Below are 57,671 nucleotides of genomic sequence, written 5' to 3'. Positions count from 1 at the left end.
TGGGCGACTTCATCGCCTTGTCGGCTTCGGCCTGCGAGATGGTCTTGACCGCGGCCATCCGTGCCAGCACGATGTTGCGGCGCTTGGTCGCTTCCTCCGAGTCGTTGACCGGGTCGTAGCGGCTCGGCGACTGCACGAGTCCGGCGAGCAGCGCGGCCTCCTCCAGCTTGAGGTCCTTGGCGCGCTTGGAGAAGTAACGCTGGGAGGCGGCCTCGACGCCGTACGCCTGCTGGCCGAAGAACGTGATGTTGAGGTAGTTCTCCAGGATCTTCTTCTTGCCGAGCTCCTCCTCGACCTGGATCGCGTACTTCAGCTCGCGGACCTTGCGGCCGAGCGTCTGCTGCGTGGCCTCGGCGACCTTCTCCGGGTCGTCGCCCGCCTCCTCGACGAAGACGTTCTTCACGTACTGCTGGGTGAGGGTCGACGCGCCCTGCGCCGCCCCGCCCGCCTGCACGTTGCGGTTCATCGCGCGGAGGATGCCCTTGAGGTCGACCGCGCCGTGCTCGTAGAAGCGGGAGTCCTCGATCGCGATGATCGCGTCCTGCATGTACGGCGAGATGTCCTTGAGCGGGACGACCGTGCGGTCGCGGGAGTAGACCGTGGCGATGGTGCCGCCGTCGCGGTCCTGGATCGTGGTCCGCTGACTGAGCGGTGGAGTTTTGAGGTTGGAGGGGATCTCGTCGAATCCTTCGACCGTCCCCTTGGCGGCGAGCCCCAGCGCTCCGGCTGCGGGCAGCGCGATGCCTGCCAGGACAGCTCCGGAGAGCGCGGCGACACCGAGGAACTTGGCGGCCTGCTGGGTCGTGGTGAGACCCCCGCCCGAGCGCTTCTTTGGCATAGGGGGCAGCCTAATCCGTAGTGATGAACGTGTCGCAGGAGCAGGGGCCTATCGGAGCGTTCGGGTACCGGACCGTGACATCCGGACGGGTGCGCCGTGGCGTCCGGACGGGCCCGCCGTGACGTCCGAACGGGTCGGGCCCCTGCCTCACGGGTGAGAGCGTGTCGGGCTTCGCGGCGCGGGCGCGCGGGCGCGGACCGCCTACGTTCTCATTCGCCGGACAGACGGAGAGGCCTTGGCCTAAGCTGCTCCCAACTGTCACAGCAGACCGGTTCCGTATCAAGCCCCCTGCAACCCCATGCGCATCTTCTGGTCATTCTTCACCCGGCGGATGAGCAACCGCATCGCTCTTCACGTGACCATCGAGGTGCACCCGAATTCGCCCCGTATGTCGCGAGAAGTCCCTTGCGATTTGAATGCACTGTCCCCTTTTCGCGGAGATAGTCGCGCATGTCCTCGGGTCACTCCCCTGGGTGATCTGCCGCATACGCATAGTCCGTTCGGACCATTCAAGATTGGGCCCGAAGGGGGTGTTGTGCTGTCCCCACCTTCCGTAACGTCCTCAACTGGCAGCGGTGAATATGCCGTTACCGCCGTGGGGGAGCCTCGATTCGGGAGAGGACGGCGCCGGGATGGGCTGGGTAACCGACTGGAGTGCGCAGGCAGCCTGCCGCACTACCGATCCGGATGAACTATTCGTACAAGGGGCAGCGCAGAACAGGGCCAAGGCGGTGTGCACCGGATGTCCGGTGCGGACCGAGTGCCTGGCCGATGCGCTCGACCATCGCGTCGAATTCGGCGTGTGGGGTGGAATGACGGAGAGGGAGCGCCGCGCACTGCTGCGGCGCCGGCCCACCGTCACGTCCTGGCGCCGACTGCTGGAGACCGCGCGCAGCGAGTACGAGCGGTCCACCGGTGTTCTGCCGGGGGTCATGGGGCTGGAGGACGAGGAGCAGCTGCACGAGACGTACGCGGCCGTCGGGTAGGCGTCGGCACGGCTCAGTCGGCCTGTGTATGCCATCAGGCCCGGTGGGTGGTGTGTAGCGCCGCTCCGGCAGAGGTCGGTCGGGGTGTCTACGGCGCTCCGGCAGGGGTCAGGGGGTCTACGCCGCTCCGGCAGGGGTCGGGGTGGAACCGTCCGCCAGGCGGTCGCCGATGGCCCGGAGGCCGTTCAGGTCGTGTACGTCGCCGGGCAGCGCTGCCACGGCCGTCACCGGCACCTCGGGGTGCAGCGCGGTGAAGCGGTCGCGGGTGCGGTGCTCGCGGGCGACGACCTGCATGCGCTCGGCGTGCAGACGCAGCAGACCCGCCGTCAGTTCCTCGACGCCCACGGCCTCGTCGGCGGTCGCGTCAGCGTCGGCGGTCGCGTCAGCAGAGCCGGGCGCGTCCGCGGGGCTCGTCGCGTCGTCAGGGGTGTTCGCGGATGTCGCGATGTTCTCTTGGGGCGGCTCGTTCTCCGTCGTGTCCTGGTGCTCGGCTGCGGGCTCGGGGCCGGACGCCTGCCCGGCCTCGGGGGAGAGGGGCGGCTCGGTCGGTCCGGAAGCGATGACCGCCGGGTCGGGGGCTTCCTGGTCACCAAGGCCAGCTTTCCCGGCCCGCTGATCCACAATGCGGGTGTCGTCAAGATTTTCCGCGGCGGCCAGTGCCTGCTCGGCGGAGAGCCGCCAAGCCTCGCTGCCGTGCACGCGGTTGAGGACCAGACCGGCCAGCGGCATCTTCTCGGCGGCCAGCCGCTCCACGAAATAGGCCGCCTCGCGCAGCGCGTCCTGCTCCGGCGTCGCCACCACGAGAAAGGCCGTGCCGGGCGCCTGGAGCAGCTTGTACGTGGCGTCCGCGCGGCTGCGGAAGCCGCCGAACATGGTGTCCATCGCGGCGACGAACGTCTGGACGTCCCGCAGGAACTGACCCCCGAGCAGCTTGCCCAGCGTTCCGCTCATCATCGACATGCCGACATTGAGGAACTTCATCCCGGCCCGGCCGCCCACCTTCGCGGGCGCCATCAGCAGCCGGATGAACTTCCCGTCGAGGAACGATCCGAGCCGCTTCGGCGCGTCCAGGAAGTCCAGCGCGGAGCGCGAGGGAGGGGTGTCGACGATGATCAGGTCCCACTCGTCGCGCGCCCGCAACTGCCCGAGCTTCTCCATCGCCATGTACTCCTGCGTACCGGCGAACCCGGCCGACAGGGACTGGTAGAAGGGATTCTCCAGGATCGCCCTGGCCCGTTCGGGGTCCGCGTGGGCCTCGACGGTCTCGTCGAAGGTCCGCTTCATGTCCAGCATCATGGCGTGCAGTTCGCCCTGGCCGTCGATGCCGTCGACCCGCCTCGGCACGTTGTCCAGCCGGTCGATGCCCATGGACTGGGCGAGCCGGCGGGCCGGGTCGATGGTGAGGACGACGGCCTTCCGGCCGCGCTCGGCGGCCCGTACGCCCAGGGCGGCGGCGGTCGTGGTCTTGCCGACCCCGCCGGAGCCGCAGCACACGACGATCCGGATGCCCGGGTCGTCCAGCAGCGCGTCCGTGTCCAGCCCCGCCACGGGCCGGCCCCCACCGGCTGTGTTCGCCGTCATGCCTCTCCCTCTTCCCCCGCGCCCTGCTTACGGAGCTCCGTGGCCAGGTCGTGCAGCGCGGCGAGGTCCACCCCGTCGCCGATCAGCGGGAGCTCCGCCGTCGGCAGGCCGAGGCCGGCCAGCACCGCGCGCTGCTCCCGCTCCAGGCCGACCCGCTCGGCGTGCTCGGCCGCCTGCTCGACCAGGGGCCGTACGAGCGCCGCGGAACCGGTCACTCCGGCCCGGGTCAGCGCCTTGGCGATCTCCTTGCGGCGGCCGCCCGCGGCGGTGCGCAGGGCGTCCTCGTCGAGCAGATGCGGGCGGACCATGTTCACGTAGACGCTGCCCACGGGCAGTTCGGCGGCGCGCAGCTCGGCGATGCCGTCCGCGGTCTCCTGGACCGGCATCTCCTCCAGGAGGGTCACCAGGTGGACCGCGGTCTGCGGGGACTTCAGGACCCGCATCACGGCCTGGGCCTGGTTGTGTATGGGGCCGATCCGGGCCAGCCCGGCGACCTCGTCGTTGACGTTCAGGAAGCGGGTGATCCGGCCGGTCGGCGGGGCGTCCATGATCACGTGGTCGTAGACGAACCGGCCCTGCTTGTCCTTGCGGCGTACGGCTTCGCACGCCTTGCCGGTCAGCAGGACGTCCCGGACGCCGGGCGCGATGGTGGTGGCGAAGTCGATCGCGCCGAGCTTCTTCAGCGCCCGGCCGGCGCTGCCGAGCTTGTAGAACATCTGGAGGTAGTCGAGGAGCGCGCGTTCGGCGTCGATCGCCAGCGCGTACACCTCGCCGCCGCCCGGCGCGACGGCGATCTTGCGCTCCTCGTAGGGGAGCGCCTCGGAACCGAAGAGCTGGGCGATGCCCTGTCTGCCCTCGACCTCGACGAGGAGGGTGCGCCTGCCCTCGGTCGCGAGGGCGAGCGCGAGGGCGGCGGCGACCGTGGTCTTACCGGTGCCGCCCTTGCCGCTGACGACCTGGAACCTGCTCACGTATTCGAGCCTAACCAGTCCGGCCCCGGGCTACGCACGGGACCGTACATGCCAGGCGTTACAGTCGGGCCCATGACCAAGTGGGAATACGCGACCGTGCCGCTTCTCGTGCACGCGACCAAGCAGATTCTGGACACCTGGGGCGAGGACGGCTGGGAGCTGGTCCAGGTCGTTCCCGGCCCGAACAACCCCGAGCAGCTCGTGGCCTACCTGAAGCGGGAGAAGGCGTAGTGGCGGGCGCCGTCGAGGCGCGGCTCGCCGAGCTCGGCCTGACCCTGCCCGCCGTCGTGCCGCCGCTGGCCTCGTACCAGCCGGCCGTGCGGTCCGGGGCGTACGTGTACACCTCGGGCCAGCTGCCGATGGTGGACGGCAAGCTCGCCGTCACCGGCAAGGTCGGCGCCGAGGTCACGCCGGACGAGGCGAAGGAGCTCGCGAAGACCTGCGCGCTCAACGCCCTGGCCGCCGTGAAGTCGGTCGCCGGCGATCTGGACCGGATCAAGCGCGTCGTGAAGGTCGTGGGCTTCGTCGCCTCGGCCTCCGACTTCACCGGCCAGCCCGCCGTGATCAACGGCGCCAGCGAACTGCTGGGCGCGGTCCTCGGCGACAAGGGCGTGCACGCCCGCAGCGCCGTGGGCGTCGCCGTGCTGCCGCTGGACGCACCGGTCGAGGTCGAGGTCCAGGTGGAGCTCGACGACGCCTGAGAATCCCTTCTCGCCCTGCCCTTCGATCCCGTCCGGTCCTCGCGACCGGGCGGGATCGTCCGCGTACGGGGCGGATCGTCCGCGTACGGGGCGTGTCGCGCGTGTACGGGGCATGTCGGGCGGGGACGGGGCACGTCAAGCGGGGGGCGGGGCGTGCCTGGTCACCGCGACGATCACGGAACCCTCGAACATCGGCGCGGTTCCGGATAGCCTCCGGCCATGTCCCAAGGTCAGTGGTACCCCCCGGAATGGCCCGACCGGATCCGGGCCCTCGCCGCCGGTGAGCTGATGGCCGTGACTCCCCGGCGGGCCGCCACCGTGATGCTGCTCCGCGATCCGGGCGGGCCCGAGACGGGCGGGACGGGCGGCACGGGCGGCGCTCCGGGCGGGACGGGCGGCGCGCCCGGTGGCCCTGTCGTGCACATGCTTCGCCGCCGGACCTCCATGGCCTTCGCCGGGGGCGCGTACGCCTATCCGGGTGGCGGGGTCGATCCGCGCGACGACGACCGGCTGATCGGGTGGGCCGGGCCCCCGCTGGAGCAGTGGGCCGCCCGGCTCGGCGTGGCGACGGTCGCCGAGGCGCAGGCCGTCGTCTGCGCGGCGGTGCGCGAGACGTTCGAGGAGGCGGGCGTCCTCCTCGCCGGGCCGACCGCGGGCACCGTGGTCGGCGACACGACCGGGGACGACTGGGAGGCCGACCGGGAGGCGCTGGTCGCCAGGGAGCTGTCCTTCGCGGAGTTCCTGGACCGGCGGGGCCTGGTGCTGCGCTCGGACCTGCTGGGCGCCTGGGCGCGCTGGATCACGCCGGAATTCGAACCGCGCCGGTACGACACCTGGTTCTTCGTCGCCGCGCTCCCCGAGGGGCAGCGCACCCGGGACGTCTCCACCGAGGCCGACCGCACGGTGTGGATCGCCCCCGCCGACGCGGCCCGCCGCTACGACCGCGGCGAGCTGCTGATGATGCCGCCCACCGTGACCACGCTGCGGGCCCTCGCGCCGTACAGGACGGCCGCGGAGGCCCTCGGGGCTGCCGACGGACAGGACATGGCCCCGGTCCTCGCGCAGGCCCGTCTGGAGGGCGGCGAACTGGTGCTGAGCTGGCCGGGGCACGACGAGTTCACCAAACACGTACCCACGGCCGGCCCGGCGGGCGGTGGAGCGTGAGCGACGCGGCAGCACTGCCCGGACAGCCGCGCGGAACCGTGGCCTCCGGCCCCGCGACCACCCGCACGGTCAACATCCTCGCGCCCAACCCGTCCGCGATGACGCTCGACGGGACGAACACCTGGATCGTGGCCGAGCCCGACTCCGACCTCGCGGTCGTCATCGATCCCGGGCCGCTCGACGACGTACACCTGCGGGCCGTGATCGGGGCGGTGGAGCGGTCCGGGCGGCGCGTGGGCCTCACGCTGCTCACCCATGGCCACCCCGACCACGCGGAGGGCGCGGGCCGGTTCGCGGAGCTGACGGGGACGAAGGTGCGAGCCCTGGACGCCGCGCTGCGGCTGGGCGACGAGGGCCTCGCGGCGGGCGACGTGATCACCACCGGCGGCCTGGAGCTGCGGGTCGTCCCGACGCCCGGGCACACGGCGGACTCGCTCTCCTTCCATCTGCCCGCCGACCGGGCGGTGCTGACGGGCGACACGATCCTCGGCCGCGGCACGACGGTGGTCGCGCACCCGGACGGGCGGCTCGGCGACTACCTGGACTCGCTCAGGCGGCTGCGGTCGCTGACGGTCGACGACGGCGTCCACACGGTGCTGCCGGGCCACGGCCCGGTGCTGGAGGACGCGCAGGGGGCGGTGGAGTTCTACCTGGCCCACCGCGCGCACCGGCTCGCCCAGGTGGAGACGGCGGTGGAGGCCGGGCACCGTACGCCGTCGGAGGTGGTGGCGACGGTGTACGCCGACGTGGACCGCTCCCTGTGGCCGGCCGCCGAGCTGTCGGTGCGGGCGCAGCTGGAGTATCTGACCGAGCACGGGCTGATCCAGAGCTGACCGGGCCCCCGCGCGGGGAAGGGTCCGCGCGGCGAAGGGCCCGCGCGGCGAAGGGCCCCGCCGACGGACGTACCGGAGTGCGTACTCCGGTACGTGTCGCCCCGGTCGGTGCGTACTCCGACACCTGCCCGGTCGGTGGGGCCCTTCGCGTACGGAAACGGGGTCAGCGCGAACGCTTCGCCAGCCGTTCCACGTCCAGCAGGATGACCGCACGGGCCTCCAGGCGCAGCCAGCCGCGGCCGGCGAAGTCCGCGAGCGCCTTGTTGACCGTCTCGCGGGAGGCGCCGACCAGCTGGGCCAGCTCCTCCTGGGTGAGGTCGTGCACGACGTGGATGCCTTCCTCGGACTGGACGCCGAAGCGGCGCGACAGGTCCAGGAGGGCGCGGGCGACACGGCCCGGCACATCGGAGAAGACCAGGTCGGACATCTGATCGTTGGTCTTGCGCAGCCGACGGGCGACCGCGCGCAGCAGCGCGGTGGCCACCTCGGGCCGGACGTTCAGCCAGGGCTGCAGGTCGCCGTGGCCGAGGCCCAGGAGCTTGACCTCGGTCAGCGCGGAGGCGGTCGCCGTACGGGGGCCCGGGTCGAAGAGCGACAGCTCCCCGATCAGCTCGCCGGGGCCGAGCACGGCCAGCATGTTCTCGCGCCCGTCGGGCGAGGTGCGGTGGAGCTTCACCTTGCCCTCGGTGACCACGTACAGGCGGTCTCCCTGGTCGCCCTCGTGGAACAGCGCGTCTCCGCGCGCGAGGGTCACCTCACTCATCGAGGCGCGGAGCTCCGCGGCCTGCTCATCATCGAGCGCCGCGAAAAGCGGGGCGCGCCGCAGAACGTCGTCCACGAGTTCTCTCCTTGTCGGCCTGTTCAGGGAACCGTGGTCCCCATCATGCCGGACGGTAAAACAGTGCGATCAATCACAAACCAGTTTGACGCACGGGCGTGCCGGACCCTACGGCAGGGGGCCGATCGGGGGTGGATATGCCGTGACGGCGGTGGTTGTCGGTGCCTGGCTCTAGGCTGGCCGGGTGTCCAGAACGCCGGGGAGAGCGCAGGCCGAGGGGGCCGGCGCGGCCTTGAAGGGCGGCGATTCCGCTGTGGGCGAACAGTCCTGGCCGTCCCCGAAGAATGCCGCGAATGGCTCCCTCGGAGGGGTGCACGGCTCCCCCGGAGAGCCGGGGGAGCCGCTCCGGAAGTCGGCCAGGAGGTCCGCAGTGTCATCGTCGTCATCGTCAACGCCTGCCCAACCCACCCAACCCGGCAAATCTGTCAGATCTGGCGAATCCGACCAAAAGGCCAAGCCTGCCACGGTGCGCGAGGCTGCCACGACCACAGCTGCCACGGCGCGGACGGCTGCCACGGCTAAGCCAGCCACGGCGCGCAAGGCGCCGAAGGCGGAGTCGCACCTCGCGATGGTCCGCCGGGCCCGCCGGATCAACCGCGAGCTGGCCGAGGTCTATCCGTACGCCCATCCCGAGCTGGACTTCCGTAACCCGTTCGAGCTTCTCGTCGCCACGGTCCTCTCCGCCCAGACCACGGATCTGAGGGTCAACCAGACCACCCCGGCGCTCTTCGCCGCCTACCCCACCCCCGAGGACATGGCGGCGGCCGTGCCGGAGGAGATGGAGGAGATCATCCGGCCGACCGGGTTCTTCCGGGCGAAGACCAAGTCGCTGCTCGGCCTCTCGGCCGCCCTCCGGGACGAGTTCGGCGGCGAGGTCCCGGGGCGCCTGGAGGACCTGGTGAAGCTGCCCGGCGTCGGCCGCAAGACCGCCAACGTGGTCCTGGGCAACGCCTTCGGCGTCCCCGGCATCACCGTCGACACGCACTTCGGGCGTCTGGTGCGGCGCTGGAAGTGGACCGACGAGGAGGACCCGGTGAAGGTCGAGGCGGTCGTCGCCGGGATCTTCCCCAAGAGCGAGTGGACGATGCTCTCGCACCGGGTGGTGTTCCACGGCCGCCGGATCTGCCACGCCCGCAGGCCAGCCTGCGGCGCCTGCCCCATCGCCCCGCTCTGTCCTTCGTACGGAGAGGGCGAGACCGATCCGGAGAAGGCCGGGAAGCTCCTCAAGTACGAGATGGGCGGCTATCCGGGCCAGCGGCTCAGCCCGCCCGCCGACTACCCGGGAAAGCCCGCGCCCGCGCTCGGGGCGGGGTGAGGGCGACGCCCCGCGCACGGCCCCCCGCACCTTCACCCCTCAGGACGGAACGGCTCGGAACGAAATGGCCGATGACAGGCGTTGTGAATCGACGGGGGTGCCTATGACGCACACGCACATGACGCACACGCACGTGACGCACACGCACACACACGGCACGACGCACGCCGGGAACGACCTCGCCGAGGGGCCGGGTCACAGCGGTGGCGGCCGTGTTCCCGACCCGGCCGTCGCCGTCACCACGGACGGCCTGCCCGCCTGGCTCGACCCCGTCGCGGCGGCCGCGCGCAGCGTCCAGCCGCAGCAGCTCAGCCGCTTCCTGCCGCCCGAGAGCGGGGCGGGCCGGCAGTCCGCCGTCCTGGTCCTGTTCGGCGAGGGGAAGCGCGGGCCCGAGCTGCTGCTGATGGAGCGTGCCGGGACCCTGCGCTCCCACGCCGGGCAGCCGTCCTTCCCCGGCGGCGCGCTGGATCCCGAGGACGGTGACCAGGCCACCACCGGGCCCCTGCGGGCGGCGCTGCGCGAGGCCGAGGAGGAGACCGGGCTCGACCCCCGGGGCGTACAGCTCTTCGGTGTGCTGCCCCGTCTCTACATCCCGGTCAGCGGTTTCGTCGTGACGCCCGTGCTCGGCTGGTGGCGCGCGCCCAGCCCGGTCGGGGTGGTCGATCCGGCCGAGACGGCCCGGGTCTTCACGGTCCCCGTGGCGGATCTCACGGACCCCGCGAACCGGGCCACGGCCATCCACCCGAGCGGGCACAGCGGCCCGGCGTTCCTGGTCGAATCGGCCCTGGTCTGGGGTTTCACCGCCGGAGTGATCGACCGGATTGTGCATTACGCGGGATGGGAACGCCCCTGGGACAGGGCCAGACAGGTGCCGCTCGACTGGCGCGCATGACACGCTGGCTGTCCTGCTGCGCTGTTCCGGGCCCGGCCCGGACCCCGTCACCACCGACGGGCCAGGTGACGAATCTGCGAGGCTACAGACGGTGAACGTGCTGGACATCCTGCTGCTGCTGGCTGCCGTGTGGTTCGCGGTCATCGGCTATCGCCAGGGTTTCGTCGTCGGCGTCCTGTCGGTGATCGGCTTCCTCGGGGGCGGTCTCGTCGCCGTCTACCTGCTGCCGGTCATCTGGGACCGGTTGACCGAGGACGCCGAGGTCTCCACCGCCGTCGCCATCGGCGCGGTCGTCATCGTGATCGTCTGCGCCTCGGTCGGCCAGGCCTTCACCACCCACCTGGGCAACCGGCTCCGCCGGTACATCACGTGGTCGCCCGCGCGCGCCCTGGACGCCACCGGAGGCGCCCTGGTCAATGTGGTGGCCATGCTGCTGGTGGCCTGGATGATCGGCCTGCTCCTGGCGGGCACCTCGCTGCCGACCCTCGGCAAGGAGGTCCGCAGCTCCTCGGTGCTGCTGGGGGTCGACCGGGTGATGCCGAAGCAGGCGCCCAGCTGGTTCCAGGACTTCTCCTCCGTCCTCGCGCAGAACGGCTTCCCGCAGGTCTTCAGCCCGTTCGCCAACGAGCCGATCACCGAGGTCAAGGCCCCGGACCCGGCCCTCGTGGGCAGCCCGGTGGCCGCCCGCGCCAAGAAGTCGATCGTCAAGGTCGTGGGCACCGCCCCGAGCTGCGGCAAGGTCCTCGAAGGCACCGGCTTCGTCTTCTCCGAGCGCCGGGTGATGACCAACGCCCATGTGGTCGGCGGCGTGGAGGAGCCCACCGTGCAGATCGGCGGCGAAGGCCGGCTGTACGACGCGAAGGTCGTCCTCTACGACTGGCAGCGCGACATCGCGGTCCTGGACGTCCCCGATCTCCGGGCCAGGCCACTGCAGTTCACCGGCCCGGACGACGACGCGGAGACCGGCGACAGCGCGATCGTCGCGGGCTTCCCCGAGAACGGCGCGTACGACGTGCGCTCGGCCCGCGTCCGCGCCCGCATCGACCCCGACGGCCCGGACATCTACCACCGGGGCACGGTGCGCCGCGATGTGTACTCGCTCTACGCGACGGTGCGCCAGGGCAACTCGGGCGGCCCGCTGCTCACTCCGGACGGAAAGGTGTACGGAGTGGTGTTCGCCAAGTCGCTCGACGACCCGGAGACCGGCTACGCGCTGACGGCCGACGAGATCCGCGAGGACATCGAGATCGGCCGTGAGGCCAACCAGCAGGTCGACAGCCAGGGCTGCGCCCTCTGAGGGCCGTTCCCGGCGGGTGCGGTCGGCGGGTCGTCAGTTACGGGGGTGTCGGAGCCGTGCCGAGACCCAGCGGGCCCGACGGCGGAGGATGCGCGGAATCCCGAGGCGGGAACGGTGAAGGTCATGCACATCGTGCACCCGGCCCCGGGGGCCGCCCCCCTCATGAGTGCTCACACCGGCTGACGCGGTGGAGCGGCGGTTGCGTGCTTCGTCAGTGAAGTCGTGCGTCCAGCCCATACCCCGACGTCTGCCCGTGACCCAAGGTCGGTAATCGTGCGCGAGTCAGCCAATTGGCCTATGCGGCAGGCAATTGGCTGTTCGTCGGACACGCGTGCCGGTGGCGGGCGGGCGGCTACCGGTCGGGCTCGGGGTCCTTGAGCCAGTTGATGAGTTCGGTGGAGAAGCCGATCGGATCCTCCTCGTGCGGGAAGTGCCCGACACCGTCGAAAAGTCGCCACCGGTAGGGCGCCTCGACGTACTGCCCGGACCCGGCCGAACTACGGGTGCGTACCGCCGGATCGAGCGACCCGTGCAGGTGCAGGGTGGGCACCCGTACCGGACGCTTCATCCGCCGGTTGAACTGGATCCCGTCCGGACGGGCCATCGACCGCACCATCCAGCGGTACGGCTCGATCGAGCAGTGGGCGGTGGAGGGGATGCTCATGGCCCGCCGGTAGACGTCCAGGGTCTCCTCGTCGGGGAACTCCGGGGTGCGGGGGCCCGCCCAGTCCTGGATGAGGCTCCCGACCAGTGCCGCGTCGTCCGCGAGGAGCTGACGTTCCGGAAGCCATGGGCGCTGGAAGCCCCAGACGTACGAACCGGCCCGCGACTGCGCGAAGTCGGACAGCATCGACGAGCGCCAGCGGCGCGGGTGCGGCATGGAGGAGACGGCGAGCCGGCGGACCAGCTTGGGCCGCATCACCGCGGCCGTCCAGGCGAGGTAGCCGCCGAGGTCGTGGCCGACCAGGGCCGCGTCGGGCTCACCCAGGGAGCGGATCACCCCGGTGACGTCGAGGGCCAGGTTGGCGGGGTCGTAACCGCGTGGTGTGCGGTCGCTGCCGCCCACCCCGCGCAGGTCCATCGCGACCGCCCGGAACCCCGCGTCGGCGAGCGCGGTCAGCTGGTGGCGCCAGGTCCACCAGAACTGCGGGAAGCCGTGCAGGAGGAGCACCAGCGGCCCCTCGCCCATCTCCGCGATGTGGAACCGCGCACCGTTGGCCGCCACGTCGCGGTGGGTCCAGGGGCCGTCGAGGCGCACCGGGCCACCGGCGGAGGCCCGGCCCGCGAGGCTGCTGGCCGGTTCGGCCGGGGCTGCCGGGCCCGTCGGGTCCACCGGACGCGTCGGGCCGAATGCGCTGGAATCGGGAACCGTCATGTGGACGAGCGTGCCACAGCGTCAGCCCTGCCCTTACCGGAGTCCTTACGGGCGTCCTTTGCGGAGCCGCTCTCGATGCTCGTCTTCGCCAGGGTGCTACCGGAGCGCTCGATGATCGCGGCGGCCGCGATCGACGGGCGCGGGTGCGGCTTGGCCTTCTGCAGGACGGCGGCGGTCTGCTTGGCGGAGGCGATGGACTTCTCCGGCGGCTTGATCTTCTTGAACTTCCGCAGACCGATGAACCCGATCAGGGCGGCCAGGAGGATGAAGGCGCCCGCCACGATCAGGAAGGACCACGCCAGGCCCAGGCCCAGGTTGTGGATCCCGTACGCGGCCGCGAAGCTCAGCATCGGCATCGTGAACAGCAGCAGCACGCCCGCGGCGATGAACGCCGCGCTGCCGATCGCCCCGCGCTTGACGTCCTGCCGCACCTCCGCCTTGGCCAGGGCGATCTCGTCGTGCACCAGCGCGGACATCTCGGCCGTCGCCGAGGCGACCAGCTGCCCGATGCTGCGGTCCGCACTGCCCGCGTAGTTGCCGGGGTCGCTCATCCCTGACTCCCTCTCCGTCTTCGACACGTCCGATGTCAGATCATGCCGGACTGTTCGGCTCGTCGCGCGCTGCCCCCGCCCGCTCTTCGGCGAGACGGCGGTGTTCTGCCGCCTTCCGCTCGTGGATGGCGGCCATCCGCAGGTGGTATTCCGGGTCATCCTGCTCGTAGACGTCGGGTACCCCGGATTCGTCCTCGTCGAGCTCCTCGGCCTCGTACAGTTCCTTGTACCTGCGTACGCGGAGTTTGAGCAGTACGCAGGCGAGCAGGGCCGCGATCAACGAACCGAGCAGTACGGCGGCCTTGATCTCGTTGATCATCTCCGGGTCGCCCTCGAAGGCCAGCTCCCCGATGAGCAGCGAGACGGTGAACCCGATGCCGGCGAGTGCGGCGAGTGCCAGGACATCCGCCCAGGCCAGGTCCTTGTTCAGCTCCGCCTTGGTGAAGCGGGCGGCGAGGTAGGTGCCGCCGAAGATGCCGACGGTCTTGCCGACGACGAGACCGAGGACGACGCCGAGCGTTTCGGGCCGGGTGAAGACGCCGGCCAGCGCCTCGCCGTTCAGCGCGACCCCGGCCGAGAACAGGGCGAACAGCGGGACGGCGATCCCGGCCGACACCGGGCGGACCAGGTGTTCGATGTGCTCGCCGGGGGAGTGCTTCTCGCCCTCGCGACGGCTGCAGCGCAGCATCAGGCCCATCGCGACACCGGCGATGGTGGCGTGGATGCCGCTGTTGTACATCAGGCCCCAGATGACCAGGGCGAGCGGAACGTAGACGTACCAGCCCCGGACATCGAAGCGGAGGAGGAAGTAGAAGACGGCCAGGCCGAGGACGGCCCCGCCGAGCGCCAGGAAGTTCAGGTCCGAGGTGAAGAACACCGCGATGATCAGGATCGCGAAGAGGTCGTCGACGACGGCCAGGGTCAGCAGGAAGGCTCGCAGCGCGGACGGCAGCGAGGTGCCGATCACCGCGAGGACGGCGAGCGCGAAGGCGATGTCGGTCGCGGTGGGGACGGCCCAGCCGTTCGTCGAGCCGCCGCCGACGACCACGGTGAAGTAGTAGACGAGGGCGGGCACGGCCATGCCGCACAGGGCCGCCACCACCGGGAGGGCCGCGGCCTTCGGATCGCGGAGTTCGCCCGCCACCAGTTCGCGCTTGAGCTCGACGCCGGCGACGAAGAAGAAGACCGCGAGCAGCCCGTCCGCCGCCCAGTGCGCGACGGAGAGGTCCAGGCCGATGGCGTCGATGCCGAAGTGGAACTTGCTGACCGCTTCGTACGAGTCGCCGAAGGCGTTGGCCCAGACGAGCGCGGCGACCGCCGCGGCCAGCAGAAGCACCCCGCCGACCGTCTCGGTGCGGAGAGCTTCCGCCACGTAGTTCCGCTCGGTGAGGGAGAGCCGGCCGAGCAGCGGGCGCCGGGGCGGGGCGGGCGGCGCGGGCGGGTTGGGCGGTGCCACGAGAGGACCTCCAGGTCAGGGGCGGCATGAGGGCATGGCGGATGGACATGCCGACCAGACTTCCCGGCGCCCCTGTGGAGATGTTCTCTGTAGTTGTGGTGAAGCGCCCACTCTACCGGGGGCGTGAAGAGCGGGACCGTAGTAACCGTATTGGGTGATCTTCAGACTAAATGCCCGATGGGCACCCGGCGCGTTGCCGGGTGCCCATCGGAGCCGTACTCCGTAGCCCTGTGTCTGTACGGGGCCGGCTCTGTACGGGGCCTGCTCTGTGCTGTGCCCGCTCTGTTCTGTGCTGTCGCTCCTAGTCCTAGTCCTAGTCCTAGTCCTAGTCCTCGGACGAGGAGGACGGCAGCTGGGTGGTGATCAGGTCCATCACGGAGGAGTCGGTCAGCGTGGTGACGTCGCCCAGTTCGCGGTTCTCGGCGACGTCGCGGAGGAGGCGGCGCATGATCTTGCCGGAGCGGGTCTTGGGCAGCTCGGCGACCGGCAGGACCCGCTTGGGCTTGGCGATCGGGCCGAGGGTCGTGCCGACGTGGTTGCGCAGGTCGGCGACCAGTTCGTCGGAGGCGGTGGCGGTGCCGCGCAGGATCACGAACGCGACGATGGCCTGGCCGGTCGTCTCGTCCGCGGCGCCGACCACGGCGGCCTCGGCGACCGACGGGTGGGAGACGAGGGCGGACTCGACCTCGGTGGTGGAGATGTTGTGCCCGGAGACGAGCATGACGTCGTCGACCCGGCCGAGCAGCCAGATGTCGCCGTCCTCGTCCTTCTTCGCACCGTCACCCGCGAAGTACTTGCCCTCGAAACGCGACCAGTAGGTGTCGATGAACCGCTGGTCGTCACCCCAGATGGTGCGGAGCATGGAGGGCCACGGCTCGGTGAGGACGAGGTAGCCGCCCCCGCCGTCCGGCACCTCGTTGGCGTCGTCGTCCACGACAGTGGCGGCGATGCCCGGCAGCGCGCGCTGGGCGCTTCCCGGCTTCGTCTCCGTCACACCGGGCAGCGGCGAGATCATCATCGCGCCGGTCTCGGTCTGCCACCAGGTGTCCACGATGGGGCACTTGTCGGCGCCGATGTTCTTCCGGTACCACATCCACGCCTCGGGGTTGATCGGCTCACCGACCGAACCCAGGACGCGGAGGCTGCTCAGGTCGAACTTCGCGGGGATGTCGTCGCCCCACTTCATGAACGTACGGATCGCCGTGGGGGCGGTGTAGAGGATCGTGACGCCGTACTTCTGCACGATCTCCCAGAACCGGCCCTGGTGCGGGGTGTCCGGGGTGCCCTCGTACATGACCTGCGTCGCACCGTTGGCCAGCGGCCCGTAGACGATGTACGAGTGCCCGGTCACCCAGCCGATGTCGGCGGTGCACCAGTAGACGTCGGACTCCGGCTTGAGGTCGAAGACCGCGTTGTGCGTGTACGACGCCTGGGTGAGGTAGCCGCCGGAGGTGTGCAGGATGCCCTTCGGCTTACCCGTGGTGCCCGAGGTGTAGAGGATGAAGAGCGGCTGCTCCGCCTCGAAGGCCTCGGGGGTGTGCTCGGCGGACTGCCGGGCGGTGATCTCGTGCCACCAGACGTCGCGGCCCTCGGTCCACGCGGTGTCCTGGCCGGTGCGGCGGACGACGAGGACGTGCTCGACGTTCTCGAACCGCGAGACGGCGTCGTCGACCGCGGGCTTGAGCGCGGTCGGCTTGCCACGGCGGTAGCCGCCGTCGGCCGTGATGACGACCTTGGCGTCCGCGTCCTTGATGCGGGCGGCGATGGCGTCGGCCGAGAAGCCGCCGAAGACCACGGAGTGCGCGGCGCCGATGCGGGCGCAGGCCAGCATCGCGATGGCGGCCTCGGGGATCATCGGCAGGTAGACGGCGACCCGGTCGCCCTTGCCGACGCCCAGTTCGGTCAGGGCGTTGGCGGCGCGGGAGACCTCGTCCTTCAGCTCCGCGTAGGTGATGGCCCGGCTGTCGCCCGGCTCACCCTCGAAGTGGATGGCGACCCGGTCGCCGTTGCCCGCCTCGACGTGGCGGTCCACGCAGTTGTACGCGACGTTCAGCTTGCCGTCCGCGAACCACTTCGCGAAGGGCGGGTTGCTCCAGTCCAGGGTCTCGGTCGGCTCGGTGGCCCACGTCAGGCGGCGGGCCTGCTCGGCCCAGAAGCCCAGCCGGTCCGCGTCGGCCTGCTCGTACGCCTCTGCGGTGACGTTGGCGTTGGAGGCCAGCTCAGCAGGTGGAGCGAATTTCCGCTCTTCCCGAAGCAGATTGGCCAGGCTCTCGTTACTCACGACTTCTCCCAGTCCCAGGGTGTCCGTTGTGTCCCGGGGCATAGCTCATCAGGCACGGGGCCAGGTGACAAGGGCCTACCGGGAATTGGTTTAGACCTGTGTCTTCGTGTATGGAGCCATGATCCCGCTCCGCGGTCGCGGGCCTCCGTGCGACGCGTGGCGCGCGGCGGTTCCGACCCCCTCGGGGCGTTTCGAGGCGTGCCGGTCGGGCGTGTCGGTCGGCTGTGCCGGTCGGGCGTGTCGGTCGGGTGTGGCGGATGTATGTGGCGGATGTGGCCCGTGCGACCCGGAACGGGGTCGCACGGTTGCACGGGCCCGGGGCGCGTCCGGTTCAGGCCGGAGGCATGTGGGCTAGTTGATGACTCTTAGTGGTGAATAGGAAGCTTTTCATTCGGTATGTCGCCCTTCCTGTGCGGAATCGTGTGCGAATTTGGCCGCGCCGTGTCGGCACTTCAACGCAAATAACCTGCAAGGAAGAGGGTGGGCGGATGATGGCCGCCACGAAGAGGATCGCCTTGGGCATCATGTCCACGGCCTTGGTCGCCGTGCTCGCGGGCTGTTCCGGAGCCGGATCCGGGGGGTCCGCGTCAGGGGGCGCCGGAGCCGACACGGAGAAGGGCGCCCACGGGGCCAAGGAGAACCCCCCGGCCGCCGCCCCGAAGAACGCGGTCAAGCTCATCGGAGACGGGTCCACCGCCTTCACCGGTGCCCAGCCGAAGATGCCGGCCGTCGAACGCCTGGCGCCCGGCGAGAAGCCTCCCCAGTTCGTGGTCTTCTCCTGGGACGGCGCCGGAGAGGACAGCCAGAAGCTCTTCTCGCACTTCCGCGGCGTGGCCAAAAAGTACAACGCCAAGATGACGTACTTCCTCAGCGGCGTGTACCTGCTGCCGGAGGAGAAGAAGGACCTCTACAACCCGCCTCAGCACGCGCCGGGCCGTTCCGACATCGGCTTCAACGACACCGAGGGCATCCGCGACACCCTCAATGAGGTGCGTGCCGCGTGGCTGGAAGGCAACGAGATCGGCACCCACTTCAACGGTCACTTCTGTGGCAAGGACGGCGGCGTCGGGACCTGGTCCGTCGATGAGTGGAAGAGCGAGATCAGCCAGGCGAAAGCTTTCGTCAAAGGCTGGAAGACCAACACTCCGGAGCTGAAGGGCGAGGACCCCCTCCCCTTCGACTACGACAAGGAACTGGTCGGCGCCCGCACCCCTTGCCTGGAAGGCCAGAAGAACATGGTCGCCGCCGCCCGGACCATGGGCTTCCGCTACGACTCCAGCGGCGTCGGCAACCAGGTGTGGCCCAAGAAGAAGGACGGGGTCTGGGACATTCCGCTCCAGCTCGTCCCGATGCCGGGCCGCGCCTTCGAGACCCTCTCGATGGACTACAACTTCATGGTCAACCAGTCCGGTACGGCCACCCAGGGGGACCCCGCCCAGCACGAGTACTGGGGCAACCAGATGCGGGACGGGCTGCTTCAGGCCTTCGACCGCTCGTACAACGGCAACCGGGCTCCTCTGATCATCGGCAACCACTTCGAGTCCTGGAACGGCGGCACCTACATGCGCGCCATCGAGGAGACCATCGCGCAGGTGTGCACCAAGGAGGGCGTGCGCTGCGTGTCCTTCCGCCAGCTCGCCGACTGGCTGGACGCACAGGACCCGAAGACGCTGGCCAAGCTCACCACGCTCGGCGTCGGCGAGGCGCCCAAGACGGGCTGGTCGTCCTACCTCGGCACCCAACAGGCCGCCGCGCAACCCGCGGACAAGGGCGAGGGCAAGGACAAGGGCCAGGGTGCGGGCAAGGACCAGGGCAAGGGTGAGGGCGAGGACCAGGCCAAGGGCGAGAGTAAGGACCAGGCCCCTGCCGAGGGCGCCGGAGAGGCCCCGGACCAGGCACCGGACCAGGCACCGGGCGGGGATGCTGGAGAGGCCCCGGATCAGGATCCGGGCACTGCCTCGGGTCAGGGTGACGCGGGTTCCGCTCCCGCCGGAGCTACTGGCTGAAGCACCGAGGGGACGCCGGCCGAAGCATCGGCCGATCGCGCGGCCGCATTGTTCGCCCCCTCGGCGGCCACCGAAAGGCGGCCACCGAAAGGCGGCCGCCGAGGGGACCGACGAGAGAGGCGGCCGCCGAGGGGACCGACGAAAGCGGCCGCCGAGGGGACCGACGAAAGCGGCCGCCGAGGGGGACCGACGAAAGCGGCCAACGAGGGGACCCGTGCGATGAGTCAGGCGGGTGCGGTCACGCCCGCTCCTGCGTGGCGTTCGTCGAGCACGAAGGCGGGGTCGACCTGGGCGGCCAGGTCGGCGCCGGTCTTCTCGTTGCCCCAGCTCTCGGCGTTCTTCAGGTGGAAGTGCACCATCTGTCGTGTGTAGCGCTCCCAGTCACGCGACCCGTACGAGTCCTCGGCGGCGTCCTGCAGCGTCTGCAGAGCCATCCGATTGTCGGCCTCCAGCAGCTCGAACCTGGACGGCCGGCCCTTCTCCATCGACCGTACCCAGTCGGAGTGGCCGATCCCGATCAGCAGGTCGTCGCCTACCTCCGCACGCAGGAACTCCAGGTCGTCCGGGCCCTGCACCTTGTTCCCGACGACCTTGAGGGCGACGCCGAAGTCGCGGGCGTACTCCTTGTACTGGCGATAGACGGACACCCCCTTACGGGTCGGCTCCGCAACCAGGAACGTCATGTCGAACCGCGTGAACATACCCGAGGCGAACGAGTCCGAGCCCGCCGTCATATCGACCACGACGTACTCGTCGGGGCCGTCGACCAGGTGGTTGAGGCAGAGCTCCACGGCTCCGACCTTGGAGTGGTAGCAGGCCACTCCGAGATCGGACTCCGTGAAGGGCCCGGTCGCCATCAGCCGGACGCCCCCGTCGTCCAGCGGAACCGGGCGCGCGCAGGCCGCGAAGATCGGGTTGTCCTCGCGGACCCGCAGCAGCCGGGAGCCCTCGCCGGGCGGAGTCGTCTTGATCATCGTCTCGGCGGAGGCGATGCGGGGGTTGGCGCCCCGCAGGTAGTCCTTGATGAGCGGGAGGTGCGCCCCCATGGCGGGCAGCGCGGCGGCCTCTGCCTCGTCCAGGCCGAGAGCGGCGCCCAGGTGCTGGTTGATATCGGCGTCCACGGCGATGACGTGGGCTTCGTTGGCGGCGAGGTGGCGGATGAAGAGCGAGGACAGCGTGGTCTTTCCGCTGCCGCCCTTCCCGACGAAAGCGATCTTCATGTTCACCTAGGGTAGCGGCTTTGTTGCGGTGTGCTGTCACTGTTCGTGAAGAAGGCCACTTGGGGGTGGTGTGGGTGGGGTGGGCGCGTAGCCTCGCTACTTATGAGTACGACTGCCTCTGATCCGCTCGCCGCGCTCGGTTCCCTGCCCGGCGTTCCCGATGCCGTGGACTCCGTGCGCAAGGCCGTCGACCGGGTCTACGGCCATCGCGTCATGCGACGCCGCAGCAATGAGGTCACAGCCGAAGCCGCACTGCGGGGTTCTCGTGGTTCGGCCGCGCTGGCCGGTGCCGACTGGAACCTCGAGGAGGTGCGTCGGCGTACCGACTTCAGGGGTGAGGACGAGGCGCGCATGGTCGGCGCCGCGCTGAGGCTCACCGCGGAGGCTGGGCAACTCCTTTCCATCTGGCGACAGTCACCCCTTCGGGTGCTGGCTCGGTTGCATCTGGTGGCGGCCGGCGGTGCGACTCCCGACGGCGCGGTGGTGGGGCGTCCTCGGCTGGCGGGTGAATCCGTCGACGAGCCGCTGATCGAGGCACCTGTTCCCGGGGCCGAGGAGGTCGCCGGACGGCTCGAAGGGCTCTCGCGGCTGATCATCGCGGGTGGCAGCGCCCCCGCGCTGGTCATGGCCGCCGTGGTGCACGGCGAGCTACTGGCGTTGCGTCCGTTCGGCTCGCACAACGGTCTGGTGGCCCGGACCGCCGAGCGCATCGTGCTGATCGGCAGCGGTCTTGACCCGAAGTCGATCTGCCCGGCCGAGGTGGGGCACGCGGAGCAGGGCCGGGCGGCCTATGTCGCGGCGTTCGAGGGCTATGCGGCCGGAACCCCGGAGGGCATGGCCGACTGGATCACCCACTGCGGGCGCTCCGTTGAGCTGGGTGTGCGCGAGTCGACCGCGGTGTGCGAGGCGCTTCAGCGTGGCGCCGCCTGAGGAGCCCTGCTGCTGCCCCGGCGCCTGCCGCTGCCCCAGTGCCTGATGCCGACCCGGGTGCCTGACGCTGACCCGGGCGCCTGATGCCGACCCGGGGTCGAGCCGACCGGGTTCGACGCGGCATCGGGGGGATGTGGCCCCCATGCTCGACGTGTCTCGGGCGGAAACGGCCCGAGGGTCCGATGCGGCGGGACAGCGTCGGAGGGCGTGAAGGGTGGGGTGAGGAGGGCGCCGCCGGGTGAAGAGGTCGACTTCCGGGCGGCTGCGGGGTGATGGCCCCGGGCGGGGGTGCGGCGGCACCGATGTGCGGTACCGCCGCTGGCACGTCCGCCCAGTTACCAAGCGTCCTCGTAGTTTGCCCATCAGGTCGGGTACTTTGCCCGTCACCTGGTGCGGCTGGCCCGTAATCGACGGGTCGACGTCGCGTGGGTGCTCGGCTTTCGTGCGCGGTCCGTGGGGCCGTTCTGCGTTACAGGTCATCCTCGCGGATGTCCTTGGTCTCGCGGGCCGTTAAATCCTTTGTACTCCAGGACCAGAGGAAGGGATACCCCTGGCCCCGCTTCTTTACTTTTAGGTTCAATCAAGGGCGAATCGGGCTAGGTGTCACTCCGGTGGAGCGCCCTGTTCACCTGGCTGAGCCCCGCGCCGTCTCATCCGGGCAGACCGGTGCCGGCGGTACGCCGACGACTGGCGTACCAGACCAGTCCGGCGGTGACGGCCGCCGCGCCGACCGCGGCCGCCGCCACGAGAGCAGGGCGAGGAGGCATCGAGAAGGCCGGCAGTCGCTGTTTGAGTCGGACCGGGCGGTTGAAGACGAGAATCGGCCACTCGCGAAGGGTCGCTTCGCGGCGCAGCGCGCGGTCGGGGTTGACCGCGTGCGGGTGGCCGACCGACTCCAACATCGGTACATCGGTCGCCGAGTCGCTGTAGGCGTAGCAGCGCGAAAGGTCGTACCCCTCCGAGACCGCGAGCGCCTTCACGGCCTCGGCCTTGGTCGGTCCGTAGGCGTAGTACTCGACCTCGCCCGTGAAGCACCCGTCGTCACCGACGACCATACGCGTGGCGACGACGCGGTCGGCGCCGAGCAATTCGCCGATGGGCTCGACGACTTCGGCGCCCGAGGTCGAAACGATGACCACATCGCGCCCTGCCGTGTGGTGCTCTTCGATGAGGGTGGCGGCCTCGTCGTAGATGATCGGGTCGATCAGGTCGTGCAGGGTCTCGGCGACGATCTCCTTGACCTGCTGGACGTTCCACCCCTTGCAGAGGGCGGAGAGGTATTCACGCATCCGCTCCATCTGGTCGTGATCTGCGCCCCCGGCGAGGAACACAAATTGTGCGTACGCAGTGCGCAGTACGGCGCGGCGGTTGATCAGTCCGCCTTGGTAGAAGGACTTGCTGAAGGTCAGCGTCGAAGACTTCGCAATGACCGTCTTGTCCAGGTCAAAGAAGGCTGCTGTGCGCGGCGAGAAGCAGTTTTCCACAACGCTGAGCATAGGGGCCCACCATTCGGCGTAAACTCCGGCGCGTGGGTTTGCCTGAGAAGGCCCTCGGGTACACCATGGGAGTCACGGATCGTTCGCGACCGTGCCAACCCGGTCCGACTCCTCCCCCCCCGAGTCGGCCGTGGGGACGACCCCCGCTCTCCCCCCCGGCGGGGGTCGTCGCATGTCCGGACGCGTTTTAGGGGTGGGGACCACCTGAGCCTCCCGTCTGGCCGCCCGTCGGCCTGATTGTGCGAGTCGGGTGTTGTGCGACTCGTCTCGTCACAGTGTGTAGCCAGAGAGCTGCGCTCCGGAAGTCGCTGGTTCGGGTTACGAAGTTATTCACAGCCTCGAAGTTGTCCACAGTTTTTCATCAAGATCCACATGATTTTCCGAGGTGCTGCACGTTGATTCCACCCGCGAAGTCCGCGGGTGCCGGAATCGCGCATCTCGGAACGCTCCGAGAACACCGCGAACCGCACTGAAGGGGCAGTGAGAAGGGGGCGGAGATCGTGGCTGGATCCATCGCGGGAGAAGGAACGGCGGTCGACGGGGGGCGGTGCGGAGGCCCGCTGATCGTGACGGAGGACGTGGAACTGCTCGACGACCTACTGCGGCTGTGCGCGGCGGCCGGAGCCGAGGCGGAAGTTCATCACGGGCCGCCCGGGCGCCGGGGCGGCTGGGAGCGGGCTCCGATGGTGCTGGTGGGAGACGACGCCGCCGCGCGTTGCCGCGGCGCCGGCCGCAGGAAGGGGGTGATGCTGGTGGGCCGGGACCAGGACGACCCCGACGTGTGGCGGCGGGCCGTGGAGATCGGGGCCGAATATGTGCTGCGCCTGCCCGATTCCGAGGCCTGGCTCGTCGATCAGATCGCCAACGCCGCCGAAGGCGTTGGGCGGCCCGCTTTCACGGTCGGTGTGATGGGCGGCCGGGGCGGCTCCGGCGCATCGACGCTGGCCTGCGCCCTTGCCGTGAGTGCTGCGAGGTCCGGCAGGCGGACGATGCTGATCGACGCCGACCCGTTGGGGGGCGGGATCGACGTCCTGCTCGGCGGCGAACGGGCCGAAGGCATGCGGTGGCCGGATTTCGCGCAGTCGAAGGGCCGTCTCGGGGGCGGGGCCCTTGAGGACTCGCTGCCCGCCCTTCACGGGTTGCGGGTGCTGAGCTGGGGTCGGGACGACGAGGTGGTGATCCCGCCGCAGGCGATGCGTGCGGTGCTGGCCGCCGCGCGACGACTCGGCGGGGTGGTGGTCGTGGACCTTCCGCGCCGGGTCGACGAGTCAGTCGCCGAAGCGCTGGCCCAACTCGATCTCGGCCTGCTCGTGGTGCCGGGCGAACTGCGCGCGGTAGCAGCGGCCAGGCGCGTCGCGGCCACGGCCGGAATGGTGCTGGACGACCTGCGGGTGGTGCCCCGGGGGCCGTACGCGTCAGGGCTGGACGGGCGATGGGTCGCCCGGGCCATCGGCCTCCCGCTCGTCGGCGAACTCCCCTGGGAATCGGGCCTTCTGGTCTCCCAGGACGACGGCACCCCGCCCGGGGCCGGCGCCCGGGGGCCGCTGGCCCGGTTCTGTTCGGCCTTCTGGGAACAGGCAGCGGCGGCCGGTGACGCAAGCCCCGCGACCGGCCTGCCCGGGGAAGGGGCGGCATGACGGACGAACTGCTCGACGCCGTACGCCAGCGGCTGGCACGCAGCGGTGCCGCTCCCACCCCGGCCGGCGTGGCCGCTGCTCTCAGGGCCCAGGGGCGGTTGCTGGGGGATGCCGAGGTGCTCGGGGCGGCGGCGGAGTTGCGCGGCGAACTCGTCGGCACGGGAGTGCTGGAGCCGTTGCTCACCGATCCGGAGGTGACCGATGTGCTGGTCTCCGCGCCGGACCGGGTGTGGGTGGACCGGGGCGGTGGGCTCCAGCTGACGGGCGTCGCCTTCCCTGACGCGGCGGCGGTGCGGAGGCTGGCCCAGCGTCTCGCCGCGGTGGCGGGCAGGAGGCTGGACGACGCACGCCCGTGGGTGGACGCACGACTGCCCGACGGCACACGGATGCACGCCGTGCTGCCCCCGGTGTCCGTCGGCTCGACCTGCCTCTCCCTGCGCGTGGTGCGGCCGCGGGCCTTCTCGTTGGCGGAGTTGGTGGAGGCGGGCACGGTGCCGCCGGGTGGAGACCGGATCCTGCGGGCGCTCGTGGAAGCGCGGATCTCCTATGTGATCAGCGGCGGCACCGGAGCGGGCAAGACGACCCTCCTCGCCAGTCTGCTGGGCGCGGTCGGCCCGAACGAGCGGATCGTGCTCGCCGAGGACTCCGCCGAGCTGCGGCCGGACCATCCGCATGTGGTCCGTCTGGAATCCCGTCCGGCCAATCAGGAGGGGGCGGGCCGGGTGACGTTGCGGGATCTGGTGCGGCAGGCACTGCGCATGCGGCCCGACCGGCTGGTGGTCGGTGAGGTGCGAGGAGCTGAGGTCACGCAGTTGCTGGCCGCCCTGAACACCGGACACGAAGGGGGGTGTGGCACCGTCCACGCCAATGCCGCCGAGCATGTTCCGGCCCGGCTGGAGGCTCTGGGCACCGCGGCCGGACTCGACCGGGTGGCGCTGCACAGCCAGTTGGCGGCCGCGCTCTCTGTGGTCGTGCATCTCGTGCGGGACCGTGAGGGGCAACGGCGAGTCGCCGAGGTGCACATCCTGGAGCGGGACCCGGCAGGACTGGTCCTCACGGTTCCGGCCCTGAGCTGGGGCGTCGGCGGATTCGTCCCGGAGCGCGGATGGGAACGTCTGCGGTCGTTGATCGGGGGCGCGCTGTGACGGGGGCGACGGCCGCGTACGCGGCCCATGCGGTGGCTCTCTGCGCGGGTTCAGCGGTGTGGCTCGCGATGGTGCGGGACGCGGGCGTTCGGCGGGCGCGGGTGCTGTTCGTGGACGGTCCCGCAGAGTCGGGTCGGCGATGGAGCCGATGGCGGCCACACCTGCTCAAGGCGCTGGGACGTGTGGGGGAGTCGGCCCGAGGGCGTCGGGAGTGGTGGTGCGTTCCGGTCGCGGTGCTGCTGGCGGTGCTGGGGGATTCGGTGCTGCCGCTGGTCGCGGGGGCCGTGGCGGTCCCGTTGGTGCGCCGGTGGTTGCGGAGGAGGGCAGGAGCGCGGGAGGCGGAGCGGGCCGCGACCGCGGTGGCGGCGTTGTGCGGAGCCGTGGTCGGGGAGCTGCGGGCAGGCCGCGAGCCGGGACAGGCGTTGCTGGTCGCGCTGCGCGAAGGTCCGGCGGAGGCCGGCTCATGGGCGTCGGCTACTTCAGGCGGCCGGCTGGGGGAGGCGGAGGCCGCGGTGCTGGCGGCGGCGCGGTTCGGCGGCGATGTGCCGGCGGCGCTGCGGCAGGCGGCGGAGGGCCCGGGGCTGGGAGGCCTGTCCGGGATGGCCGCGTGCTGGCGCGTGGCCGTGGACGGCGGGGCCGGGCTGGCGACCGGGCTGGAGCGCCTGGAGGCGGCGCTGCGGGAGGACCGGCGCAGACGGGAGGAGCTACGTGCTCAACTGGCGGGAGCGTGGTCGACGGTCGTGGTCCTGGCACTGCTCCCGCTTGCGGGTCTGGGGCTGGGAGCGGCACTCGGAGCCGAACCCTTGCGTGTACTGCTGCACACCCCGGGCGGCCTGGCCTGCCTGGCTGTTGGGGCGTTCCTGGAGGCGGCCGGGCTGTACTGGGCCTGCCGGATCGTGCGCGGAGGGGAGGCGGCGTGAACGTGACGGACGGAGGAGTTCTCCACAGCCTGGGGATGTCGGCGGCGGTGCTGGGCATGGCGGTGCAGCTGGCAGCCGTGATCGCCGCCGGATTCCGGAAGCGAGCGGTGCGCGGGCGGGGTGCGCTGCTGCTGGAGGCGGTCGTCGCGGCACGGCCCGGCAGGGGGAGCCGACTGGTCGCACCGTTCCGGGCGAGCGCTGGTTCGGGTCTCTCCGAGTCCGCCCGGTGGTGGGCGGCCCCGGCCGGGGCCTGGCTGGCCGGATGGATTCTGGTCGGCGGCGCGATGGGCTGCGCGGTCGGTTCGGCCGCGGCGTACGGGCTGTGGCGGTGGCGGCGAAACCGGCCCGTCGCTCGTCCGGGCGGCACGCATCGGGAGCGGGCCGTGATCGCCGGGCAGCTTCCGCTGGCCGCGGATCTGCTGGCGGCCTGTATCGCGGTCGGGGCAGGTCCGCGGGAGGCGGCCGCTGAGGTGGGCGAATCCATCGGCGGCCCGGTCGGTGATCGGCTCGCCCGTACGGCCGCGGAGATCCGCCTCGGCGGCGAACCGTCCGAGGCGTGGGGTCGGTTCGGGGAGATACCGGGCGCCGGCCCGCTGGCCCGCTGTCTGCACCGGGCGGGTTCGACGGGGGCTCCGGCAGCGGAGCCGGTTGCCAGGCTGGCCGAGTCGATGCGCGCCGAGCGAGCCGCGGCGGCGTTGGCGCGGGCGCAACGGGCCGGGGTGCTGATCACGGCGCCGGTCGGCCTCTGCTTCCTTCCCGCCTTCCTGTCGGTCGGGGTGGCGCCGGTGATCATCGGCCTGGCCGGTGACCTGCTCGCGACCGGCCGTCCGGGCCGGTGAGGCTGCGTGGGCGGTGGGCCTGCCGGGCTGGTGGGCTTGCCGGGCTGGTGAGCCGGCCGGACTTTCGTGGCCGACGCGACCTGGTGGCCATTCATTTTCACTGTCACTCACGGGTGTTCCCTTCGGGCGCCCGCTCGTCATCGATGCTCATCGGGGGATGAAATGGAAACGAAGTTCTGGGGCCGGGCCGTCGACGTTCTGCGCGGGGGCCCGCTGTCCGAGGGTGTGCCGGGCCGGAAGGCGGGGTGGGCCGCACGGTGGGCGGGGCGGTTCGGCCGGTCCGACCGGGGGATGACCACGTCCGAGTACGCGGTGGGGACCATCGCCGCGTGCGCCTTCGCGGCGGTGCTCTACAAGGTGGTGAACAGCGGGCCGGTGCTGTCGGCGCTGCAGTCGCTGGTCGAGGACGCGCTCGATGCGAAATTCTGAGACCCCGCCGGGCCCCTGCCCGGGGAAGGAGCCCGTGGCAGTGGACCGCGGCCTTCTCCGGGGGCGGCGGCGGCAAGGGCGCCTGGTCATGTGTGGCGGCGGGCGCGGCGACCGGGGCGCTGTGACGGCGGAGGCAGCCGTGGTGATCCCGGTGCTGGTGGCCTTCACCACAGTGCTGCTCTGGGCGTTGATGGCGGCCTCGGACCAGATCCGCTGCGTGGACGCGGCGCGAGCGGGGGCACGGGCGGCGGCCCGCTCGGAGCCGGAGGCGGCAGTACGGGACGCCGTCCGTGACACGGCACCCCACGGTGCCCGGGTCGAGGTGGGGCGGGCAGGAGACCTGTGGCGCGTCCGGGTGGAGGCCCCGGCCCCGGGGCCTGGCGGGCTGGCCCTGACGTTGAGCGCCGAGGCGGCCGCCCTGGCGGAGGACACGGTCGGGGGCTCCGGGCCGTGAGGGCGAGGGTAATGGAGACCTGGGGCCGGGCACTGGGGCACTGGGCGGGTGCCGTAGGGGGGCAGGGCCCCGCGATCGGGTCGAGTCGGGTCCGGGCGGGGGAAGGACGAGGGCGAGAGCGAGGACAGAGGTATGGGCCGATGGATGGGGCGGGGCGCGGACCGGAGACCGGGCCGGCGAACGGATCGAACCGCAGCCTGGCGCGGGGCCCGGATCGTGCCCCGGATTGCGACCCGACTCGGGGGCCGGATCGCACGCCGGATCGCGAACCAGCATGCGGGGCTCGGCGCGGACCGAGGTGTGGCGACGGTGTGGGTGGCTGTCACCGCGGCAGGTCTCTGCACCGTGTTCGCCGTGGTGCTCGCGCTGGGGCAGGCCGTGGCTGCCCGTCACCGGGCGGGCGGGGCCGCGGATCTGGCCGCCCTCGCGGCCGCGGACCGGGCGCTGGAAGGGACGGTGGCCGCGTGTGGGACGGCCCGGCGAGTGGCCCTGGCCCAGGGAGCCGTGCTCGTTCGCTGCGTGGTGCACGGGGAGATCGCTGATGTGACCGCCCGCTCGGGATTCGGGCCCTACCTGCCCGCTGTCAGGGCACGGGCCGGCCCTCCCGTCGGTCCTGGGGCCGGATCTCCGGCCGATGGCCGGGCTATACCGGTTCGTCAGGTACCGGGGGTGCGGCCCTGAGGAGTTCGGTGAGCAGGCGTACGGCTCCGCGTTTGTGCAGGGGCTCGTTGCCGTTGCCGCACTTGGGGGACTGGATGCAGGAGGGGCAACCCGCCTCGCACTCGCAGGACGCGATGGCCTCCCGGGTCGCCGTCAGCCACGTACGGGCGGTGTGGAAGGCCCGCTCGGCGAATCCGGCCCCTCCGGGGTGGCCGTCGTACACGAAGACCGTCGGCAGCAGGGTGTCCGGGTGCAGCGGTACGGACACGCCGCCGATGTCCCAGCGGTCGCAGGTGGCGAAGAGCGGCAGCAGGCCGATCGACGCGTGCTCGGCGGCGTGCAGTGCGCCGCCGAGGATCTCCGGGTTGACGCGGGCCGCGTCGAGCTGGTCCTCCGTGACCGTCCACCACACGGCGCGGGTGCGCAGGGTGCGGGGCGGCAGGTCGAGCTTCGTCTCGCCCAGGACTTCCCCGGTGATCAGCTTCCGGCGGAGGAACGAGACGACCTGGTTGGTGACCTCGACGGAGCCGTAACAGAGCCGCCCCTGGCCCCAGGGGATCTCGGTGTCGGTCTTCAAGACGGTGATGGCCGTGGTGTCGCGGGCGACCGTCGAGTACGGCGGGTCGGCCTGCTCGACCAGGGCCACGGAGTCCTCCAGGTCCAGCTTCCGGACGAGGTGGGTGCGGCCCTGGTGGAGATGGACGGCCCCCTCGTGCACGGCCGTGTGGGCGGCGGCCTCGTCGACGGTGCCCAGCAGGCGGCCGGTGCCCTCCTCGACGATCTGGACGGGGCGGCCGCCCCCGCCCCGGATGTCGGCCAGGTCGGCGGCCCGCTCGCGGCGCGTCCAGTGCCAGCCCGACGCCCGTCTGCGCAGCAGCTTGGCTGCCTCCAGCTGCGGCAGCAGCTCGGGCACGGCCGGGCCGAAGAGGGCGATGTCGGGCTCGGTGAGAGGCAGCTCGGCGGCCGCGGCGCAGAGGTGGGGGGCGAGGACGTAGGGGTTGTCCGGGTCCAGCACCGTCGACTCGACGGGCTGCTGGAAAAGCGCCTCGGGGTGATGCACCAGGTACGTGTCCAGCGGGTCGTCCCGGGCCACGAGAACGGCCAGGGCGCCCTGCCCCGAGCGGCCGGCCCGGCCCGCCTGCTGCCAGAGGGATGCCCGGGTGCCCGGGTAGCCGGAGATGACGACCGCGCCGAGGCCGGAGACGTCGATGCCCAGTTCCAGGGCGGTGGTGGCCGCCAGACCGAGCAGCTCGCCGGAGTGAAGCGCCCGCTCCAGGGCCCGGCGCTCCTCGGGGAGGTAGCCCCCGCGGTAGGCGGCGACCCGCTTCGGCAGCGAGCGGTCGACCTCCGCGAGGCGTTCCTTGGCGATCACCGAGATCAGTTCCGCGCCGCGCCGGGAGCGTACGAAGGCGACCGAGCGGACGCCCTGGAGGGTCAGGTCGGTGAGGAGGTCGGCGGTCTCGGCCGTCGCGGTACGGCGAACGGGTGCGCCCTTCTCGCCGTGCAGGTCGGTCAGCGGGGGCTCCCACAGGGCGAAGACCAGCTCGCCGCGCGGGGAGGCGTCGTCGGACACCTCCCGGACCGGCAGACCCGTCAGACGCCCGGCTGCGACCGCGGGATCGGCCGCCGTGGCCGAGGCGAGCAGGAAGACCGGATCGGCCCCGTAGCGGGCGCACAGACGGCGTAGACGGCGCAGGACCTGGGCGACGTGGGAGCCGAAGACGCCCCGGTAGGTGTGGCACTCGTCGATCACGACGTACCGCAGGGCGCGCAGGAAGGACGCCCAGCGGGGGTGGGAAGGCAGTATTCCGCGGTGCAGCATGTCGGGGTTGGTCAGGACGTAGTTCGCGTACTGCCGCACCCATTCGCGTTCCTCGACGGGGGTGTCACCGTCGTAGACCGCGGGCCTGACGGCGTTGCCGAGCGGGGTCGCGAGCGCCTTCACCGAGCGCCGCTGGTCGGCTGCCAGGGCCTTGGTGGGGGCGAGGTACAGGGCGGTGGCCCCGCGGCCGTTGGGGGCCTCCGAGCCGTCCAGGAGGGTGCTGAGGACCGGTGCGAGGTACGCGAGGGACTTCCCGGAGGCCGTGCCGGTGGCGATCACGACCGACTCGCCGTCCAGCGCGTGTTCCGCCGCGGCCGCCTGATGGGCCCACGGATGGGCGATCCCGGCCTTTTCGATCGCCGAGATCACTTCTGGCCGGATGCGATCCGGCCAGATGGCATGGGTTCCCGATCGCGGGGGCAAGTGCTCCGTATGAGTGATGCGCGCGGCCCGGCCCGCCCCTGCGGCGAGCCGGTCGAGGATCATGGCGGGAGAGGGGCGCGAGCCCCCACTCTCGGGTGGTCGTCCGGGACGGTGATTCTTGGCCATCGGCACCGAGTGTGTCACTGGCGTGACGGACAATGGTCCCAAGGCGTCGTGCATGGCTGCTGGTAAGTGATTGAATGCCATCGCGGCTGGCGATCCGTCCCCTGGCCTCCGTCGGGGAGACCGAGGGGCGACCGCTCGATAGCAAGGTGCTGGAGGATCCGTGGACCTGTCCCTGTCGACTCGCAATGTGTCCGGGCCTGGTGGCGACCGTACGGTCGTCGAGGTCGGTGGCGAGATTGATGTGTATACCGCGCCCAAGCTGCGCGAGCAGTTGGTCGAGTTGGTGAATGACGGCAGCTACCACTTGGTTGTCGACATGGAAGGCGTCGACTTCCTCGACTCCACCGGCCTCGGCGTGCTCGTGGGCGGCTTGAAGCGTGTCCGGGCCCATGAGGGCTCGTTGCGCCTGGTCTGCAACCAGGAGCGCATTCTCAAGATCTTCCGGATCACAGGTCTGACCAAGGTGTTCCCGATTCACACCACGGTCGACGAGGCTGTCGCCGCCACCGACTGAGGTCGGAGCGGACCGGCCCCCGGGCCGGTCGGCAGGCAGTGAACAGGCCGGCAGCGGCAGCGCATGGGCCGTGACGGGCAGGCGGTCGACCCTCGGGTCGGCTGTCGGCTTTGTCGGCTTCCGGAGGAGGAGAGCAGGGGTGCCGGGCGATATGCCCGGGGCCTCTGAGGCGTACGCCCGAACGTTCGAGGGGGATGTCATGGCCACCGTTGAACTCCGCTTCAGCGCCCAGCCTGAACATGTCAGGACGGCCCGCCTGGTGGCGGCCGCCGTGGCGCGCAGGGCCGGCGTCGACGAGGCGGTGCTCGACGAGGTCAGGCTCGCTGTCGGGGAGGCGTGCAGCCGCGCGGTCGGGCTGCATCGCAGTCATGGCATCACCGAGCCGGTCAGCGTCGCGTTGACCGAGGAGGAGAAGGCGTTCTCCATCGAGGTCGGGGACAGTGTTCCCGGCCCCGGCGGGGATCCCACCGCGTCCGGGGCGCGCAACGGTTCCGGTGCTTCCGGAGCGGGGCCGGACCGGCCCGATCCCGAGATGGACGGTGAGGGCGAGGACGAGATGGGCCTCGCGGTCATCAGCGGTCTCGTCGACGACGTGGAGGTTCGCTCCGGTGCGGCCGGCGGAGTGATCCGCATGAGCTGGCCGACGGCCGACGCCGCGGTGCGCCCCTGAGGGTCCGTGCCCGCACCTGAGGGTCCGTGCCCGCCCGTCCCTGAGGGCCCGGCCCTTACCCGCGGCCGGACCTGCGCCTGCCCCTGTGATTGCTCGTACACGTTCCTCGCGTGGGCCCGTGGTTGCGAGGTCTGTGCCCCGTGCCTCGTACACCGTGGCACTGTTCGTGCCCGTGCCGCCGTACCTGCGCCTCTGACCGTGATTCCAGGTGCCGAGGGGGTGGGGTGTCGAGGGGGTGAGGTGCCGAGGTGCTGCGATCCGGCTTCCGGTCCCGCGCGTCGAGGATCGTGGGCGTTGAGCCGCGCGGATGATGTTTCGTTTTTTCAGGCCCTGCTGATCAGGGCCTTTTTCTTGATTGGCCTCGCGTAATGCGCCTGCCTCATTACTGCATTCGAGGAGAATCTCTCCGCTGATCTTTCGGCGTTGGGGGGAGAGCGATCAATTCTCTTCCCGCCCACTGTTTTGATCAGGTTCCGCTCCCTACAATCCGTCCACGACTTGAGCGCTGAGCGTCAAGGAGGACGTATGGCGGAGTTCTTCACCACCCCCATGGCAGCACTGACGCAAGAATCCGCACTTTCCGACCGACCCGTCTCCCTCGCGGCGGCGGTACTCACCGACGGCAACCGGCTGATCGTCGTCGTGGTGGCGGTCGTCGCCGTCGCCGCGCTGATCGTCGCCCAGCTGCTCGTACGGCAGGTCCTGGCGGCCGGCGAGGGCACCGAGCGCATGAAGGAGATCGCCGCGGCGGTCCAGGAGGGCGCCAACGCCTATCTGTCCCGACAACTGCGCACGGTCGGTGTCTTCTCCATCGTCGTGTTCTTCCTCTTGTTCCTGTTGCCGGCCGACAACTGGTCGCAGCGTGCGGGGCGTTCCCTCTTCTTCCTGGTGGGTGCGCTTTTCTCCGCGGCGACCGGATACATCGGCATGCGGCTCGCCGTACGGAGCAATGTGCGGGTGGCCGCAGCCGCCCGTGAGGCGACTCCGGCGGAAGGCGAGCCGGAAAAGGATCTCACCGCCGTCTCGCACAAAGCGATGAAGATCGCTTTCCGTACCGGTGGCGTGGTCGGAATGATCACGGTGGGACTCGGCCTGCTTGGGGCCTCCTGCGTGGTGCTCGTCTATGCCGCCGACGCGCCCAAGGTGCTGGAGGGGTTCGGTCTCGGCGCGGCGCTGATCGCCATGTTCATGAGGGTCGGCGGTGGGATCTTCACCAAGGCCGCGGATGTCGGGGCCGACCTGGTGGGCAAGGTGGAGCAGGGCATTCCGGAGGACGATCCGCGCAACGCCGCCACCATCGCCGACAACGTGGGCGACAACGTCGGTGACTGCGCGGGCATGGCCGCCGACCTCTTCGAGTCGTACGCCGTGACGCTCGTCGCGGCGCTCATCCTCGGTACGGCCGCGTTCGGCGACTCCGGTCTCGCTTTCCCCCTGATGGTCCCGGCGATCGGCGTCGTCACCGCGATGATCGGCATCTTCGCGGTGGCCCCGCGCCGCGCCGACCGCAGCGGCATGACCGCGATCAACCGCGGCTTCTTCATCTCCGCGGTGGTCTCGCTCGCCCTGGTGGCCGTCGCCGCCTTCACCTATCTGCCCTCCTCGTACGCCGGGCTGGACGGGGTCACCGACGAGGCGATCGCCGGGCACGGTGGCGATCCGCGGATCTTCGCCCTGGTCGCGGTGGCCATCGGCATCGTTCTGGCCGCGCTCATCCAGCAGCTCACCGGCTACTTCACCGAGACCAATCGCCGCCCGGTCCGGGACATCGGGAAATCCTCGCTCACCGGCCCGGCCACCGTGGTGCTGGCGGGCATCTCCATCGGCCTGGAATCGGCCGTGTACACCGCGCTGCTGATCAGCCTGGGCGTCTACGGGGCGTTCCTGCTGGGCGGTACGTCGATCATGCTGGCGCTCTTCGCGGTCGCGCTCGCCGGGACGGGGCTCCTCACCACGGTGGGCGTCATCGTGGCCATGGACACCTTCGGCCCGGTCTCGGACAACGCCCAGGGCATCGCCGAGATGTCCGGGGACGTCACGGGGGCCGGCGCCCAGGTCCTCACCGACCTGGACGCGGTCGGCAACACGACCAAAGCCATCACCAAGGGCATCGCCATCGCCACCGCCGTGCTCGCTGCGGCGGCGCTCTTCGGGTCCTACCGCGACGCCATCGCCACGGCGGTGGACGAGGTCGGGGCAGGGGCGGGTGAGCTGGGGCTGAGCCTGGACATCTCGCAGCCCAACAACCTCGTCGGCCTGATCCTGGGCGCCGCGGTCGTCTTCCTGTTCTCCGGCCTGGCCATCAACGCCGTCTCCCGGTCCGCCGGGGCCGTGGTCTACGAGGTCAGGCGGCAGTTCCGCGAGCACCCCGGGATCATGGACTACTCGGAGAAGCCCGAGTACGGGCGCGTCGTCGACATCTGCACGCGCGACGCCCTGCGTGAACTGGCCACACCGGGACTGCTCGCGGTCCTGGCGCCGATCGCCGTCGGCTTCAGCCTCGGCGTCGGCGCCCTCGGCTCGTACCTCGCCGGCGCGATCGCCACGGGCACGCTGATGGCCGTGTTCCTCGCGAACTCCGGAGGCGCCTGGGACAACGCCAAGAAACTCGTCGAGGACGGCCACCACGGTGGGAAGGGCAGCGAGGCCCATGCCGCGACCGTGATCGGCGACACGGTCGGCGACCCGTTCAAGGACACGGCGGGCCCGGCGATCAACCCGCTGCTCAAGGTGATGAACCTGGTCGCCCTGCTCATCGCCCCGGCGATCGTGCAGTTCAGCTATGGAGCGGACGCCAATCCGTGGGTGCGGACGCTGGTGGCGGTCGTCGCCATCGGGGTCATCGTCGTCGCGGTCTACGTCTCCAAGCGGCGCGGCATCGCCGTGGGCGACGACGACGCCCCGGGGGGCGGGGGTCCATCGGTCCCCGCGCCAGATCCAGCGGCGGCCTCATGAGTCTTGCGTAGCGAGGCGCCCCGGGCGCGCGCTGCGGTGAGACGTCGGCTCAAGGAGTGGGCGAGCGGCTCGTGTTGACGTGCTGTCCGCCCAGTCTCCGTTTCCGTCCGCTCCTTCTCCGCCTCCCGCTCCCGCTCCCGCTCCCCTCCCGATGATCGGGAGCAGCCTTTCGGATGAGTGACCGATCGCGCGTCCGATTCTCGGCGCGAGTGGCATCTCCCTCATTTCCCTTGGTGCAAATGGCTTCAAAAGCGTGCACACCGGATGACCGGCACCCGGCTGTCGTCCCCTCGGCGTGTAAGTTCCGGGGCCGAGAGCCTTGGAAGGGACCAATCCGGTGAACAAGAAGCTTGCAGCCGCACTGTCCGGCGGTGCGGTACTCGTACTGACGCTGTCGGGCTGCAGCGACGACAGCGACAACAAGGTCAACGACTGGGCCAAGAAGGTCTGCGACCAGGTTCAGCCGCAACTGCAGAAGATCGCCAACGCCAACGCCTCCATCCAGCAGCAGACCGCGGACAACAGCAAGCCCGCCGACGTGCAGAAGACGGACTCGGCCGCCTTCCAGCAGATCTCCCAGGCGTACAAGTCGCTGGGCACCGCCGTGGACTCGGCCGGGCCGCCGCCGGTCGACGACGGCGAGACCACGCAGAAGGAAGCGGTCAAGGAGCTCAACGCATCCTCCAAGGCGTACGCCGACCTCAAGACCGAGGTCGACGCGCTCGACACCAAGGACCAGGCGAAGTTCGCCGACGGGCTGAAGGGCATCGCCGACGAGCTGAACAAGATCAGCACCAGCGGTGACCAGGCTCTGAAGAAGCTCCAGTCCGGTGAGGTCGGCGTCGCGATGTCGAAGCAGAAGGGCTGCCAGAAGCCGACTGCCTCGACCGGCCCCTCCGGCTCCGCGGCGGACGGCTCCGACGCGCCCCCGGCCGGCACGGACGCAGACAAGAGCGACTCGACGGAGAAGGGCTCGACGGAGAAGAACTCGACGGAGTGAGGACTCCGCGGAGTGAGGACTCCGCGGACAAGGTCTCCGCGGAGAAGAAGGGCTGAGCGCCGTTCTCGCGGCCCGGGCACCCGGCGGGTGCCCGGGCCGCTGCCGTTGTCGGTGGGAGCGGACACAATGGGTGGGTGAGTAAGAGCAGCCTTCCCGCACCCGACCACGCCGCCGCCCTCCGTGAGGCCCTGCTCGCCGCGGACTTCACCGCGGACGGGCTCCTCGACCGCCTCGGCGCGCCCGCCTATGCCGCCCTCGCCCGCAGCGAGACGGTCCCCGCCCTGCGGGCCACCCGTGGTGACACCCCGCTCGACACGCTGGTGCGGCTGTTCCTGCTGCAGCGTCCCGTCGCCGAGGAGCAGGCACGTGCCGCCCTGCCGCTCGCCGAGTGCGTCGCGGACGGCTGGGTGAGCCACGCCGACGGGAGGGTCCGTGCGGGCGTCGACGTACGGCCGTACGGGGGGCCGGACGGCGAGGACTGGTTCATCGTGTCCGACCTCGGGTGCGCGGTCGGCGGTGCGGGAGGGATCGGCTCGCGCGAGGATGGCGTCGTCCTCGGGGTCGGCGGGGCATCCACCACCCTCGCCGGGATCACCGTCCGTGCGCCGGTCGCCTCGGCCCTCGACCTCGGTACGGGCTCCGGCATCCAGGCGCTGCACGCCGCCCAGCACGCGAGCCGGGTCACCGCCACCGACCTCAACCCCCGTGCCCTGGAGTTCACCCGGCTCACCCTCGCCCTGTCCGGCGCTGCCCCCGCCGACCTGCGCGAGGGCTCCCTCTTCGAGCCGGTGGGCTCCGACACGTTCGACCTGATCGTCTCCAACCCGCCCTTCGTCATCTCGCCCGGCGCCCGCCTCACCTACCGGGACGGCGGCATGGGCGGCGACGACCTGTGCCGGGCGCTGGTGCAGCAGTCCGGCGCCCATCTGAACGAGGGGGGCTTCGCCCAGTTTCTCGCCAACTGGCAGCACGTGGAGGGCGAGGAGTGGCAGGACCGGCTGCGCTCCTGGGTGCCGTACGGCTGTGACGCCTGGATCGTCCAGCGCGAGGTCCAGGACGTCACGCAGTACGCCGAGCTGTGGCTGCGGGACAGCGGCGATCACCGCAGCGACCCCGCCGAGTACACCGAGCGGTACGAGGCGTGGCTCGACGAGTTCGAGGCACGGGGCGCCACGGCCGTCGGGTTCGGCTGGATCACCCTGCGCAGATCCGCAGCGGCGGAGGCCGGGAACCCCTCGATCGTGATCGAGGAGTGGCCGCACGCGGTGCGGCAACCGCTCGGGCAGGCCGTCCAGGAACACTTCGCCCGCCAGGACTACCTCCGCGACCAGGACGACGCGGCTCTGCTCGCCGGGCACTTCGTCCTCGCCGCCGAGGTCGTGCAGGAGCAGGTCGGCCTGCCGGGTGCGGAGGACCCCGAGCATGTGGTGCTGCGTCAGCACCGCGGCATGATGCGGGCGACCAAGGTCGACGCGGTGGCCGCCGGGTTCGCGGGCGTGTGCGACGGCTCGCTGCCCGCCGGGCGGATCCTGGACGCCATCGCGCAGTTGATGGCGGAGGACCCGGTGCTCCTGCGCGACCGCACCCCGCAGGCGATCCGGCTGCTGGTCGAGGAGGGCTTCCTGGTACCGGCGCCCGGCGCAGTACCGCGGAGCCAGTAGGACGCGAAGTGCGTGAAGGCCTCGGCGAGCGCGGAGTGCGTGAGGTCGAGTGCGTGACGTCCTCTGCAAGCGCGGAGTGCCTGGAGGGCGCGGCGAGCGCGGAGGGTGTCGAGGCCGCGGAGGGTGCGTGCGGCGGTCGGCGAACTGGAGGCCGTTGCCGCACGACGGTGTGAGCTGGAGGCCGTGTGCGTATGACGGTGTGAGCTGGAGGCCGTGTCCGTAGGACGGTGACCGCGGCCGCCTTCCGGTACGGGGTGGGGGGCTCCCCGGTCGGGCCGGCGCCGCCCTTGTCATCAGTGCGTTCGTGCTCCGCACGCGCTCCGGCGCGGCCGGGCCGTGCGTTCCGGTCGGGTGATCGCTGTGCGGTACGTAGGCGACTCGTATCCGGTCCGTATGCGACTCGGATGCGGCCGATGGGGTTCCGCCGGCCGGTTGGGGAGTGCTGTTCACCCGGGGTTCGTGCGGGCGATGCCCCGGGGTGACAACCTCCCCGTGCCGGGCCGCCGAGGTCCGGCTCCGGGACCGGCCGGCACGCCCGTCCCGGGCGGTTCGCCACGACGGTCCAGGAGCACGACATGGAGAGCGTCTCAGCAGTCTTCGCCGGTACGGCCCTGGCGCTGTTCGGCGCCGCCCTCCTGATCTGGACGGGGGCGCGAGCCCTGCACCGCGCGCCGGTGGCGCACGGTGTGAGCCCCGTCGCCTCCACCGCACTCACGACGCTCTTCGGCGTAGTTTTCCTCGGCCTCGGCGTGTGGTGCCTCACGCTCGTCTGATCCCCGCCCCCGGCAGTGCGGCGCCCGGGCCGACAGGTTGCCCGGCCGACACCGCGACCACCTCCGAAAAGACACCGGCCAAGCCTCCGCGTGGCGTGGACCCGACGGTCCGGGCGGCAGGAATGGCGGAAGTCGGGTTACCGTTCGAGTGGCCGTTGCGGGCTTTTGCCGTTTGACACGGGGGCGGGTTGTACCGTCACACTCCGCAGCGACAGCACCGCGGGCAGCGTCATGACGCTGCCCGGATGCCCATCGAGTGTCGACCGGAGAGAAGAGCGAAGTTGTCCCCGACCAGCGAGACCGCACAGGGCGGCCGCCGACTCGTCATCGTCGAGTCGCCTGCCAAGGCGAAGACGATCAAGGGCTATCTCGGCCCCGGATACGTCGTCGAGGCGAGCGTCGGGCACATCCGCGACCTCCCGAACGGCGCGGCCGAGGTCCCGGACGAGTACACCGGCGAGGTACGCCGCCTGGGGGTGGATGTCGAGAACGACTTCCAGCCCATCTATGTGGTCAACGCCGACAAGAAGGCCCAGGTCAGGAAGCTCAAGCAGCTGCTGGCCGAGTCCGACGAACTCTTCCTCGCCACCGATGAGGACCGCGAGGGCGAAGCCATCGCGTGGCACTTGCAGGAAGTGCTGAGGCCCAAGGTCCCGGTCCACCGGATGGTCTTCCACGAGATCACCAAGGACGCGATCCGGGCCGCCGTCGCCAACCCGCGCGAGCTCAACCAGCGCATGGTCGACGCCCAGGAGACCCGCCGCATCCTCGACCGCCTCTACGGCTACGAGGTCTCGCCGGTCCTGTGGAAGAAGGTCATGCCGAAGCTCTCGGCGGGCCGCGTCCAGTCGGTCGCCACCCGGCTCGTCGTCGAGCGGGAGCGCGAGCGCATCGCCTTCCGCTCCGCCGAGTACTGGGACCTGACCGGAAAGTTCGCCACCGGCCGCACCGGTGACGCCTCCGACCCCTCGACCCTCACCGCCCGCCTCAGCGCGGTCGACGGCCGCCGGATCGCCCAGGGCCGCGACTTCGGCCCCGACGGGCAGCTGAAGGCCGGCTCCGCCCAGACCCTGCACCTGGACGAGACGAACGCCCGCGCCCTGGCCGCCGCGCTCGCCGACTCGTCCTTCGCGGTCCGGTCCGTCGAGTCGAAGCCGTACCGCCGCTCCCCGTACGCCCCCTTCCGGACCACGACCCTCCAGCAGGAGGCGAGCCGCAAGCTGGGCTTCGGGGCGAAGGCGACCATGCAGGTGGCGCAGAAGCTGTACGAGAACGGCTTCATCACCTATATGCGTACGGACTCCACGACCCTCTCGGACACCGCGATCTCCGCGGCCCGGGCCCAGGTCACGCAGTTGTACGGGGCGAACTACCTCCCCGAGAAGCCACGTACGTACGCCGGGAAGGTCAAGAACGCGCAGGAGGCGCACGAGGCGATCCGCCCCTCCGGCGACCGCTTCCGCACCCCCGCCGAGACCGGCCTCACCGGCGATCAGTTCCGGCTCTACGAGCTGATCTGGAAGCGGACCGTCGCCTCCCAGATGAAGGACGCCGTCGGCAACTCCGTCACCGTCAAGATCGGCGGCCGGGCGAGCGACGGCCGGGACGCCGAGTTCTCCGCCTCCGGCAAGACGATCACCTTCCACGGCTTCATGAAGGCGTACGTCGAGGGCGCGGACGACCCGAACGCCGAGCTGGACGACCGCGAGCGCCGGCTGCCGCAGGTGGCCGAGGGCGACGCGCTGTCCGCCGAGGAGGTCACGGTCGACGGGCACGCCACCAAGCCCCCGGCCCGTTACACCGAGGCCTCGCTGGTCAAGGAGCTGGAAGAGCGCGAGATCGGCCGCCCGTCGACGTACGCCTCGATCATCGGGACCATTCTCGACCGCGGCTACGTCTTCAAGAAGGGCACGGCACTCGTCCCGTCCTTCCTGTCCTTCGCCGTGGTCAACCTGCTGGAGAAGCACTTCGGCCGGCTCGTCGACTACGACTTCACCGCCCGCATGGAGGACGACCTCGACCGCATCTCGCGGGGCGAGGCCCAGTCCGTGCCGTGGCTCAAGCGCTTCTACTTCGGCGCCCAGCCCGGTGACGACACCGCGGGGGTCGGCGCGGCCTCCGACGCGGGCAACGGCGACGGCGACCACCTCGGCGGTCTGAAGGCACTGGTCACCGACCTCGGTGCGATCGACGCCCGGGAGATCTCCTCCTTCCCGGTCGGCAACGACATCAAGCTCCGCGTCGGCCGCTACGGCCCGTACATCGAGCGGGGCGAGAAGGACGCCGAGGGCCATCAGCGGGCCGATGTCCCCGAGGACCTGGCACCCGACGAGCTGACCGTCGAGCTCGCCGAGGAGCTGCTGGCGAAGCCCAGCGGCGACTTCGAACTGGGCGCCGACCCGGTCAGCGGCAACCAGATCATCGCCAAGGACGGCCGCTACGGGCCGTACGTCACCGAGGTGCTGCCCGAGGGGACGCCGAAGACCGGCAAGAACGCGGTGAAGCCGCGGACCGCCTCCCTCTTCAAGTCCATGTCCCTTGACACGGTCACCCTCGCCGACGCCCTCAAGCTGATGTCGCTGCCGCGCGTCGTCGGCGAGGACGCCGAGGGCGTCGAGATCACCGCGCAGAACGGCCGCTACGGCCCGTATCTGAAGAAGGGCACCGACTCCCGGTCGTTGACCTCGGAGGACCAGCTCTTCGACATCACCCTCGAAGAGGCCCTCGCGATCTACGCCCAGCCCAAGCAGCGCGGCCGGGCGGCGGCCAAGCCGCCGCTCAAGGAGCTGGGCACCGACCCGGTCAGCGGTGCGCCGGTCGTGGTGAAGGACGGCCGCTTCGGCGCGTACGTCACCGACGGCGAGACCAACGCGACGCTGCGGACCGACGACAGCGTCGAGGACATCACGCCGGAGCGCGGCTACGAGCTGCTCGCCGAGAAGCGCGCCAAGGGGCCCGCGAAGAAGAAGACGGCCAAGAAGGCCCCGGCGAAGAAGGCGACGGCCAAGAAGACGGCCGCGAAGAAGACGACGGCCACCAAGACCACGGCCGCCAAGAAGACCGCGGCGAAGAAGACGACGACGGCCAAGAAGGCGACGACCGCCAAGACGGCCGCCAAGAAGACGACGGCGACAGCGAGGAAGACGGCTTCGGCCTCGTCCTCCGCCGCCGCCCCGTCGGACGACTGACCTCGACGACTGACCTCGCCGTCGCGCGGATCGCACCCCGCACCCCGCACGTCAACGCACTGCCGCCCGGTACCTCGATCCCTGTGATCCAGGTGCCGGGCGGCAGTGCGTCGGCGTCGCGGGTCAGTACAGCTAGGGCGTTGGCGTTCGCGTGCGCGGCTACGGCGTTGGCGTGCGCGGCGGTGGTGCGCAAGAGGGTCTCGCGCACCATGGCCGGAAGTTGTTCACGTCCATATGTTCGGACGGGCCGACGTTCACGGCACCGCTGCCGATAGGCTGGGCGGATGACGCGAGCCGAGCAGCCAACGGTCGTGAGCCCCACCTCCGACACACTTGCCGCAGACTCACGCGAGCGCGCCGTACGGGCCCTGTTGCGTATTCCCCCGCTGAAGCGGTTGTGGAGTGCCCAGCTCGTCGGCGGTATCGGCGATGCACTCGCCCTTCTCGTGCTGGTGCTGCTGTCGCTGCAAGCGGCGGTCCTTGAGGGCTCATTCGGCACCGGATACCGCGGGGCGGCCTTCGCCGTCGCCGCCGTCTTCGGTGCCCGGATCCTTTCCACCCTGTTCTTCGGAGCCGTACTCCTGGGGCCCCTGACGTCCCTCACGGGGCCCGGCGGAAAGCTGGACCGGCGATGGCTGATGATCGGGGTGGACGGGCTGCGCCTGGCGCTCCTGGTCGTCGCCCCGCTGTGGATCGACTGGACGCCCGACAAGGCGCTCATGATGATCCTCATCACCGTCTTCGTGACCGGCGCCGGTGAGCGCCTGTGGGCCGTGGCCAAGGACAGCGCCGCCCCGGCGCTGCTGCCCGCCCCGCCTCTCGAAGGCGCGGCCGTACGCCCCCTGCCCGACCACCTCGACGCCCTGCGCCGCCTCTCGCTGCGCACGAACTTCCTCGCGGTGCCCGCCGCCGCGCTGGTCCTGCTGGCCGCCACGCTGGTCGGCAACCTCCTCGGCTCGGGCCTGGAGTGGTTCTCCTTCCACCAGGCGGCCCTGGGGTCCTACGTCGCGGCCGGGCTCTTCTCGGCCTCCATCTCCATCCTGTACTTCCTGCGGTTCCCGGCCACGCAGACGCCCCGGCCGCGCTCCCCGCTGGAGGGCCTGCGCCGCCCCGCCACCGGTAACGGCCCCGACAAGGGCCGCACCGGCGCGGTCCCCCTGCTGGTCGCGGTCTGCGCGGCCCTCGCCGGAGCCGTCGCGGCGGCCGCCGCCGTCTCCGTACTGCACGCCTACGACCTCGGGGGCGGGCCCGCGACGTTCGCGCTGCTGGTCCTCGGACTGACCGGTGGCACCGCCCTCGGCATCCGCACCGCGCGCCACGTGCTGCCCACCCTGTCGCGCCGCCGCCTGCTGGCGCTGGCCACGACCGTCACCGGCCTCGCGCTCCTCGCGCTCGGCCTGGTGCCGGACACCGCGACCGGGATCGCCATTGCCCTGCTCGCCGGTTACGCCGCCGGGGTCGCCGCGAACACCGGGCACACCCTGATCGACCAGGAGACCGAGGCGTTCCGGCAGGCCCGGACCACCGAGCACCTCCAGGCCGTCGTCCGGGTGCTCGTCGCGCTCGGCGCGGTCGCGGGCCCCCTGCTGGCCGCCGCGATCGGGCGGCACCGCCTGGTCGCCGGCGACTTCGTCTTCGCCCACGGCGGGGCCGCGTTCACTCTGATGCTGCTCGGCGCGCTGCTGCTGCCCGTCGCCGCCCTCGTCCTCGCCAAGACGGACGACCGGGCGGGCGTGCCGCTGCGCCGGGACCTGCGCGAGGCGCTGCGCGGCGGCGACCCGGCGGTCGCGCCCGCCGCCACCGGCTTCTTCCTCGTCCTGGAGGGCGGCGACGGAGCGGGCAAGTCCACTCAGGTCGAGGCGCTCGCCGACTGGATCCGGTCCAAGGGCCACGAGGTCGTCGTGACCCGCGAGCCCGGGGCCACCCCCGTCGGCAAGCGGCTGCGGTCGATCCTGCTCGACGTGTCCTCCGCCGGCCTGTCCAACCGGGCCGAGGCCTTGCTGTACGCCGCCGACCGCGCCGAGCACGTCGACTCCGTCGTCCGCCCGGCGCTGGAGCGCGGCGCGATCGTCATCTCCGACCGTTACATCGACTCCTCCGTGGCCTACCAGGGCGCGGGCCGGGACCTGGCCCCGACCGAGATCGCCCGGATCTCGCGGTGGGCGACGAGCGGCCTCGTACCGCATCTGACGGTGCTGCTGGACGTCGACCCGGCGACCGCGCGGGAGCGGTTCACCGAGGCGCCGGACCGGCTGGAGTCGGAGCCCGCCGAGTTCCACGAGCGGGTGAGGTCCGGGTTCCTGACCCTGGCCGCCGCCGACCCGAACCGCTATCTGGTGGTGGACGCCGGCCAGGAGCCGGAGTCGATCACCACCGTCGTACGTCACCGGCTCGACCAGCTCCTGCCGCTCTCCGAGGCCGAGATCGAGGCCATCGAGGAGGCGCGCCGCCAGGCCATCGAGGAGGCCCGGCGCAAGGCGGAGGAAGAAGCCGCCCGCAAGGCCGAGGAGGAGCGCCTGGAGAAGGAGCGCCAGGAGCAGCTCGCCCGGCTGCGCGCCGAGGAGGAGGAGCGCAAGCAGCGGGAGCTGGAGGAGGCCCGCCGCCGCGAGGCCGAGCGCCAGGCGGAGGAGGCCCGGCAGCGCGCCGAGGAGGCCCGCCGCCGCGCAGAGGAGGACCGGCTCCGGCTGGAGGCCGAGGAGCGGGTCCGCGAGGCCGAGCAGGAACGCCTGCGCAAGCAGGCCGAGGAGGAGGCCCGGCTCCGCAAGGAGGCCGAGGCGCAGCGGCTGGAGAAGCAGCGCAGGGCCGAAGAGGCCCTGATGCGAGCCGAGGAGGCCCGCCGCCGGGCCGAGGCCGAGGCCGCAGCCCGTACGGAGGCGGCGCGCGCCGAGGCCGAGCGTGCGGAGGCCGAGCGTGCGGAGGCCCGGCGGGCGGAGGAGGCGCGGGCGTCGCGTACCTCCCACGCCTCCCGTACCTCCCGTGACTCCCGTGACTCCCGTACGGAGACGTCGTCGCAGTCGTCCGCGTCGTCGTCCTCACGGTCCTCGGAGTCGGAGGGCCCGTCCGTGCCGGAGAACGAGCTCACGGTGCCCACACCGATCGTGAACCCGAACGAGATCACGCAGCCGGTCCCGGCGGTCCGGCCGGAGGACGACCGTCCTTCCGGATCCGGTACGGGCAGGGGTGCACGTTCAGGTTCCGCTCTCGGGGACGACGACACGGCGATGCTGCCGCGCTTCTCGGATCAGGGGCCGGCGGATCAGGGGCCGGCGGACAAGTGGTCGGCGGACCGGCGGCCGGCCCTGGACGCGGACGAGACGGCCGTGCTGCCGCCGGTCTCCGCCGATCGGCCCTCCGACCGGGTGCCCCAGGGCTTCTTCCGGGACGAGAACCAGGCGACCTCGCCCGCGGAGAGCGAGAACGAGCGCACCCGGGAACTGCCGCAGGTCGAGGACCCGAACGTCGGGGAGACGCCCGACCGGCAGCAGGGCCGCCGCAAGCGCCCCCGCCCGGACTGGGCCGAGGAGACTCCGCTGGACGATCTGCCGACCCTGGCGGACGAGCTGCTCGGGGGCCAGGAGGACGACGGCCCCAAGGGCCGGGGACGTCGCCCGCGCGGCTGACGCCCCCGCCCCACCGCCGACGGTGAAGTACCGGCCCGTCCGTCCCTCCGGGGGCGGGCGGGCCGGACTGTCAGTGGCGTCCCCCACAATGGGAAGCCACGACGCACCGCGGTTCCGCGGCACCGCACGACACCACCGGAAGGGCGGTGACCCATGACCGTATGGGACGACCTGGTCGGACAGACCCGCGTGCAGGAACAGCTCGCCGCCGCCGCCAAGGACGCCGACGCCCTGGTCACCGCCGTGTCCGACGGCAAGCCGCTGGACCAGGGCTCGAAGATGACGCACGCCTGGCTGTTCACCGGGCCGCCCGGCTCCGGCCGGTCCACGGCGGCCCGCGCCTTCGCCGCCGCGCTCCAGTGCACGAGCCCGGACCGGGCGCTGGGCGGCGCTCCCGGCTGCGGTTTCTGCGATGGCTGCCACACCAGCCTGATCGGCACGCACGCCGACGTCCAGGTCATCCGTACGGACCTCCTCTCCATCGGCGTGAAGGAGACCCGCGACCTGGTCCGGCGCGCCCAGCTCTCTCCGGCGGTCGGCCGGTGGCAGGTCATCGTGATGGAGGACGCCGACCGCCTCACCGAGGGCGCGGGCAACGTCCTGCTGAAGGCCGTCGAGGAGCCTGCGCCGCGCACGGTCTGGATGCTCTGCGCCCCCTCGCTGGAAGACGTCCTGCCCACGATCCGTTCCCGTTGCCGGCACCTCACGCTGAGCACCCCGCCGGTGGAGGCGGTGGCCGACGTCCTGATCCGCCGCGACGGCGTCGACCCCGAGCGGGCGCACTCCGTGGCGCGCGCCACCCAGGGGCACATCGGCAGGGCCCGCCGTCTCGCGACGGACGAGCGGGCGCGGGCGCGGCGGGCGGCGGTGCTGAAGGTTCCGCTGCGGGTCGCCGACGTCGGCGGCTGCCTCAAGGCGGCCCAGGAGCTGATCGACACGGCTACCGACGACGCCAAGCAGATGGCGGAGGAGGTCGATGTCAAGGAGACCGAGGACCTCAAGGCGGCGCTCGGCGGGGTGGCCGGGGGCCGGATGCCGCGCGGTACGGCGGGGGCGATGAAGGAGCTGGAGGACAAGCAGAAGCGCCGCAAGACGCGTACGCAGCGGGACAGCCTCGATCTGGCGCTGACCGAGCTCACCGGGTTCTACCGCGATGTGCTGGCGCTCCAGCTCGGTTCGAAGCTGGCGATCGCCAACGTCGATGTGCAGGACTCCCTCGACCGGATCGCGGAGTCCTCGACGCCCGCGCAGACTCTGCGCAGGATCGAGTCGGTGATCGCCTGCCGCGAGGCGATGGACCGCAACGTGGCGCCGCTGCTCGCGGTGGAGGCGATGACGATGGCGCTGCGGGCGGGCTGAAGGCTTCCACGGGCTTCCACGCCGAGTCCCTGTTCACCCGAATGAGCAGGGAATCGGACGACTCGTCACCCGGCGGATACGCTCCCTGAATGGATACCAGGCGGCTGCTCCGCACCTTCGCCATCGGGATCGGCACTGCCGGCCTCCTCATCTCCGGCTGCAGTGGCAGCGGCTCGTCGCCGAGCGCCTCGGCCACCGGCACCGCGGCTCCCGAGGGGCTGTCGTCGTACTACGCGCAGAAGCTGAGCTGGCGCGACTGCGGGGTGGAGGGGTTCGCGTGCGCGACGATGAAGGCGCCGAAGGACTACGACAAGCCGGATGACGGCGACATCGACCTCGCCGTCTCCCGCAAGAAGGCCACCGGGCCGGGCAAGCGGATCGGCTCCCTCCTGGTGAATCCGGGCGGCCCCGGCGGCTCCGCGATCGGCTATCTCCAGGGGTACGCGGCCCTCGGCTATCCGGCCCAGGTGAGGGCCCGCTACGACATGGTCGCGATCGACCCGCGCGGCGTGGCCCGCAGCGAACCCGTCGAGTGCCTCACGGGGCCGGAGATGGACGCCTACACCCAGGTCGACCAGACGCCCGACGACGAGGCGGAGGTCAAGAAGCTGAGCGCGTCCTTCGGGAAGTTCGCGGCGGGCTGCGAGAAGCGGAGCGGCGAGATCCTCCCGTACGTCTCCACCGTCGACACGGCCCGCGACATGGACGTCCTGCGGGCCCTGCTCGGCGACGAGAAGCTGAGCTACGTCGGAGCGTCGTACGGGACCTTCCTGGGCGCCACCTACGCGGACCTCTTCCCGGAGCGGGCCGGCCGCCTGGTCCTGGACGGGGCGATGGACCCCTCCCTGAAGGCCGTCGACATGAACCGCGACCAGACGGCGGGCTTCGAGGGGGCCTTCCAGTCCTTCGCCGCCGACTGCGTCGAGCAGCCGGACTGCCCGCTCGGCACCACATCCACCGCCGACGCGGCGACCGCGCTGAAGCAGCTCTTCAAGGACCTGGACGCCAAGCCCATCCCGACCGGCGACGACCGCAAGCTGGGCGAGTCCCTGGCCACCACCGGCGTGATCGCCGCCATGTACGACGAGGCGGCCTGGCCGCAGCTCCGCGAGGCGCTGGCGGGCGCGCAGCGCAGCGACGGCTCCGGCCTGCTGTCCCTGGCCGACGGCTACTACGAGCGCGGGCCGAACGGGAAGTACGCCAACCTGATGTTCGCCAACGCCGCCGTGAACTGCCTCGACCTGCCGCCCGCCTTCGACGGCCCCGACGCGGTCGAGAAGGCGGTCCCGGACTTCGAGAAGGCCTCCCCGGTCTTCGGGCGAGGCTTCGCCTGGGCCTCCCTGAACTGCGCCTACTGGCCCACCGATGCCACGGGCACCCCGCACCGCACCGAGGCGAAGGGCGCCGACCCGATCGTGGTCGTCGGCACCACCCGCGACCCGGCCACCCCGTACAAGTGGTCGGAGGCCCTCGCCGAGCAGCTCTCCTCGGGCACCCTGCTCACCTACGAGGGCGACGGCCACACTGCTTACGGCCGGGGCAGCGACTGCATCGACACGGCGATCAACACGTACCTCCTGGAGGGCACCGCGCCCACCGACGGCAAGAAGTGCACCTGACCCCCTGCCCTTCCGATCCGCCTTGCCCCCCTGCCCCTCCGACCTGCCCTGACCAGCGCGAACGCCTCCGGGGATGCTGTGTGCGGAGCACCCCCGGAAACTGTGTAGACTTGGCCCCGCTGCTGATCGCACCATAGTGCGACAGGGCGCGCCGCCTTAGCTCAGTTGGCCAGAGCAACGCACTCGTAATGCGTAGGTCTCGGGTTCGAATCCCGAAGGCGGCTCAGTGAAACCCCAGGTCACGTTACGCGTGACCTGGGGTTTTCTGTTGCTCGGGTGCCATGGTCCCGGTTGCTGGTGGGCCGGGCCGGGCCGGGTGCGGCAAGCGGGGGCTTATCGGTTTATCGAGCGTGAGGGGGTGTCTGACCCGGCGGGCGGCACGTTCTGGGCTCGTTCCCGAGAGGCTCGCTCGTCGGCGTCCGCCAGCCAGAACCAGACCGGTGGGAAGGCCAACTCGATGAGGGCCAGCGCCACTTGGAACGGGTGCGGCCACCCGTGCACGGCCAGGGAGAGGATCCGCCCGATGCCGCCGAGCAGGAACACCGCGGCGAGCCATCGGACCACGCGCGCCGGGACGGGATTCTGCCGGGACGCCCACAGCCAGACCAGCCCATAGCCGACGAAGACCGCGCCGAAGAACCGGCCCAGGCTGTCGAGGGTCGCGCCCGCGTCGGACTCGCCGGGAATCGCGGCATTGCCGCCGATCACATGGAACAGGCCGATGGCCACACAGGCGACGCCCATCACCCACGCGAACATCCGGAGTGCTCTGGCCATGGCCCCACCCTCTCTTGGTTGACGCGCGTCTACTACGAGACAGCTAAGTGCTGCTAGTAGACACATGTCAAGTAGTCTTCCCGTGTGCCTCCACGCCGCCGCCTCACCCCCGCCGACCGCCGCGCCCAGCTGCTCGCCGTCGGCGCGCGTCTCTTCGCCGCCGCCCCGTACGACGACGTCCTGATGGAGGACGTGGCCCAGGAAGCCGGGGTGTCCCGCGCCCTGCTCTACCGGCATTTCCCCGGCAAGCACGCGCTCTTCGCGGCGGTGTACCAGGAGGCGTCAGATCGGCTGCTGGCGGCGACCCGGTTCGATCCGGAAGCCACGCTCGTCGAGCAGCTCACCCAGGGCCTGGACGCTCACTTCGACTACTTCATCGCCAACCGTCACGCCGTACTGGCCGCGAACCGGGTGCTCGCGGGGGACCCGGTCATCCAGACGATCATGGCGGATGAACTCGATGCCCTGCGCTCACGCCTGCTCGGCGTGCTCCCGCTCGCCGATGAGCGCATGCACGACGCCGTCTCCGCGGTGCTGAAGGCATGGCTGGTGTTCGTGCAAGTGCTGTGCGTGGACTGGCTCACCCGTGAGAACTGCACGCGCACCGAGCTGCGCGACACCTGCATCGGGGCTGCGGTGGGGGCCCTGCGCCCGCTGCTCCCCATGGACCCCGCCCCTGACTGGCCGCCCAGGTAGGGGGAACACGCCCGCGCGGACCGGGCGGCGTGGAGCGGGCGGGGCGGCGCGCCCGACGGATTCCGTGGTTCTCGGGATGGTTCCCGCCGAGGTCACTCCTCCAGGCCGTTGCCCCAGATCCATGCGGCGATGCCGACCCGATTGCGGACGCTCAGCTTGCGCTGCACGTTGGCGACGTGTGTCTTGGCCGTACCGGCCGAGATGAACAACTCCGCCCCGATCTCCGCGTTGGTCATCCCCTTGGCGACCAGGCGCGCGATCTCCGTCTCCCTGCCCGTCAGCACGTCCATCGGCTGTACGGGCCTGGGCCTGCCGGCGTCGCGGTGGTGCTGCAGCAGGGCGACGGTGAGGGAGGGGCTGATCAGTGTGTCGCCCGCCATCGCGGCGCGTACCGCCTCCACCAGCAGCGTCGGGCCCGAGCGCTTCAGCAGGAAGCCGCAGGCGCCGTTGCGCAGCGCGGTGTGGACGTACTCGTCGAGTCCGAAGGTCGTCACGACCACCACGCGCATCGGATGTTCGGCGTCGGGCCCGGCGAGCCGCCGGGTGACCTCCAGGCCGTCCAGGCGCGGCATGCGGATGTCGGCCAGCACGACGTCCGGGTTCAGCTTCGCGGCGAGTTCGACGGCCTGAAGTCCGTCGGACGCCTCGCCGATCACCTCCATGTCGGGCTGGGAATCCAGGATGAGGCGGAATCCGACGCGTACGGATTCCTGGTCGTCGGCGAGGAGCAGGCGAACTGTCACGGTCGGCACCGTAGTTCGTCTTCGGCCCGTTCAGCCACCGGAACAGTACGCGCGGCATGGGTGCCCCGCCCCGTGTCTGCCGTCCCGCGCATCTGCCGTTCGGTAGATGCGCGGGACGGCCCGGACCGGAATGCTGATCAGTGAGTCGATCCAAGGGGGGAAGCATCATGACTCAGCTGATCGAGCACATGGCATCACGGGCCGCGGGCGATGCACCGGCTCCGGTGCGCGCGGTTCAACTGGGCGGGCTGGATCGGCTACTTGGCCGCGCTCGTGCTTCTTCTCCACGGGCTGGCCCACGCCTACTGGGCCTTCGGCGGGGACGGTCTTCCGTTCGGCGCCGACGATGCCAACCCGGAGTACTCGGCCTTCGAGCACGTCGGCCGCGACCGGCTGGCGCCGTGGACCGCGGGCGGGTTCCTGGGCAGCGCGGCGGTCGCTCTTCTCCTCGCGCTGCCGGGCCGGCGGCGGATTCCCGCCCGGGTGCTGATGGGCGCCTCCGTGTTCTCGGCGGCCGCGGTGTTCTGCACGCTCGCCGACTTCCGCATCCTCGGCAATCTCGCCTATGTCTTCATGCTGAAGTTCGGCGCGATCAACTGGACGGTGGTCAACCAGCTGTTCGCGGGCGCCGCGCTCGCCACCATGGGGGCGCTCGGCTCGCTGCTCACCCTGGGCCTGGTGCGGCGCTGGGGCGAGGTCTTTCCCCGGTGGATGGTGGGCCTCAGGGGCCGGCGGGTGCCGTTGAGCCGAGCCTGGCCGTCGTCCCGGCCACGCTGGTCTCCGTCCTGGTGACGATCGCCGGGGTCATGTACATCCGGTTGCACTTCCAGGGGGCCTTCGACAACCAGAGGGACGACTGGGGAGCCACGGTTCCGGAGATGATCTGGCCGGTGTGGGGCGTTGCCCTGGCGGCCGCCACGCTCGCCTACTACCTCCGGCGGCGCGGGGTGTGCAAGCGCTGCGCCCGCGGCTGAGCCGAGCTGAGCCGAGCGCATAGGGATCGGTTCGGCGATGCCGTGTCCTCAGTCCAGGGGCAGGACCGCGGTGACCCGCCAGCCGTATTCCCCGCGCTCCCCGTGCTTCTCGTGTTCCCCGTGCACACCGGACTCCAGGGTTCCGCCGAGCGTCCGGGCGCGTTCGGCGAGTCCTCTCAGACCGCTGGCCCCGGGGCGTTCGCGGTCGCCGAGGTGCCCACCGTCCGTCTCGCCGCCTGTGGGAGGGCCGTTGGTCACGGACACGGTGAGCACCGGTCGCGGGCACTCGGGTGCTGGTGTCACGGACACGGTCACCCACGGGGCGGTGGCGGCGTGCCGCCGTATGTTGGTCAACGCCTCCACCACCACGCGGTGGGCCGTGCTCGCCACTTCGCGGGGGATCCGGCCGATCCGCTCGGGCGACCGGTCCATGTCCAGGCGGACTTCGGCCCGGCCGGCCGTGCGGAACCGGTCCACCGCATCCACGATGTCCTCCAGGCCGTACGCCACCGGCGGCGGCGCGTCCGTCGCGCCCCGGCCGGCCGGGGACGTTCCGTCGGAGGACCTGAGCATGTGGACCGTACGGTCCATGGAGCCGAGGGCCTGGAGGCCGGAGGTCTCGATCTGCTGGAGGAGCGGCATGATCTTCTCCGGCCGGTCCACGCCGATCACCTGAGCCGCCTGTGCCAGCGCGACGATGCCCGAGACGTCGTGGGCCACGAAGTCATGCAGATCGCCCGCCAGTTGGAGGCGCTGGCTGAGACGGGCGTCGTGCACCGCCCGGATCCTTCGGGTCTCCAGGGCGCGCAGGCCGCCGCCCGTGGCGGCCGCGGCGATGGCACCGAGGGCGAAGAACGAGCTCTGCGCGGCGGCTTCCAGCGCGGTCGGAGGGAGGTGGAGCCGCAGGAGCGCCGTCGATGCCAGAACCCCGAGCACGGTACAGAGTGCGAAGGCCTGCCGGGTCCCGGCGTACCGGGCGACCAGGCAGACGAGCAGCAGGAGCCCCGTGATCTCCACCAGGGTGGCCACGCCGGTCGCCGCCTCCGGGGCCGGCGGGGCCCCGAGCAGGGTGCCGAGGGCGGAGCTCACGGCCACCACGGCGGCGGCCACCGGGATGATCCGGGCCCTGGCGTGCAGGGCGGCCACGGCGAGTGCGCCCAGCACCGCGACCATCATGGGCAGGACCGCGCACCAGCCGGCCGACGGGCTCGCCAGCAGACCGGCCGACACCACGCAGAACGCCAAGACCGCGCAGACCGGGCCGACGGCACGCTCCCGGAGGCGGTCTCGGGCGCGGGTCCCCGTGTTCGTCCCCATCGCCCGGATTCTACGTACCCGTCAATTTCCCTTCCCCTTCCCCTTCCTGTTCGGGCCTTCCCCTCTTTCCGTCGGTCCGGGGAGGCCGGAACCCCGAACTGCCGCTTCACGACGCGATATTCTTCAACGCGGCACGCATCCACGGCCCCGCCGCGGATGCGCCCCATCACCATGCTCCGCGATCACTTCAACTCCCCGCCGACCGACTCTCCATCGCCCAGAGCCGTACAGCCCGAAGGATGACCGGATGAACGTCGGCGCCCACCGCACCGCACCGTCAGCGAACGTCGTCGCGGACGGATGGCTGCGTCGCTACCCCGCGACGGCGGGCGTCCGCCGCAGGTTGCTGGTCCTGCCGCACGCGGGTGGCTCGGCGGGCTTCTTCCACTCCTGGGGCACCGCGTTCGACAGCGGTACGGAGCTTCTGGTCGCGCGCTATCCAGGACGCCAGGACCGGCTGGGCGACCCCTGCATCACGGCGATGGACGAGCTGGCCGACCGGGTGACCGAGGCGATCCTCCCCTTCCACGACGTACCGCTGTCCCTCTTCGGCCACAGCATGGGAGCCTCGCTCGCCCACGAGGTGACGCTGCGCCTGGAGCACCGGCACGGGAGGAGCCCGGCGGCGCTGCATGTGTCGAGCCGCAGGCCGCCGCACCGCCTGACCCCGCGGGCCCTGCACGAACAGGGTGACGAAGCGCTGATCGAGGAGGTGCGCCGGCTCGGTGGCACCGACGAGTCGGTCCTCCGCGACCCGGGCCTCCGGGAGATCATCCTGCCCGCCATCCGCGGCGACTTCACGATCGTCGGGACCTATGGGCCGCGGCCCGCCGATCCGGTCGGCTGCCCCGTGTACGCGTACATCGGGGACGAGGACCCGGGCACCTCGGTGGAGGACATGTCGGCGTGGTCCGACGTCGCGTCCGGCGGCTTCCGGCTGGACGTCCTGCCCGGAGGCCACTTCTACCTGGTCGAGCAGCGCGAGCCGCTGCTCCGGTCGGTCCTCGCCCGCCTGCGCCCCGCCGGTGACGGCCCCCGCCTTCCCTGACCCTGCCTCCCGCCGGGATCCGCATGAAGCGTAGGCCCCCTGGGCTCCTATCCTGGGCGGGCGCGCGCGGCTCCGGCCGGGCGTGAACGACCGTAGGGGACAAGGCCATCGGGGGATCGGGTCAGCATGGGCGAGGGCACGGGCAAAGGCAGCGGGCGGTACACGGCGATGGAAGGGATACGTCCGCTCGCGGCCGGTGATCCGGCCCGGATCGGGCCGTACTCCCTGCTCGGGCGGCTCGGTGCGGGCGGGATGGGACGGGTGTACCTGGCACGCTCGGCGGGCGGGCGCACCGTGGCCGTGAAGGTCGTGCACGAGGAGCACATCGCGAACGGGGAGTTCCGGGCCCGTTTCCGGCGGGAGATCGCGGCGGCACGGCGGGTCGGCGGGCGCTACACCGCCCCCGTGCTCGACGCCGACGCGGACGCCGAGCCGCCGTGGGTGGCCACCGGCTATGTGCCCGGCCCCTCGCTCGAACAGGCCGTCCGGGAGCACGGTCCGCTGCCCGCCGAGTCGGTGCACGTCCTGGCCGAAGGGCTGTTGCGGGCGCTGGGCGGCATCCATGCCGCCGGGATCGTCCACCGGGACCTGAAGCCGTCCAACGTCCTGCTCACCGTCGACGGCCCCCGCGTCATCGACTTCGGCATCGCCCGCGCCCTCCAGGTCTCCGTGGAGTCCCTGCTGACCAGCACCGGCATGGTCATCGGCTCGCCCGGCTTCATGGCGCCCGAGCAGATCCTCGGCGAGGAGACCGGGCCCGGGGCGGACGTCTTCTCCCTGGGCTGTGTGCTGATGTACGCGGTCACGGGGCGCCTGCCGTTCGGGTCCGGTGTGAGCAACCAGCACGCGGTGATGTTCCGGATCGTCCAGTCCCCGCCGGACCTCGCCGCGGTGACGGACACCCCCCTGCGCGAGCTGATCGAACGCTGCCTGGTCAAGAGCGCCGCCGAACGCCCGGGTGTGGAAGCGCTGTTGGAGGCGCTGGCTCTTGCGCCGTCCTCGGCCGCCCTGCGCGGCGCCTGGCTGCCGCCGGTGCTCCTGGCCCGGCTGGCACAGCAGTCGGCACTGCTGCTCGACGCGGAGGTGCCGGAGGTGCCGGAGGCCGTGGAGGCGCCGGAGGCCGGGGATGACGCTGAGGGCGCGGCGGTCGCTGATGCCGCGCAGCGGCCGGTGGGTCTGGACGTACGGCGTGACCCGGAGGCCCTGGACGCCCCGGAGGTGCCGCGAGGCGTGGACGCGCCGGATGCCGAGGATGCCGTGGCCGTACCGGGGAGCGCCGAGCCCCCGGCCGCTTCCGCCTCCGCCTCCGCCCCCGCTCCTCGCGACCTCGGCACCGTCGATCTGCGGCCGGCGTCGGCGAAGGGCGACGGCCCGGGTACGCCGACAGCCGACTCGACGCCCGCTCTCCCGCCCGCTCCGGCCGGGGACCGGCCTCGGCATCGCCGTCGGCGTACCTGGATCGTCGCGGCCGTCGTCGTCGCCGTGCTGGCAGCCGGCGGCACGACGGCCTTCCTCAACCGGGACCCCGGTGGCGCCACCGACGCCCGTGGCGGAGGGTCCACCGCGCCGCCCGCCGGCAGTGGCGCCCCCTCCGGTTCTGCCGCCTCGCCCTCCGGGAAGAGCGACGACGCGGACGGCAAGGACGGCGAGAACGAGAAGGCGAAGGAGAAGGAGAAGGAGAACGGGACGGAGAAGCGCCAGGGCGGCGACGGTGGTGACGGTCAGAACGGGCAGGACGCCGGTAGCGGGGGTGGCTCCGCCTCCGGAGGCGGCGGGTCGTCCGGGGGCGACGGGGCGGCTGCCTCCGGCAGGGGCGCCGCGGAGGGCGGGGCCGGTTCGTCGGGGGCGGGCGGCTCCGGGGGTGCCGCGAAACCGCCCGCCCCGGACCCGGATCCCCCCGCCCCGGACGGCCGGGTGCCGCAGCACTTCGTCGGGACCTGGACCATCGCGTCCCAGTACGACGTCCTCCAGCCCCACACCGTGGTCGTCCGGCGGGTGTCGCCGGGGCAGAGCGCGGTGACCCTCGTCGCCGACGTACAGGGCTCCGGGCACTGCGAGTACACGGCGAAGCTGACGTCCGTGGCGGACGGCGGGCAGCGGATCAACGTCGGTACGGCCGTGGTGGACCAGGCCCGTTCCACCGGTATGTGCCGCGACACCGACCCCTCGTTCTTCGCCGTCGCAGGGTCCGGCATCCAGCACGATGTCGGCCCGGCCCACGGCAGCGGCTACCGCTACAACCGCGCCTGACCCACGCCGGTCGGTCGTCCGGCGCCGGTCAGGACGGGGCGGTCGGTGCGGCGCCGGTCGGTCCGGCGCGGGTCAGGCGCGGCCGGTCGGTCCCGGTCGGTCAGTCCGGCGCCTCGCCCGGGTACGCGCTCTCGAACGCCGCGTGGAACAGGGCCGTGACGTCCTGCCCGGTGAGGCCCTCGGCGCGGGCCCGGTCCAGCCATTCGGCGAGGGCGGAGCGCAGCGGTGAGCCGGGGCCGGACTGGGGCTGGGCCAGGGAGCGGGTGATGAACGTGCCCGCTCCCTGGCGCACTTCGGCGAGGCCCATGCGCTCCAGTTCGCGGTAGGCCTTCAGGGTCGTGTTCGGGTTGACCTTGGTGGTCGCGGCGACCTGGGCGGCGGTGGGCAGCCGGTCACCCTCCTCCAGCGCGCCCATGCGCAGCGCCTGCTCGACCTGCCGGACGATCTGGAGATAGGTCGCCACTCCACTGCGCCGGTCGATGCGGAACACGACCACGGTCTTCACCTTCCGCTCGCTTGCGACATTTCACGTAGGAGGAGAGGGCGGTCTTCACAGCGGGCGGCGGGTGACCCGCCACAGGGTGCACGCCGTGAGCAGGGCTGTCCCGGCGAGCAGGATGCCTGCGGCGGTCCACTGCATCGGCGCCATCTGGCTGTAGTCGAGGTATTCGATCACGTCGTTGACGATGCCGTGTTCCTTGATGCACGCGTTCTGCGCCTTCTCGGTCGCCTCGGCGCAGGTGCCCCAGCCGTACAGGGTCCCGTCGGCGCTGCCGACCCAGCGGTCCACCTCGTACGCCTCGGCGTAACGGGCCGGGAGTTCGCTGCCCATCGGGTAGGTGAAGAGGTGCGTGTCGCCGAGGCGTCGGCGCACCTCGTCCCAGACGAACATGGTGGTGACTGCCGTGAAGAGGAACGTGACCACCATGGCCGGGAGCGTCCGGCGGATCAGGGCGCCGATGGTGATGCCGGCCGCGGTGAGGAAGAGGAGGAGCGCGGGCAGGACGGGGCCGGTGTTGTCGAAGATGACGCCGTCGATCCAGTCGCTGAGGAAGACGGAGCGGTACGGCTTCCACCACCAGGTGAACAGCGCCGAGAGCACCACGCCGGAGACCAGCGCGAGGGTGTAGGCCAGGCCCAGCTTGGTGATCAGCCACTGGCGGCGGGTCGCCGACTGGGTGGTGACGAGCTGCGCGGTGCCGTTCTCCTGGTCGCCCGCGATCAGCGGGGCGCCGATGAAGACGGCGAGGATCAGGGGGAGGCCGCCGAGGATGGAGGTGATGTACTCGTAGCCGCGGTTGTCCTCCAGCGGCTGGCCCGC

Annotated in this window: 49 protein-coding genes and 1 tRNA gene (2 of these 50 only partly in view); 33 read left to right on the top strand and 17 right to left on the bottom strand. The window is 71.4% G+C overall.

Translation table 11 applies throughout. The annotated features are described in order from the left end of the window. On the bottom strand, positions 1-838 hold the 5' end (the start) of the coding sequence (locus tag D581_RS0119315) for a transglycosylase domain-containing protein (protein WP_018958858.1). It extends 1,415 nt beyond the left edge of the window; the window shows 838 of its 2,253 coding nt (coding positions 1-838); its start codon is at positions 836-838; its stop codon lies off the left edge, out of view. Between the two features lie 632 nt (positions 839-1,470). Here D581_RS0119315 and D581_RS0119310 point away from each other — a divergent pair. After that, positions 1,471-1,824 carry a WhiB family transcriptional regulator gene (locus tag D581_RS0119310; protein WP_018958857.1) on the top strand — a complete coding sequence of 118 codons (354 nt, stop codon included), beginning with the start codon at positions 1,471-1,473 and terminating at the stop codon, positions 1,822-1,824. 117 nt (positions 1,825-1,941) lie between these two features. Here D581_RS0119310 and bagB read toward each other — a convergent pair whose 3' ends face one another. Continuing rightward, positions 1,942-3,405, bottom strand: a complete 1,464-nt coding sequence (bagB, locus tag D581_RS0119305) for an ATPase BagB (RefSeq protein ID WP_018958856.1) — start codon at positions 3,403-3,405, stop codon at positions 1,942-1,944. Beyond that, on the bottom strand, positions 3,402-4,376 hold the full coding sequence (gene bagA / locus D581_RS0119300) for an ATPase BagA (protein ID WP_018958855.1): 975 nt from the start codon (positions 4,374-4,376) through the stop codon (positions 3,402-3,404). Before bagA ends, bagB begins: the two co-directional genes overlap by 4 nt. A 72-nt stretch (positions 4,377-4,448) precedes the next feature. Between bagA and sp36 the strand changes: the two genes are divergently transcribed. The 4 genes from sp36 (at position 4,449) to D581_RS0119280 (ending at position 7,074) form a co-directional block, all read left to right on the top strand. Beyond that, on the top strand, positions 4,449-4,607 hold the full coding sequence (gene sp36 / locus D581_RS1000000140820; RefSeq protein ID WP_003967454.1) for a Sp36 family protein: 159 nt from the start codon (positions 4,449-4,451) through the stop codon (positions 4,605-4,607). Continuing rightward, a complete protein-coding gene (locus D581_RS0119290; protein ID WP_018958854.1) occupies positions 4,607-5,077 on the top strand; it encodes a RidA family protein in 471 nt (156 codons plus the stop codon). The genes sp36 and D581_RS0119290 overlap by 1 nt, the downstream gene beginning before the upstream one ends. A 219-nt stretch (positions 5,078-5,296) precedes the next feature. Continuing rightward, a complete protein-coding gene (locus D581_RS0119285; protein WP_018958853.1) occupies positions 5,297-6,241 on the top strand; it encodes an NUDIX hydrolase in 945 nt (314 codons plus the stop codon). Next, complete coding sequence (locus D581_RS0119280; protein ID WP_026290688.1) at positions 6,238-7,074, top strand: MBL fold metallo-hydrolase; 837 nt, start codon at positions 6,238-6,240, stop codon at positions 7,072-7,074. The genes D581_RS0119285 and D581_RS0119280 overlap by 4 nt, the downstream gene beginning before the upstream one ends. A 163-nt stretch (positions 7,075-7,237) precedes the next feature. On the opposite strand, the gene D581_RS0119275 is transcribed toward D581_RS0119280, so the two are convergent. Beyond that, complete coding sequence (locus D581_RS0119275) at positions 7,238-7,912, bottom strand: Crp/Fnr family transcriptional regulator (RefSeq protein WP_018958851.1); 675 nt, start codon at positions 7,910-7,912, stop codon at positions 7,238-7,240. 466 nt (positions 7,913-8,378) lie between these two features. On the opposite strand from D581_RS0119275, the gene nth reads away from it, so the two are divergent. The 3 genes from nth (at position 8,379) to D581_RS0119260 (ending at position 11,416) form a co-directional block, all read left to right on the top strand. Then, positions 8,379-9,227 (top strand): endonuclease III, encoded by an 849-nt coding sequence (nth, locus tag D581_RS0119270; RefSeq protein WP_486585853.1) that lies wholly within the window; start codon positions 8,379-8,381, stop codon positions 9,225-9,227. Positions 9,228-9,345: 118 nt separating this feature from the next. Next, positions 9,346-10,119, top strand: a complete 774-nt coding sequence (locus D581_RS0119265; RefSeq protein ID WP_051114611.1) for an NUDIX hydrolase — start codon at positions 9,346-9,348, stop codon at positions 10,117-10,119. Between the two features lie 91 nt (positions 10,120-10,210). Further along, positions 10,211-11,416: a MarP family serine protease gene (locus D581_RS0119260; protein ID WP_018958848.1), complete on the top strand. Its 1,206-nt coding sequence runs from the start codon at positions 10,211-10,213 to the stop codon at positions 11,414-11,416. A 33-nt stretch (positions 11,417-11,449) separates the two neighbouring features. Here D581_RS0119260 and D581_RS1000000142175 read toward each other — a convergent pair whose 3' ends face one another. From D581_RS1000000142175 to acs, 5 genes are all read right to left on the bottom strand, one after another. Next, on the bottom strand, positions 11,450-11,653 hold the full coding sequence (locus D581_RS1000000142175; protein WP_073740733.1) for a hypothetical protein: 204 nt from the start codon (positions 11,651-11,653) through the stop codon (positions 11,450-11,452). A 115-nt stretch (positions 11,654-11,768) separates the two neighbouring features. Then, complete coding sequence (locus D581_RS0119255; RefSeq protein WP_026290686.1) at positions 11,769-12,791, bottom strand: alpha/beta fold hydrolase; 1,023 nt, start codon at positions 12,789-12,791, stop codon at positions 11,769-11,771. Next, complete coding sequence (locus tag D581_RS0119250; protein ID WP_018958846.1) at positions 12,788-13,342, bottom strand: phage holin family protein; 555 nt, start codon at positions 13,340-13,342, stop codon at positions 12,788-12,790. The genes D581_RS0119255 and D581_RS0119250 overlap by 4 nt, the downstream gene beginning before the upstream one ends. A gap of 40 nt (positions 13,343-13,382) precedes the next feature. Then, complete coding sequence (gene nhaA / locus D581_RS0119245; RefSeq protein WP_018958845.1) at positions 13,383-14,798, bottom strand: Na+/H+ antiporter NhaA; 1,416 nt, start codon at positions 14,796-14,798, stop codon at positions 13,383-13,385. Positions 14,799-15,123: 325 nt separating this feature from the next. Next, positions 15,124-17,121: an acetate--CoA ligase gene (acs, locus tag D581_RS0119240; RefSeq protein ID WP_018958844.1), complete on the bottom strand. Its 1,998-nt coding sequence runs from the start codon at positions 17,119-17,121 to the stop codon at positions 15,124-15,126. Between the two features lie 446 nt (positions 17,122-17,567). Between acs and D581_RS0119235 the strand changes: the two genes are divergently transcribed. Next, on the top strand, positions 17,568-19,085 hold the full coding sequence (locus D581_RS0119235; protein ID WP_018958843.1) for a hypothetical protein: 1,518 nt from the start codon (positions 17,568-17,570) through the stop codon (positions 19,083-19,085). Between the two features lie 224 nt (positions 19,086-19,309). Here the strand turns inward: D581_RS0119235 and D581_RS0119230 are convergent, their stop codons facing one another. Next, a complete protein-coding gene (locus D581_RS0119230) occupies positions 19,310-20,305 on the bottom strand; it encodes an ATP-binding protein (RefSeq protein ID WP_018958842.1) in 996 nt (331 codons plus the stop codon). 102 nt (positions 20,306-20,407) lie between these two features. Between D581_RS0119230 and D581_RS0119225 the strand changes: the two genes are divergently transcribed. Next, on the top strand, positions 20,408-21,235 hold the full coding sequence (locus tag D581_RS0119225; protein ID WP_026290683.1) for a Fic family protein: 828 nt from the start codon (positions 20,408-20,410) through the stop codon (positions 21,233-21,235). Positions 21,236-21,885: 650 nt separating this feature from the next. Here the strand turns inward: D581_RS0119225 and D581_RS0119220 are convergent. Next, positions 21,886-22,731, bottom strand: coding sequence for an HAD family hydrolase (locus D581_RS0119220; RefSeq protein WP_018958840.1), 846 nt, complete (start codon positions 22,729-22,731; stop codon positions 21,886-21,888). Between the two features lie 500 nt (positions 22,732-23,231). Here D581_RS0119220 and ssd point away from each other — a divergent pair, with 500 nt between their 5' ends. The 7 genes from ssd (at position 23,232) to D581_RS1000000139835 (ending at position 28,836) form a co-directional block, all read left to right on the top strand. Continuing rightward, a complete protein-coding gene (ssd, locus tag D581_RS0119215; protein WP_032752823.1) occupies positions 23,232-24,368 on the top strand; it encodes a septum site-determining protein Ssd in 1,137 nt (378 codons plus the stop codon). Then, positions 24,365-25,513: a TadA family conjugal transfer-associated ATPase gene (locus D581_RS0119210; protein ID WP_018958838.1), complete on the top strand. Its 1,149-nt coding sequence runs from the start codon at positions 24,365-24,367 to the stop codon at positions 25,511-25,513. The genes ssd and D581_RS0119210 overlap by 4 nt, the downstream gene beginning before the upstream one ends. Further along, on the top strand, positions 25,510-26,433 hold the full coding sequence (locus tag D581_RS0119205) for a type II secretion system F family protein (protein ID WP_026290682.1): 924 nt from the start codon (positions 25,510-25,512) through the stop codon (positions 26,431-26,433). The genes D581_RS0119210 and D581_RS0119205 overlap by 4 nt, the downstream gene beginning before the upstream one ends. After that, positions 26,430-27,272, top strand: a complete 843-nt coding sequence (locus tag D581_RS0119200) for a type II secretion system F family protein (protein WP_026290681.1) — start codon at positions 26,430-26,432, stop codon at positions 27,270-27,272. The genes D581_RS0119205 and D581_RS0119200 overlap by 4 nt, the downstream gene beginning before the upstream one ends. Before the next feature lie 162 nt (positions 27,273-27,434). Further along, complete coding sequence (locus D581_RS0119195; protein WP_018958835.1) at positions 27,435-27,701, top strand: DUF4244 domain-containing protein; 267 nt, start codon at positions 27,435-27,437, stop codon at positions 27,699-27,701. Positions 27,702-27,789: 88 nt separating this feature from the next. Next, positions 27,790-28,155 carry a TadE family type IV pilus minor pilin gene (locus D581_RS0119190; protein WP_051114610.1) on the top strand — a complete coding sequence of 122 codons (366 nt, stop codon included), beginning with the start codon at positions 27,790-27,792 and terminating at the stop codon, positions 28,153-28,155. Positions 28,156-28,404: 249 nt separating this feature from the next. Beyond that, positions 28,405-28,836 (top strand): Rv3654c family TadE-like protein, encoded by a 432-nt coding sequence (locus D581_RS1000000139835; protein WP_486585859.1) that lies wholly within the window; start codon positions 28,405-28,407, stop codon positions 28,834-28,836. Here D581_RS1000000139835 and D581_RS0119185 read toward each other — a convergent pair. Next, entirely contained in the window at positions 28,799-31,267 is a 2,469-nt protein-coding gene (locus D581_RS0119185; RefSeq protein WP_078625880.1) for a DEAD/DEAH box helicase, read from the bottom strand. The genes D581_RS1000000139835 and D581_RS0119185 overlap by 38 nt on opposite strands. Before the next feature lie 79 nt (positions 31,268-31,346). Between D581_RS0119185 and D581_RS0119180 the strand changes: the two genes are divergently transcribed. From D581_RS0119180 to D581_RS0119130, 11 genes are all read left to right on the top strand, one after another. Further along, positions 31,347-31,700 (top strand): STAS domain-containing protein, encoded by a 354-nt coding sequence (locus D581_RS0119180; protein ID WP_003967428.1) that lies wholly within the window; start codon positions 31,347-31,349, stop codon positions 31,698-31,700. 199 nt (positions 31,701-31,899) lie between these two features. After that, positions 31,900-32,370: an ATP-binding protein gene (locus D581_RS0119175; RefSeq protein ID WP_026290679.1), complete on the top strand. Its 471-nt coding sequence runs from the start codon at positions 31,900-31,902 to the stop codon at positions 32,368-32,370. 525 nt (positions 32,371-32,895) lie between these two features. After that, entirely contained in the window at positions 32,896-35,325 is a 2,430-nt protein-coding gene (locus D581_RS0119170) for a sodium-translocating pyrophosphatase (protein WP_018958831.1), read from the top strand. A gap of 337 nt (positions 35,326-35,662) precedes the next feature. Then, positions 35,663-36,325, top strand: coding sequence for a hypothetical protein (locus tag D581_RS0119165; RefSeq protein WP_018958830.1), 663 nt, complete (start codon positions 35,663-35,665; stop codon positions 36,323-36,325). A gap of 134 nt (positions 36,326-36,459) precedes the next feature. Next, complete coding sequence (locus tag D581_RS0119160; RefSeq protein WP_018958829.1) at positions 36,460-37,986, top strand: N5-glutamine methyltransferase family protein; 1,527 nt, start codon at positions 36,460-36,462, stop codon at positions 37,984-37,986. Positions 37,987-38,561: 575 nt separating this feature from the next. Further along, positions 38,562-38,759 (top strand): hypothetical protein, encoded by a 198-nt coding sequence (locus D581_RS0119155; protein WP_018958828.1) that lies wholly within the window; start codon positions 38,562-38,564, stop codon positions 38,757-38,759. A gap of 281 nt (positions 38,760-39,040) precedes the next feature. Next, a complete protein-coding gene (topA, locus tag D581_RS0119150) occupies positions 39,041-41,947 on the top strand; it encodes a type I DNA topoisomerase (RefSeq protein ID WP_018958827.1) in 2,907 nt (968 codons plus the stop codon). A 284-nt stretch (positions 41,948-42,231) separates the two neighbouring features. Continuing rightward, on the top strand, positions 42,232-45,567 hold the full coding sequence (gene tmk / locus D581_RS0119145) for a dTMP kinase (protein WP_032752822.1): 3,336 nt from the start codon (positions 42,232-42,234) through the stop codon (positions 45,565-45,567). Between the two features lie 153 nt (positions 45,568-45,720). After that, positions 45,721-46,926 (top strand): DNA polymerase III subunit delta', encoded by a 1,206-nt coding sequence (locus D581_RS0119140; protein WP_018958825.1) that lies wholly within the window; start codon positions 45,721-45,723, stop codon positions 46,924-46,926. A gap of 89 nt (positions 46,927-47,015) precedes the next feature. Continuing rightward, entirely contained in the window at positions 47,016-48,545 is a 1,530-nt protein-coding gene (locus D581_RS0119135; protein WP_018958824.1) for an alpha/beta hydrolase, read from the top strand. A gap of 150 nt (positions 48,546-48,695) precedes the next feature. After that, positions 48,696-48,769, top strand: a tRNA-Thr gene (locus D581_RS0119130). Positions 48,770-48,878: 109 nt separating this feature from the next. On the opposite strand, the gene D581_RS0119125 is transcribed toward D581_RS0119130, so the two are convergent. Continuing rightward, positions 48,879-49,322, bottom strand: coding sequence for a DUF4345 domain-containing protein (locus tag D581_RS0119125; protein ID WP_026290678.1), 444 nt, complete (start codon positions 49,320-49,322; stop codon positions 48,879-48,881). Positions 49,323-49,406: 84 nt separating this feature from the next. Here D581_RS0119125 and D581_RS0119120 point away from each other — a divergent pair, with 84 nt between their 5' ends. Beyond that, the gene (locus D581_RS0119120) at positions 49,407-50,018 is read left to right on the top strand and encodes a TetR/AcrR family transcriptional regulator (RefSeq protein WP_018958822.1); all 612 of its coding nucleotides are present in this window, start codon (positions 49,407-49,409) and stop codon (positions 50,016-50,018) included. A gap of 92 nt (positions 50,019-50,110) precedes the next feature. Here the strand turns inward: D581_RS0119120 and D581_RS0119115 are convergent, their stop codons facing one another. Beyond that, positions 50,111-50,761, bottom strand: coding sequence for a response regulator transcription factor (locus D581_RS0119115; protein WP_026290677.1), 651 nt, complete (start codon positions 50,759-50,761; stop codon positions 50,111-50,113). A 210-nt stretch (positions 50,762-50,971) separates the two neighbouring features. Between D581_RS0119115 and D581_RS1000000138635 the strand changes: the two genes are divergently transcribed. Beyond that, on the top strand, positions 50,972-51,553 hold the full coding sequence (locus tag D581_RS1000000138635; protein WP_486585852.1) for a hypothetical protein: 582 nt from the start codon (positions 50,972-50,974) through the stop codon (positions 51,551-51,553). Further along, positions 51,550-51,735 carry a hypothetical protein gene (locus D581_RS1000000142170; RefSeq protein ID WP_486585851.1) on the top strand — a complete coding sequence of 62 codons (186 nt, stop codon included), beginning with the start codon at positions 51,550-51,552 and terminating at the stop codon, positions 51,733-51,735. The genes D581_RS1000000138635 and D581_RS1000000142170 overlap by 4 nt, the downstream gene beginning before the upstream one ends. 48 nt (positions 51,736-51,783) lie before the next feature. Here D581_RS1000000142170 and D581_RS0119105 read toward each other — a convergent pair whose 3' ends face one another. Continuing rightward, positions 51,784-53,052 (bottom strand): histidine kinase, encoded by a 1,269-nt coding sequence (locus D581_RS0119105; RefSeq protein WP_018958820.1) that lies wholly within the window; start codon positions 53,050-53,052, stop codon positions 51,784-51,786. Positions 53,053-53,299: 247 nt separating this feature from the next. Here D581_RS0119105 and D581_RS0119100 point away from each other — a divergent pair, with 247 nt between their 5' ends. Both D581_RS0119100 and D581_RS0119095 read left to right on the top strand, forming a co-directional pair. Then, complete coding sequence (locus D581_RS0119100) at positions 53,300-54,100, top strand: thioesterase II family protein (RefSeq protein ID WP_018958819.1); 801 nt, start codon at positions 53,300-53,302, stop codon at positions 54,098-54,100. A gap of 126 nt (positions 54,101-54,226) precedes the next feature. Next, positions 54,227-56,350, top strand: coding sequence for a serine/threonine-protein kinase (locus tag D581_RS0119095; protein WP_018958818.1), 2,124 nt, complete (start codon positions 54,227-54,229; stop codon positions 56,348-56,350). Positions 56,351-56,450: 100 nt separating this feature from the next. On the opposite strand, the gene D581_RS0119090 is transcribed toward D581_RS0119095, so the two are convergent. Both D581_RS0119090 and D581_RS0119085 read right to left on the bottom strand, forming a co-directional pair. Then, entirely contained in the window at positions 56,451-56,855 is a 405-nt protein-coding gene (locus D581_RS0119090; protein ID WP_018958817.1) for a GntR family transcriptional regulator, read from the bottom strand. 45 nt (positions 56,856-56,900) lie between these two features. Beyond that, positions 56,901-57,671, bottom strand: the 3' portion of a protein-coding gene (locus D581_RS0119085; protein ID WP_018958816.1) for a transporter. It continues 204 nt past the right edge of the window; only the last 771 of its 975 coding nucleotides appear in the window; its start codon lies beyond the right edge, outside the window — the gene reads right to left on this strand; its stop codon occupies positions 56,901-56,903.

The organism is Streptomyces sp. CNB091, assembly GCF_000377965.1.
This window is presented reverse-complemented; position numbering and strand designations above follow the sequence as displayed.

Coding starts and splice junctions, on each gene's coding strand:
- D581_RS0119310 (WP_018958857.1), top strand. CDS start 1,471: ATGGGCTGGGTAACCGACTGGAGTGCGCAGGCAGCCTGCCGCACTACC.
- bagB (WP_018958856.1), bottom strand. CDS start 3,405: ATGACGGCGAACACAGCCGGTGGGGGCCGGCCCGTGGCGGGGCTGGAC.
- sp36 (WP_003967454.1), top strand. CDS start 4,449: ATGACCAAGTGGGAATACGCGACCGTGCCGCTTCTCGTGCACGCGACC.
- D581_RS0119285 (WP_018958853.1), top strand. CDS start 5,297: ATGTCCCAAGGTCAGTGGTACCCCCCGGAATGGCCCGACCGGATCCGG.
- D581_RS0119265 (WP_051114611.1), top strand. CDS start 9,346: ATGACGCACACGCACGTGACGCACACGCACACACACGGCACGACGCAC.
- D581_RS1000000142175 (WP_073740733.1), bottom strand. CDS start 11,653: ATGGGCTGGACGCACGACTTCACTGACGAAGCACGCAACCGCCGCTCC.
- D581_RS0119255 (WP_026290686.1), bottom strand. CDS start 12,791: ATGACGGTTCCCGATTCCAGCGCATTCGGCCCGACGCGTCCGGTGGAC.
- D581_RS0119250 (WP_018958846.1), bottom strand. CDS start 13,342: ATGAGCGACCCCGGCAACTACGCGGGCAGTGCGGACCGCAGCATCGGG.
- acs (WP_018958844.1), bottom strand. CDS start 17,121: ATGCCCCGGGACACAACGGACACCCTGGGACTGGGAGAAGTCGTGAGT.
- D581_RS0119235 (WP_018958843.1), top strand. CDS start 17,568: ATGATGGCCGCCACGAAGAGGATCGCCTTGGGCATCATGTCCACGGCC.
- D581_RS0119230 (WP_018958842.1), bottom strand. CDS start 20,305: ATGAAGATCGCTTTCGTCGGGAAGGGCGGCAGCGGAAAGACCACGCTG.
- D581_RS0119225 (WP_026290683.1), top strand. CDS start 20,408: ATGAGTACGACTGCCTCTGATCCGCTCGCCGCGCTCGGTTCCCTGCCC.
- D581_RS0119220 (WP_018958840.1), bottom strand. CDS start 22,731: ATGCTCAGCGTTGTGGAAAACTGCTTCTCGCCGCGCACAGCAGCCTTC.
- D581_RS0119210 (WP_018958838.1), top strand. CDS start 24,365: ATGACGGACGAACTGCTCGACGCCGTACGCCAGCGGCTGGCACGCAGC.
- D581_RS0119195 (WP_018958835.1), top strand. CDS start 27,435: ATGGAAACGAAGTTCTGGGGCCGGGCCGTCGACGTTCTGCGCGGGGGC.
- D581_RS0119190 (WP_051114610.1), top strand. CDS start 27,790: ATGTGTGGCGGCGGGCGCGGCGACCGGGGCGCTGTGACGGCGGAGGCA.
- D581_RS0119185 (WP_078625880.1), bottom strand. CDS start 31,267: ATGGCATTCAATCACTTACCAGCAGCCATGCACGACGCCTTGGGACCA.
- D581_RS0119175 (WP_026290679.1), top strand. CDS start 31,900: ATGGCCACCGTTGAACTCCGCTTCAGCGCCCAGCCTGAACATGTCAGG.
- D581_RS0119170 (WP_018958831.1), top strand. CDS start 32,896: ATGGCGGAGTTCTTCACCACCCCCATGGCAGCACTGACGCAAGAATCC.
- D581_RS0119155 (WP_018958828.1), top strand. CDS start 38,562: ATGGAGAGCGTCTCAGCAGTCTTCGCCGGTACGGCCCTGGCGCTGTTC.
- tmk (WP_032752822.1), top strand. CDS start 42,232: ATGACGCGAGCCGAGCAGCCAACGGTCGTGAGCCCCACCTCCGACACA.
- D581_RS0119140 (WP_018958825.1), top strand. CDS start 45,721: ATGACCGTATGGGACGACCTGGTCGGACAGACCCGCGTGCAGGAACAG.
- D581_RS0119135 (WP_018958824.1), top strand. CDS start 47,016: ATGGATACCAGGCGGCTGCTCCGCACCTTCGCCATCGGGATCGGCACT.
- D581_RS0119125 (WP_026290678.1), bottom strand. CDS start 49,322: ATGGCCAGAGCACTCCGGATGTTCGCGTGGGTGATGGGCGTCGCCTGT.
- D581_RS1000000138635 (WP_486585852.1), top strand. CDS start 50,972: ATGCACCGGCTCCGGTGCGCGCGGTTCAACTGGGCGGGCTGGATCGGC.
- D581_RS0119105 (WP_018958820.1), bottom strand. CDS start 53,052: ATGGGGACGAACACGGGGACCCGCGCCCGAGACCGCCTCCGGGAGCGT.
- D581_RS0119100 (WP_018958819.1), top strand. CDS start 53,300: ATGAACGTCGGCGCCCACCGCACCGCACCGTCAGCGAACGTCGTCGCG.
- D581_RS0119095 (WP_018958818.1), top strand. CDS start 54,227: ATGGGCGAGGGCACGGGCAAAGGCAGCGGGCGGTACACGGCGATGGAA.